The 55,996-nt window shown below is 66.7% G+C and carries 53 protein-coding genes and 2 tRNA genes (2 of these 55 running past the window's edge); 28 read left to right on the top strand and 27 right to left on the bottom strand.

Annotation, left to right across the window (positions count from 1 at the left end):
• The 4 genes from grxD to E7811_RS13600 all read right to left on the bottom strand — a co-directional run.
• Nucleotides 1–22, bottom strand: partial view of a Grx4 family monothiol glutaredoxin gene (grxD, locus tag E7811_RS13615; protein WP_136395187.1) — the beginning only. It extends 338 nt beyond the left edge of the window; 22 of the gene's 360 nt are visible here — the first part of the coding sequence; it begins with the start codon at nt 20–22; its stop codon lies beyond the left edge, outside the window.
• 40 nt (nt 23–62) lie between these two features.
• Nucleotides 63–305: a BolA/IbaG family iron-sulfur metabolism protein gene (locus E7811_RS13610; protein ID WP_136395231.1), complete on the bottom strand. Its 243-nt coding sequence runs from the start codon at nt 303–305 to the stop codon at nt 63–65.
• A gap of 172 nt (nt 306–477) precedes the next feature.
• The gene (gene purL, locus E7811_RS13605; RefSeq protein WP_136395186.1) at nt 478–2,637 is read right to left on the bottom strand and encodes a phosphoribosylformylglycinamidine synthase subunit PurL; all 2,160 of its coding nucleotides are present in this window, start codon (nt 2,635–2,637) and stop codon (nt 478–480) included.
• Between the two features lie 392 nt (nt 2,638–3,029).
• On the bottom strand, nt 3,030–3,923 hold the full coding sequence (locus E7811_RS13600) for a LysR family transcriptional regulator (protein WP_136395185.1): 894 nt from the start codon (nt 3,921–3,923) through the stop codon (nt 3,030–3,032).
• 175 nt (nt 3,924–4,098) lie between these two features.
• On the opposite strand from E7811_RS13600, the gene E7811_RS13595 reads away from it, so the two are divergent.
• From E7811_RS13595 to E7811_RS13530, 14 genes are all read left to right on the top strand, one after another.
• Nucleotides 4,099–7,488: an indolepyruvate ferredoxin oxidoreductase family protein gene (locus tag E7811_RS13595; protein WP_136395230.1), complete on the top strand. Its 3,390-nt coding sequence runs from the start codon at nt 4,099–4,101 to the stop codon at nt 7,486–7,488.
• Between the two features lie 95 nt (nt 7,489–7,583).
• Nucleotides 7,584–8,489: a lysophospholipid acyltransferase family protein gene (locus E7811_RS13590; protein WP_136395184.1), complete on the top strand. Its 906-nt coding sequence runs from the start codon at nt 7,584–7,586 to the stop codon at nt 8,487–8,489.
• Nucleotides 8,480–9,292 (top strand): glutamate racemase, encoded by an 813-nt coding sequence (locus E7811_RS13585; RefSeq protein WP_136395183.1) that lies wholly within the window; start codon nt 8,480–8,482, stop codon nt 9,290–9,292. The genes E7811_RS13590 and E7811_RS13585 overlap by 10 nt, the downstream gene beginning before the upstream one ends.
• Entirely contained in the window at nt 9,289–10,062 is a 774-nt protein-coding gene (locus E7811_RS13580) for a DUF1684 domain-containing protein (RefSeq protein ID WP_136395182.1), read from the top strand. Before E7811_RS13585 ends, E7811_RS13580 begins: the two co-directional genes overlap by 4 nt.
• Before the next feature lie 123 nt (nt 10,063–10,185).
• On the top strand, nt 10,186–11,214 hold the full coding sequence (gene argC / locus E7811_RS13575) for an N-acetyl-gamma-glutamyl-phosphate reductase (protein WP_136395181.1): 1,029 nt from the start codon (nt 10,186–10,188) through the stop codon (nt 11,212–11,214).
• A 19-nt stretch (nt 11,215–11,233) separates the two neighbouring features.
• Nucleotides 11,234–11,686: a cytochrome c maturation protein CcmE gene (gene ccmE, locus E7811_RS13570; RefSeq protein WP_136395229.1), complete on the top strand. Its 453-nt coding sequence runs from the start codon at nt 11,234–11,236 to the stop codon at nt 11,684–11,686.
• Between the two features lie 63 nt (nt 11,687–11,749).
• Complete coding sequence (locus E7811_RS13565; protein ID WP_136395180.1) at nt 11,750–12,361, top strand: holin-associated N-acetylmuramidase; 612 nt, start codon at nt 11,750–11,752, stop codon at nt 12,359–12,361.
• Entirely contained in the window at nt 12,352–12,855 is a 504-nt protein-coding gene (locus tag E7811_RS13560) for a holin family protein (RefSeq protein ID WP_136395179.1), read from the top strand. The genes E7811_RS13565 and E7811_RS13560 overlap by 10 nt, the downstream gene beginning before the upstream one ends.
• A 254-nt stretch (nt 12,856–13,109) precedes the next feature.
• Complete coding sequence (gene argS, locus E7811_RS13555; RefSeq protein ID WP_136395178.1) at nt 13,110–14,852, top strand: arginine--tRNA ligase; 1,743 nt, start codon at nt 13,110–13,112, stop codon at nt 14,850–14,852.
• A 76-nt stretch (nt 14,853–14,928) separates the two neighbouring features.
• On the top strand, nt 14,929–16,014 hold the full coding sequence (locus E7811_RS13550) for an SPOR domain-containing protein (protein WP_136395177.1): 1,086 nt from the start codon (nt 14,929–14,931) through the stop codon (nt 16,012–16,014).
• Nucleotides 16,011–17,048, top strand: coding sequence for a beta-N-acetylhexosaminidase (nagZ, locus tag E7811_RS13545; protein WP_136395176.1), 1,038 nt, complete (start codon nt 16,011–16,013; stop codon nt 17,046–17,048). The genes E7811_RS13550 and nagZ overlap by 4 nt, the downstream gene beginning before the upstream one ends.
• Nucleotides 17,041–17,835: a segregation and condensation protein A gene (locus tag E7811_RS13540; protein ID WP_136395175.1), complete on the top strand. Its 795-nt coding sequence runs from the start codon at nt 17,041–17,043 to the stop codon at nt 17,833–17,835. The genes nagZ and E7811_RS13540 overlap by 8 nt, the downstream gene beginning before the upstream one ends.
• The gene (gene scpB / locus E7811_RS13535) at nt 17,832–18,509 is read left to right on the top strand and encodes an SMC-Scp complex subunit ScpB (RefSeq protein ID WP_136395174.1); all 678 of its coding nucleotides are present in this window, start codon (nt 17,832–17,834) and stop codon (nt 18,507–18,509) included. Before E7811_RS13540 ends, scpB begins: the two co-directional genes overlap by 4 nt.
• 4 nt (nt 18,510–18,513) lie before the next feature.
• Complete coding sequence (locus tag E7811_RS13530) at nt 18,514–18,726, top strand: hypothetical protein (RefSeq protein WP_136395173.1); 213 nt, start codon at nt 18,514–18,516, stop codon at nt 18,724–18,726.
• Nucleotides 18,727–18,824: 98 nt separating this feature from the next.
• Here E7811_RS13530 and E7811_RS13525 read toward each other — a convergent pair whose 3' ends face one another.
• The 8 genes from E7811_RS13525 to E7811_RS13490 form a co-directional block, all read right to left on the bottom strand.
• Nucleotides 18,825–19,904 carry a 2'-deoxycytidine 5'-triphosphate deaminase gene (locus E7811_RS13525; RefSeq protein ID WP_136395172.1) on the bottom strand — a complete coding sequence of 360 codons (1,080 nt, stop codon included), beginning with the start codon at nt 19,902–19,904 and terminating at the stop codon, nt 18,825–18,827.
• Nucleotides 19,905–19,965: 61 nt separating this feature from the next.
• Nucleotides 19,966–20,043, bottom strand: a tRNA-Pro gene (locus tag E7811_RS13520).
• A 62-nt stretch (nt 20,044–20,105) separates the two neighbouring features.
• Complete coding sequence (locus tag E7811_RS13515) at nt 20,106–20,942, bottom strand: MerR family transcriptional regulator (protein WP_136395171.1); 837 nt, start codon at nt 20,940–20,942, stop codon at nt 20,106–20,108.
• Nucleotides 20,943–20,957: 15 nt separating this feature from the next.
• Nucleotides 20,958–21,260: an integration host factor subunit alpha gene (gene ihfA, locus E7811_RS13510; protein ID WP_136395170.1), complete on the bottom strand. Its 303-nt coding sequence runs from the start codon at nt 21,258–21,260 to the stop codon at nt 20,958–20,960.
• 100 nt (nt 21,261–21,360) lie between these two features.
• Nucleotides 21,361–22,332, bottom strand: coding sequence for a beta-ketoacyl-ACP synthase III (locus E7811_RS13505; RefSeq protein ID WP_136395169.1), 972 nt, complete (start codon nt 22,330–22,332; stop codon nt 21,361–21,363).
• Entirely contained in the window at nt 22,329–23,438 is a 1,110-nt protein-coding gene (gene plsX / locus E7811_RS13500; protein ID WP_136395168.1) for a phosphate acyltransferase PlsX, read from the bottom strand. Before plsX ends, E7811_RS13505 begins: the two co-directional genes overlap by 4 nt.
• A 29-nt stretch (nt 23,439–23,467) precedes the next feature.
• Nucleotides 23,468–23,674 (bottom strand): 50S ribosomal protein L32, encoded by a 207-nt coding sequence (rpmF, locus tag E7811_RS13495; protein WP_136395167.1) that lies wholly within the window; start codon nt 23,672–23,674, stop codon nt 23,468–23,470.
• Between the two features lie 166 nt (nt 23,675–23,840).
• Entirely contained in the window at nt 23,841–24,431 is a 591-nt protein-coding gene (locus E7811_RS13490; protein WP_136395166.1) for a YceD family protein, read from the bottom strand.
• A 348-nt stretch (nt 24,432–24,779) separates the two neighbouring features.
• Here E7811_RS13490 and E7811_RS13485 point away from each other — a divergent pair, with 348 nt between their 5' ends.
• Together E7811_RS13485 and E7811_RS13480 are read left to right on the top strand one after the other, a co-directional pair.
• Entirely contained in the window at nt 24,780–25,181 is a 402-nt protein-coding gene (locus E7811_RS13485; RefSeq protein WP_246020446.1) for an outer membrane protein assembly factor BamE, read from the top strand.
• 107 nt (nt 25,182–25,288) lie between these two features.
• Nucleotides 25,289–26,047, top strand: coding sequence for a GNAT family N-acetyltransferase (locus E7811_RS13480; protein ID WP_136395164.1), 759 nt, complete (start codon nt 25,289–25,291; stop codon nt 26,045–26,047).
• Between the two features lie 13 nt (nt 26,048–26,060).
• Here E7811_RS13480 and E7811_RS13475 read toward each other — a convergent pair whose 3' ends face one another.
• Both E7811_RS13475 and E7811_RS13470 read right to left on the bottom strand, forming a co-directional pair.
• Nucleotides 26,061–27,107, bottom strand: a complete 1,047-nt coding sequence (locus E7811_RS13475) for a glycosyltransferase family 61 protein (RefSeq protein ID WP_136395163.1) — start codon at nt 27,105–27,107, stop codon at nt 26,061–26,063.
• Nucleotides 27,107–28,138, bottom strand: coding sequence for a glycosyltransferase family 61 protein (locus E7811_RS13470; RefSeq protein WP_136395162.1), 1,032 nt, complete (start codon nt 28,136–28,138; stop codon nt 27,107–27,109). The genes E7811_RS13475 and E7811_RS13470 overlap by 1 nt, the downstream gene beginning before the upstream one ends.
• A 151-nt stretch (nt 28,139–28,289) precedes the next feature.
• Here E7811_RS13470 and E7811_RS13465 point away from each other — a divergent pair, with 151 nt between their 5' ends.
• Together E7811_RS13465 and E7811_RS13460 are read left to right on the top strand one after the other, a co-directional pair.
• Nucleotides 28,290–30,107 carry an ABC-F family ATP-binding cassette domain-containing protein gene (locus E7811_RS13465; protein WP_136395161.1) on the top strand — a complete coding sequence of 606 codons (1,818 nt, stop codon included), beginning with the start codon at nt 28,290–28,292 and terminating at the stop codon, nt 30,105–30,107.
• The gene (locus tag E7811_RS13460; protein WP_136395160.1) at nt 30,104–31,186 is read left to right on the top strand and encodes a CaiB/BaiF CoA transferase family protein; all 1,083 of its coding nucleotides are present in this window, start codon (nt 30,104–30,106) and stop codon (nt 31,184–31,186) included. The genes E7811_RS13465 and E7811_RS13460 overlap by 4 nt, the downstream gene beginning before the upstream one ends.
• Before the next feature lie 18 nt (nt 31,187–31,204).
• On the opposite strand, the gene E7811_RS13455 is transcribed toward E7811_RS13460, so the two are convergent.
• Both E7811_RS13455 and E7811_RS13450 read right to left on the bottom strand, forming a co-directional pair.
• Nucleotides 31,205–31,957 (bottom strand): SDR family NAD(P)-dependent oxidoreductase, encoded by a 753-nt coding sequence (locus E7811_RS13455; protein WP_136395159.1) that lies wholly within the window; start codon nt 31,955–31,957, stop codon nt 31,205–31,207.
• A 73-nt stretch (nt 31,958–32,030) separates the two neighbouring features.
• On the bottom strand, nt 32,031–33,410 hold the full coding sequence (locus tag E7811_RS13450) for a pyridoxal phosphate-dependent decarboxylase family protein (protein ID WP_136395158.1): 1,380 nt from the start codon (nt 33,408–33,410) through the stop codon (nt 32,031–32,033).
• Nucleotides 33,411–33,694: 284 nt separating this feature from the next.
• On the opposite strand from E7811_RS13450, the gene cysS reads away from it, so the two are divergent.
• From cysS to E7811_RS13430, 4 genes are all read left to right on the top strand, one after another.
• Entirely contained in the window at nt 33,695–35,119 is a 1,425-nt protein-coding gene (gene cysS, locus E7811_RS13445) for a cysteine--tRNA ligase (RefSeq protein ID WP_136395157.1), read from the top strand.
• Nucleotides 35,116–36,741 (top strand): citramalate synthase, encoded by a 1,626-nt coding sequence (gene cimA, locus E7811_RS13440; protein ID WP_136395156.1) that lies wholly within the window; start codon nt 35,116–35,118, stop codon nt 36,739–36,741. The genes cysS and cimA overlap by 4 nt, the downstream gene beginning before the upstream one ends.
• Nucleotides 36,738–37,445: a class I SAM-dependent methyltransferase gene (locus E7811_RS13435; RefSeq protein ID WP_136395155.1), complete on the top strand. Its 708-nt coding sequence runs from the start codon at nt 36,738–36,740 to the stop codon at nt 37,443–37,445. The genes cimA and E7811_RS13435 overlap by 4 nt, the downstream gene beginning before the upstream one ends.
• Nucleotides 37,446–37,590: 145 nt before the next feature.
• Nucleotides 37,591–38,403 (top strand): squalene/phytoene synthase family protein, encoded by an 813-nt coding sequence (locus tag E7811_RS13430; RefSeq protein ID WP_136395154.1) that lies wholly within the window; start codon nt 37,591–37,593, stop codon nt 38,401–38,403.
• A 104-nt stretch (nt 38,404–38,507) separates the two neighbouring features.
• On the opposite strand, the gene E7811_RS13425 is transcribed toward E7811_RS13430, so the two are convergent.
• Nucleotides 38,508–39,731 (bottom strand): MFS transporter, encoded by a 1,224-nt coding sequence (locus tag E7811_RS13425; RefSeq protein WP_136395153.1) that lies wholly within the window; start codon nt 39,729–39,731, stop codon nt 38,508–38,510.
• Nucleotides 39,732–39,823: 92 nt separating this feature from the next.
• Here E7811_RS13425 and E7811_RS13420 point away from each other — a divergent pair, with 92 nt between their 5' ends.
• The 5 genes from E7811_RS13420 to pgi all read left to right on the top strand — a co-directional run bounded on the left by E7811_RS13420 (nt 39,824) and on the right by pgi (nt 45,098).
• Nucleotides 39,824–40,465, top strand: a complete 642-nt coding sequence (locus tag E7811_RS13420; RefSeq protein ID WP_136395152.1) for a DNA-3-methyladenine glycosylase family protein — start codon at nt 39,824–39,826, stop codon at nt 40,463–40,465.
• Complete coding sequence (locus tag E7811_RS13415) at nt 40,462–41,124, top strand: alpha/beta hydrolase (RefSeq protein WP_136395151.1); 663 nt, start codon at nt 40,462–40,464, stop codon at nt 41,122–41,124. Before E7811_RS13420 ends, E7811_RS13415 begins: the two co-directional genes overlap by 4 nt.
• Nucleotides 41,125–41,283: 159 nt before the next feature.
• Nucleotides 41,284–41,868, top strand: a complete 585-nt coding sequence (locus E7811_RS13410) for an HNH endonuclease (RefSeq protein ID WP_136395150.1) — start codon at nt 41,284–41,286, stop codon at nt 41,866–41,868.
• Between the two features lie 147 nt (nt 41,869–42,015).
• Entirely contained in the window at nt 42,016–43,470 is a 1,455-nt protein-coding gene (zwf, locus tag E7811_RS13405) for a glucose-6-phosphate dehydrogenase (protein ID WP_136395149.1), read from the top strand.
• Between the two features lie 26 nt (nt 43,471–43,496).
• A complete protein-coding gene (gene pgi, locus E7811_RS13400) occupies nt 43,497–45,098 on the top strand; it encodes a glucose-6-phosphate isomerase (protein ID WP_136395148.1) in 1,602 nt (533 codons plus the stop codon).
• A gap of 213 nt (nt 45,099–45,311) precedes the next feature.
• Here pgi and E7811_RS13395 read toward each other — a convergent pair whose 3' ends face one another.
• The 10 genes from E7811_RS13395 to E7811_RS13350 form a co-directional block, all read right to left on the bottom strand.
• Nucleotides 45,312–45,662 (bottom strand): RidA family protein, encoded by a 351-nt coding sequence (locus tag E7811_RS13395; protein WP_136395147.1) that lies wholly within the window; start codon nt 45,660–45,662, stop codon nt 45,312–45,314.
• Nucleotides 45,663–45,691: 29 nt separating this feature from the next.
• Nucleotides 45,692–46,489 (bottom strand): sulfotransferase family 2 domain-containing protein, encoded by a 798-nt coding sequence (locus tag E7811_RS13390; RefSeq protein WP_168733026.1) that lies wholly within the window; start codon nt 46,487–46,489, stop codon nt 45,692–45,694.
• A 92-nt stretch (nt 46,490–46,581) separates the two neighbouring features.
• Nucleotides 46,582–46,655: transfer RNA gene (locus E7811_RS13385), tRNA-Gly, on the bottom strand.
• A gap of 34 nt (nt 46,656–46,689) precedes the next feature.
• Nucleotides 46,690–47,232, bottom strand: coding sequence for a flavodoxin family protein (locus E7811_RS13380; protein ID WP_168733025.1), 543 nt, complete (start codon nt 47,230–47,232; stop codon nt 46,690–46,692).
• A 99-nt stretch (nt 47,233–47,331) separates the two neighbouring features.
• Nucleotides 47,332–49,374, bottom strand: a complete 2,043-nt coding sequence (locus E7811_RS13375) for an ASKHA domain-containing protein (RefSeq protein ID WP_136395144.1) — start codon at nt 49,372–49,374, stop codon at nt 47,332–47,334.
• Complete coding sequence (locus E7811_RS13370) at nt 49,371–49,823, bottom strand: cupin domain-containing protein (protein ID WP_136395143.1); 453 nt, start codon at nt 49,821–49,823, stop codon at nt 49,371–49,373. The genes E7811_RS13375 and E7811_RS13370 overlap by 4 nt, the downstream gene beginning before the upstream one ends.
• A 124-nt stretch (nt 49,824–49,947) precedes the next feature.
• Entirely contained in the window at nt 49,948–52,596 is a 2,649-nt protein-coding gene (locus E7811_RS13365; protein WP_136395142.1) for a calcium-binding protein, read from the bottom strand.
• A 166-nt stretch (nt 52,597–52,762) separates the two neighbouring features.
• Nucleotides 52,763–53,740: a methyltetrahydrofolate cobalamin methyltransferase gene (locus E7811_RS13360; protein WP_136395141.1), complete on the bottom strand. Its 978-nt coding sequence runs from the start codon at nt 53,738–53,740 to the stop codon at nt 52,763–52,765.
• A 10-nt stretch (nt 53,741–53,750) separates the two neighbouring features.
• Nucleotides 53,751–54,677, bottom strand: a complete 927-nt coding sequence (locus E7811_RS13355) for a methylenetetrahydrofolate reductase (protein WP_136395140.1) — start codon at nt 54,675–54,677, stop codon at nt 53,751–53,753.
• Between the two features lie 36 nt (nt 54,678–54,713).
• On the bottom strand, nt 54,714–55,010 hold the full coding sequence (locus tag E7811_RS13350) for a virulence factor (RefSeq protein ID WP_136395139.1): 297 nt from the start codon (nt 55,008–55,010) through the stop codon (nt 54,714–54,716).
• 284 nt (nt 55,011–55,294) lie between these two features.
• Here E7811_RS13350 and E7811_RS13345 point away from each other — a divergent pair, with 284 nt between their 5' ends.
• A protein-coding gene (locus E7811_RS13345) for a Ppx/GppA phosphatase family protein (RefSeq protein ID WP_136395138.1) crosses the window boundary here: on the top strand, nt 55,295–55,996 show its 5' portion. 438 nt of this gene lie beyond the right edge of the window; 702 of the gene's 1,140 nt are visible here — the first part of the coding sequence; its start codon is at nt 55,295–55,297; its stop codon lies beyond the right edge, outside the window.

Raw genomic sequence — 55,996 nt, 5'->3', positions numbered from 1 at the left:
GGATCTGGTCCTGCGCGCTCATCTCGTTCCGTCCTGTCATCGGGCCTGCGGGTCGCAGGCGGTTAGTCGGGCGCCTTGGTGGTCAGCGCCAGCGCATGCAATTCTCCGTTGGCGCCGTCCATCTTGCCCTTGAGGCTGGCATAGACGGCGCGCTGCTGCTGCACGCGGTTCATCCCCTTGAAGCTTTCGTCGATCACCTCGGCGGCCCAATGGTTCCCGTCGCCCGCCAGATCGGTGATGGTGATCTTCGCGTTCGGGAATGCCTCGCGGATCAACGCCTCGATATCCTTGCCTTCCATCGGCATCGCGGTCTCCTTCGTCATTGCGGCTGAATCTAAGCCGCAGCCCGGTTGCCTGCAAGCGCCCGGCCCTCATTCTGGCGGAAATATCCTCGGGGGGTGAATTTGCCGGAGGCAAAGAGGGGGGCAGACAGCCCCCCTTCATATCCCTGTCCGGCAGGATTGGCCGGTCCGCCGGTCATTCCACCGCGGCGGCAAAGGCGGTGCGGTAGGTCCGCGACAGATCCGCCAGGGGCGCCTCGTCGCCGCCCATGCGCACGACCGTGCCGCCGAACTGCCCGACCAGCGCCAAGGGCACGCCCGCAGCGGCGGCTGCCTTCTGCAAGGGCGCCAGATCGCGGGTTTCGACGGCAACCAGATAACGCGCCTGATCCTCGCCGAACAGGAACGGGATCGCGTCTGCGTCGATGGTCACGCCAAGGCCCGCGCCCTCCGCCATTTCGAAGGCGGCCAGCGCCAGCCCGCCGTCGCCAAGGTCGGTCGCAGCCCGGACCAGGCCGCGGTTGGCGCGCAGGAATTCGCCGTGCTTCCGCTCGACCGCCAGATCGACCGGCGGCGCATCGCCCGCCTCGATCCCGAAGGCCTCGGCCAGAAGCGCGGACTGGCCCAGATGGCCGGCCGTCGATCCGATCACCACCGCCAGATCGCCCGAGACGGGGCGACCGGCAATCACACCGGCCACGTCGTCGATCAGGCCGACCGCGCCGATGGTGGGCGTCGGCAGGATCGCCTTGCCATCGGTTTCGTTATAAAGCGACACATTCCCCGACACGATCGGCATGTCGAGCGCGGCGACGGCCGCCCCGATGCCTTTGATCGCGCCGACGAACTGGCCCATGATCTCGGGCTTTTCGGGGTTGCCGAAGTTCAGGTTGTCGGTCGTGGCCAGGGGCCGCGCGCCCACGGCGGTCAGGTTGCGGTAGGCCTCGGCCACCGCCTGCTTGCCGCCCTCGAAGGGGTTCGCCTTCACATAGCGCGGGGTCACGTCCGAGGTGAAGGCCAGGGCCTTCTTGGTGCCGTGCACGCGCACCACGCCCGCCGGAAGGCCGGGGGTGACGACCGTATCGGCGCCCACCTGGCAGTCATACTGTTCATAGACCCAGGCCTTGTGGGCATAGGTCGGGCTTTCGATCAGCGCGCGCAGGGCGGCGATGGGGGCGATGGCCGGAACCTCGCCCAGGGGCGCGGGCGCGGGCGTTTCCACCCAGGGCCGGTCATATTCGGGCGCGCTGGACGAAAGTTTCGACAGCGGCAGGTCGGCCTTCACCTCGTTGCCATGAAGGATCAGGAACCGGTCCTCGGGGATCGTCTCGCCGACGATGGCGAAATCCAGATCCCATTTCTCGAAGATCGCCCGCGCCTCGGCCTCCTTTTCCGGCTTCAGCACCATGAGCATCCGCTCTTGGCTTTCCGACAGCATCATCTCGTAGGCGGTCATCGCCGCCTCGCGCTGCGGGACATTGTCCAGCGTCAGCCGGATGCCAAGCCCGCCCTTGTCGCCCATCTCGACCGCCGAACAGGTCAGGCCGGCGGCGCCCATGTCCTGGATCGAGATCACCGCGCCCGAGGCCATGAGCTCAAGGCAGGCTTCCAGCAGGCGCTTTTCGGTGAAGGGGTCACCCACCTGCACCGTGGGGCGCTTTTCCTCGATCGTGTCGTCGAATTCGGCCGAGGCCATCGTGGCCCCGCCCACGCCGTCGCGGCCGGTCTTGGCGCCCAGATAGACCACGGGCATGCCCACGCCCGATGCGGCGGAATAGAAGATCGCATCCGTTTCGGCCAGCCCGGCGGCAAAGGCGTTCACAAGGCAGTTGCCGTTATAGGCGCGGTGGAACCGCACCTCGCCGCCCACCGTCGGCACGCCGAAGGCATTGCCATAGGCGCCGATCCCTTCGACCACGCCTTTCACCAGATGCGAGGTCTTGGGGTGCGAGGGTTCGCCGAAGGACAGCGCGTTCATCGCCGCGATCGGGCGCGCGCCCATGGTGAAGACATCGCGCAGGATGCCGCCCACGCCCGTCGCCGCACCCTGATGGGGTTCGATGTAGGAGGGGTGGTTGTGGCTTTCCATCTTGAAGATGACGGCCTGGCCGTCGCCGATATCGACCACGCCCGCATTCTCGCCTGGCCCGCAGATCACCTGCGGCCCCTTGGTCGGCAGGGTGCGCAGCCATTTCTTCGACGACTTGTAGGAACAGTGTTCGTTCCACATCGCCGAAAAGATGCCAAGCTCGGTGAAGGTCGGTTCGCGCCCGATGATCTCGAGGATGCGCTGGTATTCGTCCGGCTTCAGACCGTGCGCGGCAATCAGGTCTGGCGTGATTTCGGGCTCGTGCATCCTGTCCCCCATCGGTGGCTGGCTTGCCGCGACCCTTTAGGCGAAGCAGGGCAAAAGGGGAAGGGCAAAGCGTAGCGCATGCGCACCCTGCCCGGGAATCGCGCAACCTGCCGCCGGATCGGGCTAACCCTTTTCAGGGCGGCGGAAATCCGGGCAGGAAGGTGCCGGAACGCCGAACCTTTCGGCATCCCCGCGCGGCACGAAAAAAAAGGCCGAGCAGAAGCTCGGCCCAAGTCCAACAGGGAGGTATGAAGGAGCAAGAGAAACTCGATTGCTGCCTTCGAGGTGGCATGTAGGATGCTGCGCGATTCTTAGCAAGTGTAAGAATGCCGCAGGTGCAGCATGGCCGCCATGCATGGATTGCATAGCGACCTGCGCGGTGTCGCGTGGCCTCAGGCCTGATGCCGCTTGCGATAGTCGAAGATCTCTTCGGTGACAAATTCCCGGAAGGCTGCCACGCGCTTGGATTGCCGCAATTCCTCGGGGTAAGCGAGGAAAACCGGCACCTCCTCGCTTTCCACCTCGGGCAGCACGCGCACGAGGTTCGGAAAATCCTCGATGATGTAGTCGGGCAGCACGCCGATCCCCAGATGGTTCAGCACGCCCTGAAGCACGCCGAAATAGTTGTTGACCGTCAGGGTCGAGGGGATGTCCTGCGACATGATCGTCTGGACCAGCCGCGCGCCCGCCGCCACCTGCGCGGTGCCCGCGTGCTGGCTGATCAGGCGGTGATGGCTGAAATCCTCGATCGTCCGGGGCGTCCCGTTCTCTTCCAGGTATTCGGGACTGGCATAAAGCCGCATCCGGATGTTCATCAGCCGCTTGCGGATCAGGTCCGCCTGGCTTGGCTCCTTCATGCGGATGGCGACATCGGCCTCGCGCATCGGCAGATCCAGCACCCGTTCTTCCAGCATCAGGTCGATCTTGAGCGCGGGATACTTCTTGTAAAGTCGCCCGAGCCTCGGTGCCAGCCACAGCGTGCCGAAGCCCGTCGTCGTGGTGACGCGCAGCTCGCCGAACACCTCGTCCTCGCTGTCGCGGATGCGGGCCGCCGTCGCTTCCAGCCGCTTGGCCATCGCCGAGGTCGCGTCAAACAGAAGTTCGCCCTGTTCGGTCAGAATCAGCCCCCGCGCATGGCGGTGGAACAGCGTGACGTTCAGGCTGTCCTCAAGCGCGCGGATCTGCCGGCTGACCGCCGACTGGGACAGATGCAGAGTGTCGCCCGCGTGGGTCAGGCTGCCCGCGTCGGCCACTGCGTGAAATATTCTAAGTTTGTCCCAGTCCATCGCGAAACTCTTGCCACCTTGTAGAACGCTAACATGATCGATCCTAAATAGGATATTGATCTCACATGTAAATGAACCTTTTGCCCAGAATACCGCTTTGTAGGTCAGCTTTTTTGACCTAATATCGACCAAAAGCTCGGACGGCATGGGGAGGTGCAGCATGGGCAAGCAGGATGTGATCCGCGCGGATGTGACGCTTTCGGACCGCTATGACCTGGCGAAGTCACCCGTCCTGTTGAACGGCACGCAGGCGCTGGTGCGGCTGATGCTCATGCAGAAGGCACGCGACCGCGCGGCGGGGCTGAACACGGCGGGATATTGCACGGGCTATCGCGGGTCGCCCCTTGGCGCGGTCGACATGACGATGACGCGGGCGGGGCGCGAACTGGCGGCCGCCGACATCCTGTTCCAGCCGGGGTTGAACGAGGATCTGGCCGCGACCGCCGTCTGGGGCACGCAGCAGGCCGAACTGCGGGGCGAGGGGCGGTTCGATGGGGTCTTCGCGTTGTGGTATGGCAAGGGGCCGGGGGTGGACCGTTCGGGCGACGTGATGCGCCATGCCAACATGGCGGGCACATCGCCGCGGGGCGGCGTGCTGATGGCCATGGGCGACGACCATACCGGCGAAAGCTCCACCACGCTGCACCAGTCGGACTGGGCGATGGTGGATGCCTACATGCCCATCGTCAGCCCCGCGGGCGTGCAGGAGGTGCTGGATTACGGCATCTATGGCTGGGCGCTCAGCCGGTTCGCGGGCGTCTGGGTGGGGCTGAAGACGATGAAGGACACGGTCGAGGCGACAGCGGTCGTCGATGGCCGCCCCGACCGGATGCGGATCCTGCTGCCCGAGTTCCGGATGCCTGACGGCGGGCTGAACATCCGCCTTGTGGACACGCCCGTAGCGCAAGAGGCGCGGATGATCGACCACAAGCGCTTTGCCGCCGAAGCGTTCAGCCACGCGAACGGAATGGACCGCCGCGTCTGGGGCAGGCCGGGCGCAAGGATCGGCTTTGTCGCGGCGGGCAAGAACTGGCTCGACCTCACCCATGCGCTGGCGCTTCTGGGCATCGGCGCGGACGAGGCCGAACGTCTCGGGATCACCACCTACAAGGTCGGGCAGGTCTGGCCCATGGATTTCAGGGGCTTCCGCGATTGGGCCGAAGGGCTCGACCTGATCGTCGTGGTCGAGGAAAAGCGCAAGCTGATCGAGGTGCAGGCGAAAGAGGCGATCTTCAACGACCGTCGCGGCCGCCGCGTCTATGGCTGGCTGAACGACCGGGGCGAGGAACTGTTCCCGACCCGGTTCGCGCTGGACCCGATCACCATCGCCGAACGGATCGGCGGCATCCTGATCGAGGAAGGGCGCGGCACCGACGCGGTCAAGGCGGGGCTGGCCCGTCTGGCCGAGGCGCGGCGCGCCGACAATGCAAAGGACATGGCGGCGCGGCTTCCCTATTTCTGTTCGGGCTGTCCGCACAACACCTCGACCCGGTTGCCCGAAGGCAGCCGCGCCTATGCGGGCATCGGCTGTCACTACATGGTGCAGTGGATGGATCGCGACACCGTCGGGTTCACCCAGATGGGCGGCGAGGGCGCGAACTGGATCGGCGAGGCGCCGTTTTCCAAACGGCCCCATGTCTTTCAGAACCTTGGCGACGGAACCTACAACCACTCCGGGGTTCAGGCGATCCGCGCGGCGCTGGCTGCGGGCACGAACATCACCTACAAGATCCTGTTCAACGACGCCGTCGCCATGACCGGCGGGCAGGGCAACGAGGGCGGCCTGTCCGCCGATCGCATCTGCCGCGAGTTGCTGGCGATGGGGGTGGAGCATGTCTGGCTGGTCTTTGACCCGAAAGAGGATCTGGACCTGCGCCTGTTCCCCGCGAAGGTGAAGCGCGCGCCCCGGTCCGAATTGATGCGGGTTCAGGAAGAGTGCCGCGAAATCAACGGCGTATCCGCCATTGTTTACGTCCAGACCTGCGCCGCCGAAAAGCGCCGCCGCCGAAAGCGCGGCACCTTCCCCGACCCGGACAAGCGCGTGTTCATCAACACGGATGTGTGCGAGGGGTGCGGCGATTGCGGGGTGCAGTCGAACTGCGTGTCGATCGTGCCCATGGAAACCGAACTGGGCCGCAAGCGGGCCATCGACCAATCGTCCTGCAACAAGGATTTCTCATGCCTGACAGGGTTTTGCCCGTCTTTCCTGACGCTAGAGGGGGCAAGGCCGAAGAAGGCCGCGACCCGTGCGCTGGACCTGCCCGACATGCCCGCGCCCGACCTTCCCGCGATCAGGGGCACGCATAACATGGTGATCACGGGCGTCGGCGGCACGGGTGTCGTGACCGTGGGCGCCATCCTTGCCATGGCCGCGCATCTGGATGGCAAGGGCGCCGGCATGATGGAGATGGCGGGCCTTGCCCAGAAGGGGGGCGCGGTGCACATCCACTGCCGCCTCGCCAATGCGCCGGAAGACATCAGCGCCATCCGCGTCGCCGTGGGCGAGGCCGATTGCGTGATCGGTGGCGATCTGGTGGTGACGGCGGGGGCCAAGACGCTGGGTCTGATGACCACCGGCCGCACCGGCGCCGTGGTGAACGACCACGAGATCGTCACCGGAGAATTCACCCGGAATACCGAATTCCGCATTCCTTCCGACAGGTTGCGCCTGTCGCTTGAAGCGCGGCTCAAGGATCGCGTGGCATTCTTCGATGCATCGGAACTGGCGCGGGTGCTGTTGGGGGATTCGATCTATTCCAACATGATGGTCTTTGGCGCGGCCTGGCAGCGGGGCCTGATCCCGCTGACCGAAGCCGCGATCCTGCGCGCGATCGAACTGAACGGCGCGCAGGTCGAGACGAACAGCCGTGCCTTCGCGCTTGGCCGGTGGGCGGCGCTGCACCCCGATCAGGCCGCCGCGATGATCCGCCCCGAAACCCCGGCAACGGTCGATCCGGTGGCGTTCCGGGCCGATAACCTGCGCGCCTATCAGGATGCGGCGCTGGCCGCGCGGTTCACGGACCTGGTCAACCGCGCCCCTGCCGAATTGCGCGAAAGCGTCGCAAGAGGCTATCACAAGCTTCTGGCCTACAAGGATGAATACGAAGTCGCGCGGCTGCATCTGGACAGCGTGGCCAAGGCGCGCGCGGAATTCGATGGCGATTTTCGCCCCGTCTTTCACCTTGCGCCGCCGCTTCTGCCCGGACGGGACGCGGCAGGCCGGCCGAAAAAGCGTGCCTTCGGGCCCTGGATGATCCCCGTGTTCCGCGTCCTGGCGGCGTTGAAGGGCCTTCGCGGCACCTGGGCCGATCCCTTTGGGCGCACCCATGAACGCCGGATGGAACGCGCGCTGATCGCGGAATATGAGGCCGACATGGCCGAGGTCCTGCGCGAGGTGACGCCCGCGACGCTGGCTGTCGCCCGCGACCTGGCCGAACTGCCGCTGACGATCCGGGGCTTCGGCCCGGTGAAGGCCGCCAATGCGGAAAAGGCGGCACGGCGCCGGGCCGAACTGCTGGCCGCCTTCCGCGCGGGCGGCGCACCCCAGGCGATGGCGGCGGAATGATGCCGGGCGGGCGGCACTCTGTCACAAGGCCGTCATCGGATCTGGGCAGAACCGTCACGGGGCGCTAAGGGGCGTCAGCAGACGGAGTCCAGGCCATGACGCAACGCCAGATCGCCCGTGACATCACCTATGCCGGATCGGCCCGCACGCGTGGCGGCCGGGCGATGATCCGCGTGCTGGAAAACGCGACCGGCCGGCTTTCGCTGATCCGCCGCGCCGAGGGCTACGAGGCCGAGGTGGCGCAGGGCCGGTCGTTCTGGCAGGTCATGCCCGAACGCTATGGCCTTCGGCTGAACGTGGTGGACGGGGCGCTATCGGACATCCCCGCCAACGGCCCGCTCGTGGTGATCGCGAACCATCCCTTCGGCATCCTCGACGGGCTGATGATGGGCCACCTTCTGGACCAGGTGCGCGGCGATTTCCGGATCCTGGCCAACTCGGTCTTCCGCCGGGCCGAAGACCTGAACCGGGTGGTTCTGCCGATCTCTTTCGACGAGACGAAAGAGGCGGTGGCGCTGAACCTCAGGACGCGGGCCGAGGCGCTGGAGTATCTGGGGCAGGGCGGGGCGATCGGGGTCTTTCCGGGCGGCACGGTTTCGACATCGGCGCGGCCCTTTTCGCACCCGATGGATCCCGGCTGGCGCAGTTTCACCGCCCGGATGATCGCGAAATCCGGGGCAACAGTCGTGCCGGTGTTCTTTGTCGGCCACAACTCGCGCCTGTTCCAGATCGCGAGCCACCTGCATTCGACCCTGCGGCTCGGGCTTCTGATCAAGGAGTTCCGCTCGCGTCTTGGGGCGCCGGTCGACATCGTGGTCGGGCAGCCCGTTGCGGCGTCGCGGCTTGCCCCGTTCCGGTCGGACCCGAACGCGATGATGGATTATCTGCGCCGGGCCACTTACGCGCTTTCGCCCGAACCGCTTCAGTCGTATGATTACGGCTACGAATTCGAGGCGAAATACAAATCCCGGAAACAGGGACAGGGGGCAGGATGGCGGTAGGGGTCTTCGACAGTGGCCTTGGCGGGCTGACGGTGCTGGATGCGGTGGCGCGGCGCCTGCCCGACGTGCCCTTCGTCTATCTGGGCGACAATGCCCATGCGCCCTATGGCGTGCGCACCGCCGACGATATCTTCAACCTGACCTGCGCCGCGACCGAACGGCTTTGGGAGGAAGGCTGCGATCTGGTCATCCTGGCGTGCAACACCGCGAGCGCCGCCGCGCTGAAGCGGATGCAGGAAACCTGGGTGCCAGAGGGCAAGCGCGTTCTGGGTGTCTTCGTGCCGCTGATCGAGGCGCTGACCGAACGCAACTGGGGCGACAATTCCCCCCCGCGCGAGGTGGCCGTGAAACATGTGGCGCTGTTCGCCACGCCCGCAACCGTCGCCAGCCGCGCGTTCCAGCGCGAACTGGCCTTCCGCGCCATCGGCGTGGATGTCGAGGCGCAGCCCTGCGGCGGCGTGGTCGATGCCATCGAGCAGGGCGACGAAATCCTGGCCGAGGCGCTGGTGCGGTCCCATGTCGAGGCGCTGAAGCGCCGGATGCCGCATCCGCAGGCCGCCATCCTGGGCTGTACCCATTACCCATTGATGGAACATGCCTTCCAGGAGGCGCTCGGTCCGGATGTCAAGGTCTTCAGCCAGGCCAATCTGGTCGCGGAAAGTCTGGCCGATTACCTGACGCGCCGCCCCGAATTCATGGGGACGGGCATGGAGTCGAAGTTCCTCACCACGGGCGATCCGCGCGCGGTGTCGAACAAGGCCACGCAATTCCTGCGCCGCAGGATCGAGTTTCAGGCAGCATGACCGGGCGAGAGGCGGATTGGCGTGACTGGCGGGCCGCACGCATGGCGGCACTAGCCGCGCCCGATGGCTGGCTGAACCTGATCGACCGGATCGATTTGCCGCCGGGCCTCCAGACGGTCGGGGCGGCGGCTGACAACGCCCTGCAACTGTCCGCCGGTCCGGACCATCTGGGCGCGGTCGAGATCGACAGCGCGGGCGCGCGGCTGATCGACGGGGCAGGGGTTGCGCATCCCTTCCTGCCGAAAGAGGGGGCGGGGCCGCAACTGGCCGTCGCGAACCTGATCCTCGAGATCCACACGGTCGAAGGCCAGCCTGCGCTGCGGGTGCGGCAGGTAGATCACCCCGCGCGCCTGTCGCCGCCGGACATCGCCACCTTTCCCTTCGCGCCCGAATGGGTCGTCACCGCCCGGTGGGAAGCGCTGCCCGAACCCGAGGCGCGCGCAATCGACATGGTGGGGGGGCGCGGAGCCGAAGTGCGGCTGACCCATCGCGCCCGCTTCGCCCATGAGGGCGCCGAAGTCGTTCTTTTGCCGACCCACTGGAAGGACGGCAGGCCCATGTTCGTGATCCGCGATGCGACATCGGGGCGGGAAACCTATGGTGCCTCGCGGTTCCTTCTGGGCGATGTGCTGGACGACCGCACGATCCGGCTGGATTTCAACCGGCTGCACAACCCGCCCTGCGCCTTCACCGAATTCGCCATCTGCCCGCTGCCGCCGGCGGAAAACCGTCTGTTCTTCCCGATCCGGGCGGGCGAGATGAAACCCTGAGCGCCGGAGAAGGGTGAAGGCGGCGCCCGTGTCGCGCCCATTCCCCCGGCGGCTTGACTTTTCCCCTTGCAGGACAGCCCCCCGCGCCGCAAATAGGGCGCGTTCACCGGATGAGGGACAGACATGAAGAAGCGCATCGCCATTCTCGGGGCCTCGGGATACACGGGGGCCGAACTTGTCCGTCTGATCGCCACCCATCCGCACATGCAGATCGTGGCCCTGTCGGGCGACCGGAAAGCCGGCATGGCGATGGCCGAGGTCTTTCCCTTCCTGCGCCACCTTGATCTTCCCAACCTCTGCAAGATCGACGAAATCGACTTTTCCCACGTCGACCTGGCGTTCTGCGCGCTGCCGCATGCGACCTCGCAGGCGGTGATCAAGGACCTGCCGCGCGACCTCAGGATCGTGGACCTGTCGGCCGACTTCCGGCTGCGCGACCCGGCGGCCTATGAAAAGTGGTACGGCCAACCCCATGCCGCCGTCGATCTTCAGGCCGAGGCCGTCTATGGCCTGACCGAATTCTACCGCGACGACATCCGCACAGCGCGGCTTGTGGCGGGCACCGGCTGCAACGCGGCCACCGGGCAATATGCGCTTCGCCCGCTGATCGAGGCGGGGGTGATCGACCTTGACGATATCGTGATCGACCTCAAGGCGGGCGTGTCCGGCGCGGGCCGGTCGCTGAAGGAAAACCTGCTGCATGCCGAACTGTCCGAAGGCACCCATGCCTATTCCGCCGGCGGCAAGCACCGGCACCTGGGCGAGTTCGACCAGGAGTTCAGCGCGGTCGCCGGGCGGCCCGTGCTTGTGCAGTTCACGCCCCACCTGTCGCCGATGAACCGCGGCATCCTGGCCACGGTCTATGTCAAGGGCGATCCCAGGACCGTCTGGGAAACGCTGGAAGGGCGCTATGTTCTGGAACCCTTCATCAAGGTGCTGCCTTTTGGCGCACTCCCCTCGACAAGGGACATCCGCGGGTCCAACTTCTGTCACGTGGGGGTGATCGGTGACCGGATTCCCGGTCGGACCGTCATCGTCGCGGCGCTGGACAACCTGACGAAGGGATCGTCGGGGCAGGCGATCCAGAACGCCAACCTGATGCTTGGACTTGAGGAAACCGACGGGCTGATGCTGGCCCCGGTCTTCCCGTAAGGAGGCGAACATGGCCGGCTTGAAGAACCTGAAGAAGACGCGGCGGATCCAGATCATCGTGGTGGCCTTCGCCGCGCTCGCGCTGTCCACCGGTCTGATCGGCTATGCCATGCGCGACGGCATCAACTTCTTCCGCGCCCCCGCGCAGGTCGTGGCCGAACCCCCGTCCGAGGGCGAGGTGTTCCGCCTTGGCGGCCTGGTCGAGGAAGGCTCCATCGTGCGCGGACAGGGCGAAACCGTGACCTTCAACGTGACCGACGGTGCCGAGACGATCCCGGTGTCCTTCTCGGGCATCCTGCCCGACCTGTTTTCCGAAAATCAGGGCATGATCGGCACTGGCACGATGGTCGATGGCGTCTTCGTCGCCTCCGAGATCCTTGCCAAGCATGACGAAACCTACATGCCCAAGGAAGTGATGGACGCCCTGAAGGAACAGGGCGTCTACAAGGAACCCGACCAGCCGAGCGGTTGATTTCCCGCCGCTTAACCCTTTTTCCGCAGCCTGTCCCGCAACCGGAACCATGCGGGAAGGCCCATGAAAAGCGTAAGGCAACTGGCTGAGGACATCGTCACCCGCGAGGGCGGCTATGTGAACGACCCATCCGATCCGGGCGGGGCCACCAACTTCGGTGTCACCATTCACACGATGCGGCGGCTGGGGCTTGACCTGACAGGCGATGGTCGCGTGACCGAGGCGGATGTGCGCCGACTGACCCGCGCCGAGGCGGTCGACATCTTCATCCGCCACTACTTCGACCGGCCCCGCATCGCGGCGCTGCCCGACCTGCTGCACCCCCAGGTCTTCGACATGTATGTGAACGCCGGATCCAATGCGGTGCGCATCCTGCAACGGCTGCTGACCGACATGGGCTTTCCCTGCGACCCTGACGGGGTGATCGGCCCGCAGACCATCCGCGCGGCCCAGATGGCGGCCGAGGCCGCGCCCTCGCACCTGGCCGATGCCTATGCGATCGCGCGGCGGAACTGGTACTATGCCCTCGCGGACGCCCGCCCCGCCAGCCGCAGGTATGCCCGCCGGAAGGATGGCGGAAAGGGCGGCTGGATCACCCGCGCCGAGGCCTTCATGGCCGCACGCTATCACCTGACAGAGGCCCAGCATCGGGCGCGGGTGGCATCATGGGGCTGAGGGGCGGGTTGATCGGGCGCGCCCTTGGCGGGGCAGGGGGCGCGGCGGCGCTCGGGCAGGCGGCGCGCGATGTGGCCGAGGTCTTCACCCCCAATGCGACGCGGGCGATGGAACTGTCGGCCGAGGCGCGGATCGCGGCCCTCGAACAACTGGGCGCCGAATACGTCCAGGTGTCGCCGGGCTGGTTCGACCGGGCGGTAAACGGGCTGAACCGCCTGCCGCGCCCGCTTCTGGCCTTCGGCACACTGGGGCTTTTTGTCTATGCGATGGTCGACCCGCACTCCTTCGCCACGCGGATGGTCGGGCTCAACCTCGTGCCCGAGCCGCTCTGGTGGCTTCTGGGCGCCATCGTGGGCTTTTACTTCGGCGCACGCGAGGCGTTCCACTTCCGCCAGCGTCCGCCCCCGGTCGCCGCCATGCCGTCTTCGTCGCTTAAGGCCGGGGATGACGGCAACGCGGCGCTCCGCGACTGGCGGCAGGGACGGGACGGGTAGCGGAAGAAGGGGGCGCTTCCCCCTCGGGCCTTGCGGCCCTCACCCCCGGGATATTTGAGCCAGAATGAAAGCAAGTTTGCCTCAGATTCCCTTTCAACCTGGTCCAAATACCCTCGGGGGGTGAATTTGCCGCAAGGCAAAGAGGGGGGCAGACAGCCCCCCTTTCTTGGTGCCAAGGCCGGGAAAGCCCTGCGGGGAATTGACCCGACCGCGCCCCTCTGGCATGTGCCTTTGCAACGCAAAGGACATGACCCATGAACCTGTTTTCCGAAATCCGCGCGCTGGTGATTGCCCAGATCGAGGCGATGGTGGCCGAAGGGGCGCTGCCATCGGGGCTCGACCTGTCTAACGTCGCGGTGGAGCCTCCGCGCGATCCTGCGCATGGCGACATGGCCACCAACGCCGCGATGGTGCTGGCCAAACCCGCGGGCCAGCAGCCCCGCCCGCTGGCCGAGGCTCTGGCCGCGCGACTTGCGGCGGACGGGCGCATCGCCGAGGCGGGCGTTGCCGGGCCGGGCTTTCTGAACCTGCGGCTGAAGCCGGGCGTCTGGCAGGGGCTGGTGGGGGCCGTTCTTGCCGCCGGTACGGATTACGGCCGGTCCACGCTGGGGGCCGGAAAGCGCGTGAATGTCGAGTTCGTCTCGGCCAACCCGACGGGGCCGATGCATGTGGCCCATGCACGGGGCGCCGTGGTGGGCGATGCGCTGGCGGCGCTTCTGGCCTTCGCGGGCTGGGATGTGACGCGGGAATATTACATCAACGACGGGGGCGCGCAGGTCGACGTGCTGGCGCGGTCGGCCTATGAGCGCTACCGCGAGGCGCACGGGCTGGAACCCGAGATCCGCGAGGGGCTTTATCCCGGCGATTACCTGATCCCCGTGGGCGAGGCGCTCAAGGCGAAATACGGCCCGAGCCTTCTGGACAAGGGCGAAGAGGTCTGGCTGGCCGAAGTGCGCGATTTCGCGACCGACCTGATGATGGCGGTGATCCGCGAGGACCTGGCGGCGCTTGGCGTCAGGATGGATGTCTATTCCAGCGAAAAGGCGCTTTACGGCACCGGCAAGATCGAGGCGGCGATCAACGCGCTGCGCGACAAGGGGCTGATCTATGAAGGCGTGCTGGAGCCGCCGAAGGGCAAGACCCCGGACGACTGGGAGCCGCGCGAGCAGACGCTGTTCCGCTCCACTGCCTTCGGCGATGACGTGGACCGGCCGGTGAAGAAATCCGATGGCAGCTGGACCTATTTCGCCCCGGACATCGCCTATCATTATGACAAGGTCACGCGCGGCTTCGACGAACTGATCAACATCTTCGGCGCCGATCATTCGGGTTATGTCAAGCGGCTCAAGGCCGTCGTCTCGGCGCTGTCGGAAAACCGCGTGACGCTCGACATCAAGCTGATCCAGCTGGTCAAGCTGTTGAAGGGCGGCGAGATCGTCAAGATGTCGAAGCGGGCGGGCACCTTCGTCACTCTGCGGGACCTGATCGACGAGGTGGGCGCCGACGTTGTGCGCTTTGTCATGCTGACGCGCAAGAACGACATGGCGCTGGATTTCGATTTCGACAAGGTGCTGGAACAGTCCAAAGACAACCCCGTCTTCTACGTCCAGTATGCCAATGCCCGGATCAACTCGGTGCTGCGCAAGGCGCGCGAGGCGGGGATCGCGATGGATGATGCCACATTGGCGGCGGCCGACATGGGTCTTCTGTCCCATCCGGCCGAGATCGCCATGATCCAAAAGATCGCCGAATGGCCGCGTCTGGTGGAAATCGCCGCCAAGGGGAACGAGGCGCATCGCGTGGCCTTCTACCTTTACGAACTGGCCTCGGAACTGCACGGGCTGTGGAACAGGGGCAATGACGAGCCGTCCTTGCGGTTCATTCAGGACGAAAAGGCCACAACGCAGGCAAAAATTGCGCTCGCGCGTGCCGTCGGCGTTGTGATCGCATCCGGCCTGGCTATTCTGGGAGTCACCCCGGTCGAGGAAATGCGCTGACCAACAGGCGCCGCGGTCGGGTGAGGACTGGCAAGGACGACGGGGCGGAACCAACTGCCCCGCAAAGAGGCAGAGCATGGCAGACCCGAATTTCGACGACGTCGAAGATGGCTACGGCTATGGCCCGGCGGACCATCACGCGCCGCTGGCGATTTCCCCCCTTCAACGGATCATCAGCCTTGCAGGCGCGCTGACGACGGTTGCCGTCATCATCGGCGTGGGCGTCTGGGGCTACAAGATCGCCGTGCGGGACGCCAACGGCATTCCAGTGGTGCGCGCGCTGGAAGGCCCGATGCGCGTCGCGCCTCGCAACCCCGGCGGATCGGTCGCCGATCACCAGGGGCTTGCGATCAACACCATCGCGGCGGTGGGGGCGGCGGCCCCGCTGCCGGAACAGATCATGCTGGCGCCTGCGCCGGTTGCCCTGGCCGAAGAGGACGCGCCCGGCCTTGCCCCGCCCGTCGTCGTGGTCGAACCCGCCCCGGCCGAGGCGATCGTGGCCGCCGCGCCCGCGCCGTCCCTTGCGCCCGCCGATACCGATCCGGTGGCCGATGCCCTGGTTACGGCAATGGCCGGGGAACCGGGCCTGTCCGTGACCGATCCGATGGCGGAGGTGGCCGAGGCGGGACGGGCGGCAACGGATGTGCTGTCGCTGGCCGACATGCTGGCCAACGGGGCGGCGCCGCTTTCGGATCTTGCGCCCGGCGGGCCCGAGGACCTGGTGCAGGCCTCTGCCGCTGCGGTCGTGCCGGGTGGGGTCGCCCGGTCGCTTCGCCCGCTGTCGCGCCCCGCAGGGATCCAGCGCGCGGCGGCCAGCCCCGCGAATGATCCGCTTTCCGCCGCCGTCGCCGATGCGGTTGCCGGTGCCCTTGCGGGCGTCGTGACCGAGGTCGATCCCGAGACGCTGAAGAAGGGCGACCGGCTGGTCCAGCTTGGCGCCTTCGACGATGTCGAATCCGCCCGCGCCGAATGGGACAAGCTGGCCGGACGGTTCACCGAACTGATGACCGGAAAGGGCCGTGTCATCCAGTCGGCGCAATCGGGTGGGCGCACCTTCTACCGGCTGCGCGCGCATGGCTTTGACGATGAGGCCGACGCCCGGCGCTTCTGTTCCGCCCTTCTGGCGGAAGAGGCGGCCTGCATCCCCGTTGCCATCCGATGACCGCGACGAACGGCGCCACCATCTTTGGCTGCGCCGGGCCTGAACTTGGCGCGGATGAGGCGGCGTTCTTTCGCGATGCCGACCCTTGGGGGTTCATCCTTTTTGCGCGCAACGTCGAAAGCCCCGATCAGCTGCGCCGTCTGACCGATGGGCTGCGCGCGTCCGTTGGCCGTGATGCGCCTGTCTTTGTCGATCAGGAAGGCGGGCGCGTGCAGCGCCTGCGCGCGCCGCATTGGCGCGAATGGCTGCCGCCGCTGGAAATGGTCCGGCTGGCCACGGCTGGCGCGCCTTCGGGCCATGCGCGCATCGTGGCTGAACGGGCGGTCTGGCTGCGCTACCGCATCATCGCCTCGGAACTGCGGGCGGTGGGGATCGACGGGAACTGCGCGCCCTGTCTGGATGTGGCGACCGGCGCCACGCATGAGTTCCTCAAGAACCGCTGTCTGTCGGATGATCCGGCGCGCGTGGCCCGGCTGGGTCGTGCGGCGGCCAACGGGCTTTTGTCGGGCGGCGTTCTGCCGGTGGTGAAGCATATGCCGGGGCATGGCCGGGCCACGCTTGATACGCACAAGGCCCTGCCCACGGTCAGCGAAGGGGCCGAGGTTCTGGCGAGCACCGATTTCGCGCCCTTCGCCGCCCTGTCCGACATGCCGTTGGCGATGACGGCGCATATCGTCTTTTCCGCTTTCGACGCGCGCCCGGCCACGCAATCACCCGAGGTCGTGCGGCTGATCCGGGACCGGATCGGCTTTGCCGGGGTCCTGATGACGGACGACCTGAACATGGAGGCCCTGTCGGGCAGTCTTGCGCAGCGCACCGCGGCCTCGCTGGCGGCGGGGTGCGATATCGCGCTGCACTGCAAGGGCGATCTTGGGCAGATGATCGAGGTCGCCGCCGCGGCCGGACGGCTGGATACCGCCACCCAGGCGCGGGCCGATGCGGCCCTGGGCTGGCGTCGCGAGCCGGAATATGCTGACATCGTCCAACTGGAGTCCGAACTGACCGGGCTTCTGGACGGGCAGGGGCATGTCTGACGAGTGGGAACAGGCCGAAGGGGAACGGATCGGCGTCAGCGAAAGGCTGGCGGCCGAGGCGCTGATCGTCGACGTAGACGGCTTCGAGGGGCCGCTTGACCTGCTCCTGACGCTGTCGCGCACCCAGAAGGTGGACCTTCGCCGCATCTCTGTCCTGCAACTGGCCGAACAGTATCTGGGCTTTGTCGAACGCGCCAAGGCGCTCAGGATCGAACTGGCTGCCGATTACCTGGTGATGGCGGCCTGGCTTGCCTATCTGAAATCCCGGCTTCTCCTGCCCCCGGACCCGACCGAGGATGGCCCGAGCGCCGAGGATCTGGCCGCCCATCTCGCCTTTCAGCTGGAACGCCTTCAGGCCATGCGCGAGGCCGCGGCCAAGCTTATGGCGCGCGACCAGAAGGGGCGCGATTTCTTTGCCCGCGGCCTGCCCGAAGAGGTTACCCGCGCCCGCCGTGTAACCTATACCGCCACGCTTCTGGACCTGATGCGCGCCTATGCCCGCATCCGCACCAAGGATGAATTCCGCCCCTTCGTGATGGACCGCGAACATGTCTTCACGATGGAACAGGCGCTGGAACGGATGCGGGGCCTGATCGGCTATGCGGGCGGCTGGACCGACCTGCAAAGCTGGCTGCCCGAGGGATGGGACGCCACACCGATGGCGCGCCGTTCGGCCACGGCCTCGCATTTCGCGGCGGTTCTTGAAATGGCCAAGCGCGGGCAGATCGAATTGCGTCAGGGCGACACCTTCGCCCCCATCCAGATCCGCAGGAAAGAGACGGGATGACCGACGACACCATCACCGACCACGCCGGAGAGGCGACCGGACCCGAGCGGAGCCTGTTCGAGGCCCCGCCGATGGGTGAACAGGAACGCATGGTCGAGGCGATCCTGTTCGCCAGCGCCGATCCGGTCACGGTCGCCGATCTCGAGGCACGGATGCCCCATGGCTGCGACCCGGCCGAGGCGCTGGTGCATCTGCGCCGCCGCTACGAAGGGCGCGGCGTGAACCTCGTGAAGGTGGGGGATTCCTGGGCGATGCGCACCGCGCCCGACCTTGGCTTCCTGATGACGAAGGAAACCGTCGAGACACGAAAACTTTCGCGTGCGGCGATCGAGACGCTGGCGATCGTGGCCTATCACCAGCCCGTCACCCGCGCCGAGATCGAGGAAATTCGCGGCGTTGCCGTCAGCCGGGGCACGATCGACCAGCTTCTGGAACTGGAATGGATCCGCTTTGGCCGTCGTCGGATGACGCCGGGGCGCCCGGTGACCTTCGTTGTCACCGAATCCTTCCTGGATCACTTCGGGCTGGAATCCGCCCGCGACCTGCCGGGGCTGAAGGACCTGCGCGCGGCGGGCCTTCTGGACAACCGCCCGCCCCCCGGCATGCCCGGCGGCCCCGGTGAGGATGACGAGGACGAGGCCGTGACCGGCCAGAGTGAACTGTTCGAGGATTGATGCGATGGACCTAAACCGCCTGATTTCGATGATCGTGAACCGCGTGATCGGCCGTGTGGTCAACCTCGGGATTTCGAAGGGGATGGACATGGCCAGCCGCAGGGGCAAGCCGGCGGGCGACCTGACGCCGGCCGACCGTCAGCAGGCCGATGCCGCGCGCGAGGCCGCCAAACGCGCCCGCAAGGCCGCCCAGATCACCCGGCGCCTGGGGCGGTGATCCGATTGCGCGCCGTGCCGGCGCAAGACCTTTGCCTCGGCTGCGCGGCGGGCGCCGCTTGCCTCAGCGTTTCCTGGGTATTTGGGTCAGGTTGAAGGTCAGGTGCGGAAGTGCTTGGCCAGTTTCAGCCCCTGGCCCTGATAGTTCGAGGCGATGCCGGCGCCGTAAAGCGTTTCGGGGCGTTCCGCCATCCGTTCATAGACCAGCCGCCCGACGATCTGGCCGTGTTCCAGAACGAAGGGCGCCTCGTGGCAGCGCACTTCCAGCACCCCGCGCGAGCCCGCGCCGCCCGCCGCCGAATGGCCGAAGCCGGGGTCGAAGAAACCTGCGTAATGCACCCGGAATTCGCCCACCATGGCCAGATAGGGGGCCATTTCGGCGGCGTAATCGGGCGGGATCGTCACCGCCTCGCGGCTGACGAGGATGTAGAAGGCGCCTGGGTCGAGGATGATCCGCCCCTCGGTCGTGCGAATCTCTTCCCAGAAATCCGCCGCCGGGTAGTGCCCGATGCGGTCAAGGTCGATCACGCCGGCATGCGGCTTGGCGCGATAGCCGACCAGATCGCCCGTCTCGGGGCGCAGGTCGACGGAAAATCCCAGGCCTTCGGAAATCACCGCCTTGCCGGACACCAGCGGTTCGGCGGCGTTCAGCGCGCGCAACGCATCGTCGCTCAGCACCGCCTGACCCTGGCGAAAGCGGATCTGGTTCAGCCGCATGCCGGGGCGCACCAGCACCGAGAAGGACCGCGGGCAGACCTCGGCGTAAAGCGGGCCGGAATAACCCGGCGCGATCCGGTCGAATTCCACCCCGCCATCGGTGATCGTGCGGGTCAGAAGATCAAGCCGCCCGGTCGAGGACTTGGCATTCGCCACCGCCGTGACGCCTTCGGGCAGGGCCAGCCGTTCCATCAGCGGAATCACATAGACACAGCCCTTTTCCAGAACCGCGCCCTGCGTCAGGTCCACACGGTGCATTTCGAACTCGGCCAGCCGTTCGGCGACGCTGCGGCCTGCACCGGCCAGAAACGAGGCGCGCACGCGGTAGGCCACCGTTCCCAGCCTGAGGTCGAGGCTTGCGGGCTGGATCTGGCCGGGAGTGATTGCCGGATCGGCGGAAAGCGCGCCGGACCCGATCAGGCCGCGAATGGCCTGTGATGGCAGAACGCCTTGGCCCTTCATTCCATTCCCCCGCGAATGAAAACGCCCGCACCCTGATCCCAGGGGCGGGCGTTTTTCGTGATGGTCGGGCCGGCGAGATTCGAACTCGCGACCTTCCGCCCCCCAGACGGACGCGCTAACCAGGCTGCGCCACGGCCCGAACGTGGCGATACATAACCGTTTTTCGGGCGGGGGCAAGCAGGAAAGCGCATCGGCTGCGGCTTAGCTGCGGTTCTTGCCAGAACGTTCGGAAAGGGTCGAACGAAGCGCCTGCAAACGGGTGTGAAGCACCGCCAGACGGGGCGCGCGATCGGCCATCCGGTCGGCGGTCAGGCCGCGCAACCGGGTCGGGATATGGAAGGGCGCATCTTCGATCCGCGGGTCGAAGGGCACATCCGGTAGGGCCGGGGGCAGGGCGGTTGCGGGTTCCTCGCCCCCTTCGGCGGCCTCATTGCCGGCCGACAGGATCAGCGGCTGGCCCTCAGGTTCCGGTTCGCGCATGGACGCCGGTTCTGGTTCGGGCGCTTCGGGGTCGGCAGACCACGGCGCGGGCAGGTCGGCATCGGGCGCAAGTTCCGGCTGGTCATCCTCTGACGGGTCGGCGGGCCAGTGGCCGCTGTCTTCGGCCATGACGGGGGAAATGCCCGCATCCTCGGCGTCGGGACTATCGGCGGTGGCACGCGGCGCGGCGGCCTCGGCGGTCACGCGGTCGGAAAGCTGGATGATCTCGGCCTCGGTCGCCACGGCATCGGCCGGTTCGGATTGAAGTTCGATCGCTTCGACCTCGGGTTCCTCGGTCAGGCCCGCGACATGGCGGACGCCCTTTTCGCGCAGGATCTTTTGCACGCCGCGGATCGTCATGCCCTCGTCATGCAAGAGCCTTCGGATGCCCGACAGAAGCGCCACATCGGCGGGGCGGTAGTATCGCCGCCCGCCAGCCCGCTTGACCGGGCGGATCTGCGGAAAGCGGCTTTCCCAGAACCGCAGGACATGCGCCGGAATCTCCAGCAGCTCGGCCACCTCGCTGATGGTGCGGAAAGCCTCCGGCGATTTCTCCATCCCGCTCGCCCCTTCTTAGCGCTTCTTGCCGGCGGCGACGCGATCCTTCATCAGATGCGAGGGACGGAAGGACAGCACCCGGCGCGGGCTGATCGGAACCTCGTCGCCGGTTTTCGGATTGCGCCCGACTCGGGCCGATTTCGACCGCACGCTGAAGGTGCCGAAGGACGAGATCTTGACGCTCTCGCCGGCCACCAGAGCATCGGACATGTGCTGCAGAACGCTTTCCACCAGCTGCGCGGATTCATTGCGCGACAGGCCGACTTCACGAAAAACGGCCTCGCTGAGATCCATGCGAGTCAGGGTCTTGTCACTCATCTTATCCCCCCCGGGTTTTCGGGCAGGATGGGGCAGTTGATTTTTCGAGTCAATAACAACCACTTGGCGCGGGTTTTTCAGCGCACGTCAGAGCGGTTTTTCACCAGCGCAGGACAACCGCGCCCCAGGCAAGGCCGCCGCCGATCGCTTCGGTGACGATCAGGTCGCCGGTCTTGATCTGGCCCCGCGCCTTGCCCACCGACAGCGCAAGCGGGATCGACGCCGCCGAGGTGTTGCCGTGGTCCTGCACCGTCACAACGACCCGGTCCATCGGAACCTGCATCCGTTTTGCGGTGCCTTCGATGATGCGGATGTTGGCCTGATGCGGCACGATCCAGTCCACATCCGCCCCGGTCAGGCCCGCGCGATCAAGCGCGGAATGGGCGGTTTCTGCAAGTTTTTCAATGGCGTGGCGGAAAACTTCCTTGCCTTCCATGCGCAGGTGGCCGGTGGTTCCGGTCGACGTGCCGCCATCGACGTAAAGGATGTCGCGGTGGCGGCCGTCGGAATGAAGGTCGGTGGCAAGGATGCCCCGGTCCGCCGTGGTGCCCGCGCCCTCCTGCGCCTCCAGCACCAGCGCACCCGCGCCGTCGCCAAACAGCACGCAGGTGCCCCGGTCGGTCCAGTCCATCAGGCGGGAAAAGGTTTCCGCCCCGATCACCATGACCCGCCGGGCCTGGCCCGACAGAATCAGCGCGTTGGCATTCGCGAGCGCGAAGACGAATCCGGCGCAGACCGCCTGCACGTCGAAGGCAAAGCCGCGCGTCATCCCAAGCCGCGCCTGCACCATCGTCGCAGCCGACGGGAAGGTGAGGTCGGCGGTCGAGGTGGCAAGGATGATCGCGTCGATGTCGTCCGCGGTCATCCCGGCATCGGCAAGCGCCGCCTCGGCGGCACGGGTCGCAAGATCCGAGGTGTTTTCCCCTTCAGCCGCGAAATGCCGCCTCTCGATCCCCGAGCGCGTGCGAATCCATTCGTCGGATGTCTCGATGGTCTTTTCGAACTCGGAATTCGGAACCACACGTTCGGGCAGATAGTGCCCGACGCCCCTGACCACGGCGCGTATCGTCATTCGGTCTGATCCCGATTGGTTCCGTCGGGCGCATCCTGCCCCGCCCGTCCGGCGGATGCAACCCGCGCCGCAAGCCGATCCAGAAAGCCCGAACGGGCAAGTTGCGAGGCCAGGTTCACCGCCGCCGCAACCCCCGTGGCATCTGCCCCGCCATGCGATTTAACGACCGTGCCATTCAGCCCCAGGAACACGCCGCCATTCACCCGGCGCGGGTCGATCCGGCGTTGCAGCGCACGCAGCGACCGCAGCGCCAACAGCGCGCCCAGCTTGGAAATCCACGACGAGTTGAAGGTTTCCTTCAGGAAATCCGACACCAGTTTCGCGGTCCCCTCGCCGGTCTTGAGCGCGATGTTCCCGGTAAATCCGTCGGTCACGATCACATCGACGCGATCCGACGGGATGTCGCCGCCTTCGACGAAACCGACAAATTCGTAGGAACCCGCCTCGGCCGCGCCCGCGATCATGCGGTCATGGGCTTCCTTCAGTTCGGCGCGTCCCTTGTGTTCCTCGGTGCCCACGTTCAGAAGCCCCACGCGCGGCCGCGCGAGGTTCATGCCGTTGCGCGCATAGGATGCGCCCATGGCCGCGTATTGCAGAAGGTCGTCGGCATCGGCCTTGATGTCCGCGCCCACATCCAGCATCACGTTGAACCCGCCTGGGTTGCGGCTTGGCCAGAGGCAGGCGATCGCGGGGCGGTTCACGCCGGGCAGCTTGCGCAGCCGGATCATCGACACCGCCATCAGCGCGCCGGTGTTTCCGCAGGAGACGGCCACGGTCGCCTCGCCCCGCTTGACGCTTTCGATGCAGGACCACATCGAGGTGCCTTCGCCATGGCGCATCACCTGGCTTGGCTTGTCCTGCATGGTCACGACGCGCGGCGCGTGGCGCAGCTCGCAGCGACCGTTCAGCACCGGGCGCCTGTCCAGCAGGGGCGCCAGCACGGCCTCGTCGCCATGCAGGATGAAATGCAGCGTCGAATCGCGTTCGGCAGACGTGGCAAGACCGGCGACAACAGCCGCCGGTCCGTGATCTCCACCCATCGCATCAACGGAAATGACGATGCGGCTTGCACCCTGTTCAAGCGGAAGGTTGGTTCCGTTCGTCATCGGGACGCAAGCGCAGGACGCGACGCAGCTCAGGCCGCGTCTTCGTCCAGATCGACTTCCTTGGCGGTCGCGACGACTTCGCGGCTGTCATAGTGGCCGCAGGCACCGCACACGTGGTGCGGGCGCTTCAGCTCGCCGCAGTTGGGGCATTCAGCCGGATTGGAAGCAACCAGCGCATCATGCGAGCGACGCATGTTGCGACGCGAACGGGTAACTCGGTTCTGAGGGACAGCCATGTCTCAACCTCGGGTCAGTGGGGGCAGGCCCCTGTTTTTCCTTTGGGATCGGGCCGTTTCCCCATCATCGGGGCGCGTCGGATCCACGGTTCGAATGAGGCGCGGAACATACTGGGATTCTGGACCAGCGCAAGCCCCTTTGTGCAGGCGGGGCCGGGCCTGTGCCTCAACCGTCTCCGGCGCCGCCTTCGCCGCCCTCCAGCCGCGATTTCAGCGCCGCCAGCGCCGAGAAGGGGCGCAGGTCCTCGTCGCGCAGCGCCTCGACGCCGGGCGCGGCAAAGACCGCCTCGCCCAGTTCCGCGCCGGGCGCGCGCGGATACGCGGGCAGCGCCAGCGCCAGCGCCTCGACGGCAACCGCGCCCACATCGATCACTTCGGGCAGGGGTTCGGCGGTGTCATCCTCGGGCATCTCGACCTCGTCGCCCTCGGGAAAGGCGAAATCGGCCAGATAGCGGCGCGTCACGGGTTCGTCGATGCGGGTCTTCACGGGCGCCAGCGTGACGGCGCAGGGCTGTTCCACCTCGGCCTCGAGCCGGGCGTGCAGTTCGAAATCGCGACGCCCCACGGGGCGCAGTTCGCCCTTCAATCGCAGCGCATGAACCGCTGTGATTCCCAGAACCTGCGCCAGTGCGGCGCGGTCCTCGCGCGGTGGCGCCAGATCGAACCGCGTGACCTTGCGGTTGGGCAGGGCGGAAACCCGGAAGGGCAGGGCAAGCGGCAGCGGGATTGCCGTATCGGGCGTCCTGGGATCGGTCATCGCCTTTTCCTTTCCGTTCCGCTAAAGGGGGCGTTGCATCACCCCGGCGGGTCCTTCGCGATCCGGTTCCGGCACCGGCAGGCGACGGGGCGAACCCGCGGCCGCTGCGTTCCATTCTTGAACACAGGCCGCATCCTGCTGTAAGCCCTTAGGGGACAAGGCCCCCGACAGATCGGGTCGGGGCCGGAAATAAGGGGCTTGGCCCCGCAAGGCAAGAGGCGGCATTTGGGCCGGCAAGGGGGCAGGATGGATCTGGCGGCTGTGACGAAGACGCCGCGCGCGGCGGGACCGGGGCTCTGGCTGCATCGCCTGACGCTTCTGGCCGTGACGCTGGTTGCGCTGATTGTCATGGCGGGTTGTGCCTCGGTCTATCGCAATCACGGCTATGTGCCCACCGACACGGATCTGGAACAGGTCCAGGTCGGCGTGGACACGCGCGAGACGGTCGCCGAAAAGATCGGCCGTCCCTCGGCGGCGGGGCTTCTGAACGATGTCGGCTGGTACTATGTGCAAAGCCGGTGGGAGTTCTACGGCCCGCGCGAACCCAAAGAGATCGACCGGCAGGTCGTGGCCGTCACCTTCACCGAGTCGGGCGTGGTCGAGAACGTGGAACGCTTCGGCCTTGAACAGGGCCGCGCCGTCGTCCTGTCGCGGCGCGTGACCGACAGCAACATCAAGGGCGTGACTTTCCTGCGCCAGCTTCTGGGCAATATCGGCAACCTGCGGCCCGAGGCGCTGGAGGGGCTCTGACCCCGCCCGGGCGGCTTCAGGCATCTGTCATGCTTGCCTGACAGGGTGCGGGCGCGCATAAGTGGCGCGAGGGGGCGGCGAATGTGCCAGCCCCGCGGGGTGACGGGATGGAGCCGATCGTCAAGGGGTGCCTGCAGGCGCGGCTGGCCGAGGGGGCCGCGGATATCGACCGCGCGCAACGCCTGCGCCATCTGGCCTTCATCACCACGCGCGGCGGCACCGCCCGGCCCGACGGGCGCGATGCCGACGCCTTCGACGAAATCTGCCGCCATGTGCTGATCGAACAACATCCCGGCGGCGCGCTTCTGGGCTGCTTCCGGCTTCTGCCGCTGAACGATGGCCGGCAGATCGGGGCCAGCTATTCCGCGCAGTTCTATGACCTTGGCCGCCTGCGCGCCTTTCCGGGCAAGCTGGTCGAGATGGGGCGCTTCTGCATCCATCCCGACCATGCGGCCGATCCCGACATCCTGCGCCTTGCCTGGGGGGCCGTCACCCGGTTCGTGGACGACAACGGCATCGCGATGCTGTTCGGCTGTTCCTCGTTCGACGGGACCGATGCCGAGGGCTATCGCGATTCCCTGGCCATGCTGAAGGATCGGCATCTGGCACCGATCCGATGGCGCCCGCGCGTGAAGATGCCCGACGTCGTCCGCTATGCCCGCACGCTTGCGCGGATCACGCCCGACGCCCGCACGGCGCTGGCCGCCATGCCGCCGCTTCTGAGGACCTATCTGATGATGGGGGGCTGGGTTTCGGACCACGCGGTGATCGACCGCGACCTGAACACGCTGCATGTGTTCACCGGGCTCGAGATCAGCGCGGTCCCCCCCGCGCGCGCCCGCGCGTTGAGGGCGGTCGCAGGCTAGGAGCGGTGGCAGGCTAGACGGCGACCCGGCCGGCGGCGAAATCCTCGGTCACGGCAAGAAGCCTGTCGCGGTCGACGGCGAAATCTTCGCTGAAGCGGCGCAGTTCCGTCCTTTCGCCGGTATGGGGCGTCCAGTAGGACAGCAGGTCAAGCCCGAGAATGCGCGCCAGCGTGCCGAACCAGTTGCCGTCCGCCGCCTCGGGCGAGAAGACCACCAGTTTCGTCCCCGGCTGGCAGAACACCATATGCGCCAGCGCGGCACCCATCGGCCCCAGCACGATTTCGGCGCGCCCGAACAGGTCGCGCGACTGCGGGATGGTCAGTTCCGAGGCGCGAACGGTGATGTATCCATGCCGCTCCAGAAAGGCCGCCAGCCCCGGCTCATCCACCGGGTGCCGGTCGCCCGCATCGAGGCGCGAGACGTAAAGCTTCACCCGTTCGCCCGGCGCGGGGGCGGGGCGCAGGGCGCGCCGGAACAGATGTGCCAGTTCCGGCGCCTTGCCATGGGGGTTGATGCTCAGACCCTGCGGCACCAGCGCGTGCCGCATTCGGATTTCACGCGCATGGGTTTCAAAGACCACCTCGAACGGATGCCGGCAAAGCAGCGCCACCATTTCCCGGATCCGGGCCATCAGCGGTTCGGAGCGGATCTGGCTGATGACGATCTTGCGGAACCCCGCATCCCAGAGCCGGTCCTCGTGAAACAGGATCGGCAATTGGTCCGAGATGAAATGGCCGATGTTGTTGAAGATGCGGAAATGGAAGCCAAGGATGACGCAGTTCTCGTGGAAGGGGGCGTTCGGAACACGCGGCGACGGCGTGCCATCGAACCGGCACGGAACCTCCTTGCCCGGCCCGATCTTCCACAGGTTGCCGCCTTCGCGGATGATCCTGTCATCTCCCTCATGGGAAACGGCGCCTTCGTCGATCACCAGCCCGAAGGGCGCGCACACATCATGCTTGTCGGGATCGGCGAGATACGCGCCGGTATCCTCGCGGTAGATCTGGCGTGGATGCGTCCCCGTCGAATGGGCTGTTTCCGAAAGTGTGAGGAACCGCATCAGCCCATCCCCTTCGAAAACGCGTCAACGGCGGCGAAAAGCCTTTCCCTGTCGACCGGGAAATCGAGGGAAAACCGGATTTTCGGGCCGGTTTCTATGGTTGGCGTGTAATAGGTCAGCGTCTCAAGCCCGAAAAGCTCACCCAGTGTGTGGAACCAGCCGCCGTTGGCGTTTTCGGGCGTGAAGAACAGGACGCGCGTTCCGGGACGGCAATAGATCATGTGCCCCAGTGCCGCGCCCAGAGGCCCGACCACGATGTCGGCGGCTCCAAAGACGCGCGCTGCATCCTCGACATTCAGTTCGGAGGCCCGGACGGTCCGGAAGCCGCGATCCTCGAACGCTCGGGCAAGGTCGGGTTCGTCGAAGGGCCTGCGATCGGATGCATCCAGGCGCGAGACATAGATCGCCCGCGCCGTGGGGGCGGTGGACCCGGCCCCCAGCGATGCCCGCCGGATCAGATCCGGCAGGGCCCGCGACTTGCCCATCGGGTGGCGGCTGACGGCCTGGGGGATGAAGGCATGTTTCAGGCGGATGCGCCCGGCAAGCGGTTCGAAGACCACCTCGAAGGGCAGCTTGCTGAAGGTGGCGATCAGTTCGCGGATCCGGTCCTGCAGCATCTCCAGCCGCACAAGGCAGACCACGATGCGCCGGAAGCCCGCATCCCAAAGCTTTTGGTCCCAGTTCAGAACCGGCAGCTGGTCGGCGATGAAATGGCCGATGTTTTCGTATATCCGGTTGTGAAACCCCAGAACGATCGCGTTTTCGTGGGACACGCGATCCTCGATCGGCCGCAAGAGCCGGTCGGGAACCGGAACCTCACCCTCGCCCAGAAGCCAGACCTTGCCGCCGTCGGCCACGATCCGCTGCTGCTTGCGAAAGACGATCCCGCCATCCGCGATGACCAGACCGTGCGGCGCGGTCAGCATCATCCGCGACGGAATGGTGCGAAAGACGCCTTCCGCCTCGAAGAAGACGTTCCGGTCAAGGATCAGGTCTTTGGCTGGCGTGGCGGACAGAGGAAAGAATTGCATGAGCGAATTGCCACCAGAGCGGGAACCGTTACGGGTCTGCAGGGGCTTCTATCAACTCGGCCCCTTGCGGGCAATCGCCAACCCGCCATGTTCCCCGACCTTGCCCCAAGGCCGGATTGACGCCGCAGGGGCCGCGGCATATCTCGGGCGGATGGCACGCGCACCCCTTCTTCAGCTTTCCGGCATCTCACTGACCTTCGGGGGCAATCCCGTGTTCGACGGGCTTGATCTGGTCGTCCAGCAGGGCGACCGGGTGGCGCTTGTCGGGCGGAACGGGTCGGGCAAGTCCACGCTGATGAAGGTGATGGCCGGGCTGGTAGAGGCTGATACGGGCGAACGCGTGGTGCCGCCGGGCGTCACCGTCGGCTACATGGAACAGGACCCGGACCTGTCGGGCTTTGCCACGCTTGGCGACTATGCCGCCAGTGCCCTTGGCGCGGACCAGGCCTATCGCGTGGCGATGGTGGCCGAGGGGCTGAAATTCGCGCCAGAGACGCCGGTCGCCACGGCCTCGGGCGGGGAACGGCGGCGCGCAGCCTTGGCCAAGCTTCTGGCCGAGGCGCCGGAACTGATGCTTCTAGACGAACCGACGAACCATCTGGACATCCAGGCGATCGAATGGCTTGAGGCCGAGTTGCAGGGCACCCGCGCGGCCTTTGTCCTGATCAGCCACGACCGCGCCTTCCTCAGGGCGCTGACGCGGGCCACGCTCTGGATCGACCGGGGGCAGGTGCGCCGCCGCGAGGCGGGGTTCGAAGGGTTCGAGGACTGGCGCGACAGGATCTGGGCCGAAGAGGACGAGGCGCGCCACAAGCTCGACCGCAAGATCAAGGCCGAGGCGAAATGGGCGGTCGAGGGCATCTCGGCGCGGCGCAAGCGCAATCAGGGCCGGGTGCGGGCGCTGGCCGCGCTGCGCGACGAACGGGCCGCGCAGATCCGTCGTCAGGGCACGGCGGCGATGGAATTCGAAAGCGGCCCGGTGTCGGGCAAGCGCGTGATCGAGGCGAAGGGGCTGACGAAATCCTTCGGCGACCGGCCCATCGTCCGGGGCTTCGACCTGCGCGTGATGCGCGGTGACCGGGTGGCCTTTGTCGGGCCGAACGGGGTGGGCAAGACCACGCTGCTGAAGCTCTTGACGGGCGAGATCGCGCCGGATGCGGGCAGCGTCACGCTTGGCACCAACCTGTCGGTGGCCGTCTTCGACCAGACCCGCGCGCAGCTTGATCCCGATGCCAGCCTTTGGGAAAACCTGACCGGCGATCCGCAGATGCGCGTGTCGGGCGCATCCGATCAGGTGATGGTGCGCGGCACGCCCCGGCATGTGGTGGGCTATCTGAAGGATTTCCTGTTCGACGAACGGCAGGCCCGCGCCCCGGTGCGCAGCCTCTCGGGGGGCGAAAAGGCGCGGCTTCTTCTGGCGCGGCTGATGGCGCGGGAATCGAACCTTCTGATCCTCGACGAACCGACGAACGATCTGGATGTCGAGACGCTGGACCTGTTGCAGGACATCCTGGGCGAATATGACGGGACCGTGCTTCTGGTCAGCCACGACCGCGATTTCATCGACCGCGTGGCGACCCAGACCATCGCGATGGAAGGTGCGGGAAGGGTTACGGCCTATCCGGGGGGGTGGTCGGACTATCAGGCGCAGCGTCCGAAGGATGAAGCGGAAAAAGACGCAAGGCCAAAGGATTCTGCGGAATCCTTGAAGCCGAATGCCAAGGTGGTCGCGCCCCGCAAGCCCGATGGGCTGAGCTTCACCGAACGCAAGCGGCTCGAAGAGTTGCCCGCGTTGATCGAAAGGCTGGAGGCTGAAATCGGCAAGCTGTCCGACCTGCTGGCCTCGCCCGACCTGTTCACGAAGGAACCCGTGAAGTTCCGCAAGGCGTCCGAGATGCTGGCCGAACGGCAGGCCGCGCTCATCTCGGCCGAAGAGGAATGGCTGACGCTGGAAGAGCGCGCCGGATGAGGCCGGGGCCCCTGGACGGCATCCGCGTGGTCGAGATTGCGGGGCTCGGCCCCACGCCCTTTGCCGCGATGACGCTGGCGGACATGGGGGCCGATGTGATCCGCATCGACCGGCCCGGCGCGGGCCATATCTTTGGCCTGAGAAACGACATCCTGAACCGGGGGCGGCCCTGCCTGCGCCTGGATCTGAAGGCACCCGACGGGCTGGCCGTGGCGCGGCGCCTGATCGCCCGCGCCGATGTGGTGATCGAGGGGATGCGGCCGGGGGTGATGGAACGGCTGGGGCTTGGCCCCGGCGATTTTCCCGATCATCCCCGGCTGGTCTATGGACGGATGACGGGCTGGGGGCAAAGCGGCCCGCTGGCGCAGGCGGCGGGCCATGACATCACCTATCTGGCGCTGACGGGCGCGCTTCATGGCATCGGGCCGGAAGGCCGCCCGGTGCCGCCGCTGAACCTTCTGGGGGATTTCGGCGGCGGCGGGATCTATCTGGCCTTCGGGATCGTCGCCGCGCTGTTTGCGGCGGCGCGCACCGGGCGCGGGCAGGTGGTGGATGCGGCGATCACCGACGGGGTGGCGCATCTTTCCGCGATGATCCACGCGATGCGCAACGAGGGCCAGTGGCAGGACCGACGCGAGGCCAACATCCTTGACGGGGCCGCGCCCTTCTACACCTGCTACGCCTGCGCCTGCGGCGGGCATCTGGCGGTCGGTGCGATCGAGCCGAAGTTCTGGCAGGCGCTGCTTGCGGGGCTGGGGCTTGATCCGGCCGCGCTTCCCGACCGGGACGACCCGGCCAACTGGCCCGCGCTGCGCGACCGCCTGGCGGCGGTGATCGCGGGGCAGGGGCGGGATCACTGGGCGGCGGTCTTTGCCGGAACCGATGCCTGCGCCGTGCCCGTCCTGACGCTGGACGAGGCCACGCGCCATCCCCACAACCTTGCACGCGGCACCTTCGTCGCGGGGCCGGAAGGGCCGGAACCCGCCCCCGCGCCGCGGCTTTCGGAAACGCCGGGGCAGGCCGGGGAACAGTTGGCCGGGATCACAGCAGACGAGGCCCTGTCCCGCTGGGGTGCCTGAGCCTGACGCCCGCGCCCCTCAGCGCATCCTGAGCGCACCGTCAAGGCGGATTACCTCGCCGTTCAGATAGCCGCATTCCACGATGAACCGTGCCAGTGCGGCGAATTCCTCGGGCCGGCCAAGCCGTTTGGGAAACGTAACCTCGGCCGCGAGCCCGTCCTGCACCTCTTGCGGCAGCCCCTTCAGCATCGGGGTTTCCATGATCCCCGGCGCAATCGCGCAGACCCGCACGGCCTGTGCCGCAAGATCCCGCGCCATCGGCAGCGTCATGCCCGCAATCCCCGCCTTCGAGGCGGCATAGGCCGCCTGTCCCTTCTGCCCGTCGAAGGCCGCGATCGAGGCGGTGTTGACGATCACGCCCCTCTCGCCGTCCTGCGGATCGTTCCCGGCCATCTCGGCTGCGGCCAGTCGCGCCACGTTGAAGGTTCCCACAAGGTTGATGTCGATCGTGCGGCGGAAGGTTTCCAGCCGGTGCGGCCCGTCGCGCCCGACGGTGCGCTCGCCCGTGGCGATGCCCGCGCAGTTCACGGCCACGTTGATCCCCCCCATCGCCGCCTTCGCCGCGGCAAGTCCCGCCGCGACCGAGGCTTCGTCGGTCACGTCCACGGCATGGAAGCTTGCCCCGATCTCGGCCGCAAGGGCCGCGCCGCGCTCCGCGTCCCGGTCGAACAGCGCAACCTCTGCCCCCGCCGCGCGAAACCCGCGCGCAGTGGCGGCGCCAAGCCCCGAGGCCCCGCCGGTGATGATCGCCTTCACGCTACCGATCCGCATTGCATCCCCTCCGCTGAACTGAACGTTCGTTCAGATAAACGCGGCGGGCGCCGCCTGTCCAGCGGCTTCGGGGTCAGAGCAGGTCGCCGATCACCTCGGCCACGCAGATCACATCCTCGCGCGTGCAGTCGAACTGGCCCACCTGCACCCGGATCACATAGCGCCCCCGGTGACGCGTCTGTGTCAGGTAGACCCGGCCATCGTCATTGATCCGCGCCAGAAGGTCCGCGGTCGCCTCTTCGGTGGGCAACGCGAAGGTGAACAGGGACAGGCTGGGTTCGGTCACGATCTCGACCCCGGGCAGGGCGGCAAGCGCATCGCGCAGCTCTCCGGCCCAGGCCACATGGTTGCGGATGCGCGCGCGCAGGCCCTCAAGCCCGTAGGCGCGCATCAGGAACCACAGCTTCAACGCACGGAACCTGCGGCCCAGGGGGACGGTCCATTCGTTGTAATTGGTGATCTCTTCCTGGCCCGCGGTTTCCAGATAGACGGGCCGCAGCCCAAGCGTGCGGATCTGCGGGCCCGGATCGCGAAGGAACTGCACCGCGCAGTCAAACTGCGCACCAAGCCATTTGTGCGGGTTGAAGACGATGCTGTCGGCGCCGTCGATCCCCTCCCACAGCGCGCGGAACTCGGGGCAGATCATGGCCGACCCGGCCCAGGCGGCATCGACATGGACGGGCAAGCCGAAGGTGCGGGCGACCTCGATCGAATCGGCGATCCGGTCGAAGGCCCCGACCGAGGTGCCGCCTGCACAAAGGATCACCCCGGCGGGCTTCAGCCCGGCGTCCAGATCGGCACGGATCGCGTCCGCCAGAGCGCCGGGTTTCATCGCGTTCCGCCCGTCGGTCGCGATCTTGACCAGATTGTCCTGGCCGATCCCGGAAAGGCGCGCGGCCTTGTCCACGCTGGAATGGGTTTCCGCACTTGCATAAAGCCGCAGGACCGGGCCACCCGACAGCCCTTTCGACAGCCCCTCGAACCCGAGGGCGGCTTCGCGCATGGTCAGCACCGCTGAAAGTGTCGCGGTCGTGGCGCTGTCATGAATCGTGCCCCTGAACCCCTCGGCAAGGCCGAGCGCCTGCCTTAGCCAGTCGATCATCACCGTCTCGATCTCGGTCACGGCAGGCGAGGTCTGCCAGATCATGCCCTGCGCGGCGATCGCGTTGGCCAGCTGTTCGGCCAGCATCGAGGCGGGCGCGGCATTGGCCGGGAAATAGGCGAAGAAGCGGGGGTGCTGCCAATGGGTCATGCCAGGCGGCACGATCCGGGTGAAGTCATCCCAGATCCTCTCCATCGGTTCGGCGCCGTCCGGGGGGGAGGCCGGCAGATGCGCGGCCACGGCCCCCGGCACCAGCGGGGCGCGCACCGGCCGGTCGCGCAGCTCCCGGTGATAGTCATGCGCCCAGTCGGCGGCGCGCTTCGACCAATGGCGCAGGTCGTCGTGATCCATGGCTGGCCCTCCACCGCTGTTCCCGATCCCGCATACAGGCTGAGGGCGGCCACCGGAAGGGGGCGCGGCCCGGAGGGGGCAGGCAGCCCCCCTTTCCTGACGCGATTTCCCCTTGGCGCGCGGTGGGTTCGGCGCTATGCATGCCGGCATGACGAAATTGCGCAACACCCTGATCTGCTGCATTACCCGCTGACCCTGGGTCGCGCGGGTGCGTCGTCTTTTCCGATCGAGGAAACAGCCGGACCCCGCGCGGGAAATGCCGCCTGCCGCATGGGACCGGAAAGATGGTTGAAATCCGCCTGACGAACACCAGGACCCGCCGCAAGGAGGTCTTCACCCCGATCGACCCCGCCAATGTGCGGATGTATGTCTGCGGGCCCACCGTCTATGACCGCGCCCATATCGGCAACGCCCGGCCCGTGGTGGTCTTCGACACGCTCTTTCGCCTGCTGCGCCATGTCTATGGCGCGGATCACGTGACCTATGTGCGCAACTTCACCGACGTCGACGACAAGATCAACGCCGAGGCGCAGCGCCGCAGGGCCGCAGGCCGCCCCGGCACGCTGGAGGAGCTGATCCGCGAACGGACCGAGGAAACCATCGCCTGGTATCACGCCGACATGGATGCCCTCGGCGCCTTGCGCCCGACGATGGAACCGCGCGCGACCGAATATATCGGAGCGATGATCGCGATGATTTCCGACCTGATCGGGAAGGGGCATGCCTATGCCGCCGATGGCCATGTGCTGTTCCGGGTAAGGTCCTACCGGGACTACGGCGCGTTGTCGGGCCGGTCGGTTGACGACATGATCGCGGGGGCGCGGGTCGAGGTCGCACCCTTCAAGGAAGACCCGATGGATTTCGTGCTGTGGAAACCGTCGGATGCCGACCTGCCGGGCTGGGACAGCCCCTGGGGCCGCGGGCGGCCCGGCTGGCACATCGAATGTTCGGCCATGAGCCACGAATTGCTGGGGGCAACCTTCGACATCCATGGCGGCGGGATCGACCTTCAGTTCCCCCACCACGAGAACGAGATCGCGCAAAGCTGCTGCGCCCATCCCGAGGCGGGCTTTGCCCGCGTCTGGATGCACAACGAGATGCTGCAGGTCGAGGGCAAGAAGATGTCGAAGTCGCTCGGCAACTTCTTCACCGTGCGCGACCTTCTGGATCAGGGATACCCCGGCGAGGTGATCCGCATGGTCTATCTCGGTACGCATTATTCGAAACCCATGGACTGGACGGCAGAGAAGGCCGCGCAGGCCGAGGCCACGTTGCGGAAATGGCGGGGGCTTGTGGCGGACGCGAAGGCCGCGCCGGAGCCGTCACCATCGGTGATCGAGGCGCTTTCGGACGATCTGAACACGGCCGGCGCCATTGCCGCGCTGCATGCGCTGGCGGGCGCGGGCGATGCCGCTGGTCTGAAGGCCTCGGCGGCACTGCTTGGCCTGCTGGAGGACGGGATGGGGGATTGGGTCAGAGAACTTGAAATCCTTGAATGGCTGGTTGAAGGCGAAGATGCGCGGCCAGTAATCGAAATGACTATTGAGAAAATTGCCAAAGCTAGATCTGAAAAAGACTATTCGACAGCCGACTCACTCAAGAGCGCCTTGGCAGAAGCGGGGGTGACCTTGTCGTTTGATCGAGATGGCGGCGTCACCTACAAGCGTGCCAAGAAACTTGATCTGTCGAAGCTGGAGGGTCTGCAATGACCCGCGAGCGGCTCTATCTCTTCGACACTACGCTGCGCGACGGGCAGCAGACGCAGGGCGTCCAGTTCTCGACCGCCGAAAAGCGCCAGATCGCGCTGGCGCTGGATGCGCTTGGCGTCGATCACATCGAGGGCGGCTGGCCCGGCGCGAACCCCACCGACAGCGAGTTCTTCGCCGATGCCCCCGCCACCCGCGCCACGATGACCGCCTTCGGCATGACAAAGCGGGCAGGCCGGTCGGCCGAGAACGATGACGTCCTCGCCGCCGTTCTCGACGCAGCCACCCCTGCTGTCTGCCTCGTCGGCAAGACGCATGATTTCCACGTCACCACAGCGCTCGGGATCACGCTCGAGGAAAATCTCGAGTCCATCCGCGCGTCCATCCGCCATCTGGGCGTGAAGGGGCGCGAGGCGCTGTTTGACGCCGAACATTTCTTCGACGGCTACAAGGCCAACCCCGGTTATGCGCTGGATTGCCTGCGCGCGGCGCTTGAGGAAGGCGCGCGCTGGATCGTCCTGTGCGACACGAACGGCGGCACGCTTCCCGCCGAGGTCGGCCGCATCACGGCCGAGGTGATCGCGGCGGGCATTCCGGGCGACCGGCTGGGCATCCATTGCCATGACGATACCGGCAACGCCGTGGCCAATTCGCTGGCCGCGGTCGAGGCGGGCGCGCGGCAGGTCCAGGGCACGTTGAACGGGCTTGGCGAACGCTGCGGGAATGCGAACCTGACCACGCTGATCCCCACGCTGCTTCTGAAGGAACCCTATGCCAGCCGGTTCGAGACGGGCGTGACCCGCGACGCCCTGCGCGGGCTTCTGCGCACCAGCCGGATGCTGGATGACATCCTGAACCGCGTGCCCCTGCGCAGCGCGCCCTATGTCGGCGCCTCGGCCTTCGCGCACAAGGCGGGGCTTCATGCCAGCGCGATCCTGAAGGACCCGGCGACCTACGAACACATCGACCCCGCCCTTGTCGGCAATGACCGGGTCATCCCGATGTCCAACCAGGCGGGGCTGTCGAACCTGCGCGCGCGCCTGTCGGCGGCGGGGATCGGGGTGGAGGCGAACGACCCGCGGCTCGCCACGATCCTGGGCGAGATCAAGACGCGCGAGGACCAGGGCTATGCCTATGACGGGGCGCAGGCCAGTTTCGAGCTTCTGGCCCGCGGCGCGCTTGGGCTGAACCCGACCTTCTTCGAGGTCAAGCGCTATCGCGTCACGGTCGAGCGACGCAAGAACAAGTACAACCGCATGGTCAGCCTCTCCGAGGCGGTCGTCGTGGTGAAGGTGGGCGAGGTCAAGACGCTGTCGGTTTCCGAAAGCATGGATGAAACCGGCACCGACCGTGGCCCGGTCAACGCGCTGGCCCGCGCGCTGGCCAAGGACCTTGGGCCCTATCAGGCCTGCATCGACGACATGAAACTGGTTGATTTCAAGGTCCGCATCACCAATGGCGGCACCGATGCCGTGACCCGCGTCATCATCGACAGCGAGGACGGGCAGGGGCGGCGCTGGTCCACGGTGGGGGTGTCTGCCAACATCGTCGATGCCTCGTTCGAGGCGCTTCTGGACGCGATCCAGTGGAAGCTGATCCGCGACGTGAAGGTGCCGCTGGCATGAGCGAGGCCCTCGCCGCGATCTATGCTCCGCTCGACCGGCTGGCGCCGGGCAGCCCCGCCACCGTGGCGCGCGCCCTTTCGATCGCCGGAACCGGCCCCGCGGCGCGGGTGCTGGATGCGGGTTGCGGCACGGGCGCGGATGTTCCGGCCCTGCTGGCGGCCGAGGGTGTGGGCGAGGTCGTGGCGATGGACATGATCCCCGCCTTCACCGAACGCCTGTCGGCGCGGATCGCCGACCCGCGCCTGACCGTTCTTGCGGGCGACATGACGGCCCCGCCCGGATCGTTCGACCTGATCTGGGCGATGGGGGCGGCCTATGCGCCGGGCATGGATGCGGCGCTTTCGGCCTGGCGTGGGCATCTTCGGCCCGGCGGGCGGGTGGCGCTGTCCGATCTGGTCTGGCGCGTCGCCGCGCCTTCGACCGAGGCGCGCGCCTTCTGGGCCGAGGATTATCCGGCAATCGGCGATGCGTCGGCCTTTGCCGCCCGGATCGCGGGGGCGGGTTTTCGCGTGCTGGGTCAGTTCTGGCAGGATGCGGGCGATTGGTCGGCCTATTACGAGCCGCTGGCCCGTCGGCTGGACGAGATCGCGCCCGGCGATCCGGCGATGGACGAGGCGGTTGCGGCCATCCGGCGCGAGATTGCCCTTTGGCGGGCGCATGGGGACGATTACGGCTATCTTCTGGCGGTGATCGAGGCCGCCTGACTGCGCGCCCCCGGGACCTACCGGGCCCGGCGTTGATGGCGCCACCGCTGGCCGGTTTCGCCGCGCCCGGTGCGGATGACGCCCAAGTCCCGCAATGGTGATGGCTTGGCCTTGGCAAATCCGGCCGGCGTGATATCTGCGGCGGATGGACCACGATCCCGCCCTTGCCCCGTCTCCGTCCCTTGTTGAACCCCTTGTCGCGCCCTGTGCCGCCCTTGTCGAAAAGGGTGACCCTGATCGGTTTCGTGCGCTGATGGTGGCCCCGCTGGCCGCCCGGCTGCGGCTCTTCCCGCTTTTCGCCTTCAATCTTGAGGTCGCGCGCGCGCCTTGGGCCAGTCGCGAACCGATGATTGCCGAGATGCGGTTGCAGTTCTGGCGCGACGTTGTGGACGAGGCGGGTCAGGGCCGTGCCCGTGCGCATGAGGTGGCTGCCCCGTTGGCCCATCTGATCCGCGACCATGCGCTTCCACTGGATGTGCTGGATCGTCTGGTGGCCGCGCGGCAGTGGGATATCTACCGCGATCCCTTTGCGGATCAGGCCGCCCTTGACGCCTATCTGGAGGACACCGGCGCCGGGCTGATGTGGGCCGCGTGCAAGGCGCTTGGCGCGCCGGATGCGGCCGAGGGGGCGGTGCGGGCTGCAGGCTGGGCCGCCGGTCTGGCCGGGTTCCTGCGCGCGTTTCCCGAGCTTGAGGCGCGGGGGCGCGTGCCCCTTGTCGATGGCCGCCCCGAGGCTGTCGCGGCACTGGCCCGGCGCGGACTGGCGGCCTGGGCGCGCGCCCATGCGGGGCGCCCGCCGGCCGTCTGCGCGCCGGCGCTGCGGACCGCCTGGCAGACGCCCGCGATCCTGCGCACGGCGATGCGCGACCCGGCGCGGGTTGCCGGCGATGCGCTTGCGCCGTCGGAATTCGCCCGCCGCTGGGGTCTTCTGTGGCGCGCGGCCTCGGGCGGCTGGTGAAAGGGTGCGGGGCGGCCCGGCGGCGCCGCGTGGAAAAACCTCATGCGCTGCATGAGGGTCGCCCGGCAAGGCGATGCCCCAAAATGGAAAACCGCTTTTGGTGATTACTGCCGCAGCTCGCCAGGCCGCATCGCCAGCCAGATCAGCGCCGCGCCCGCGGCGATCAGGAACGGCAGCATCGCAAGGTTGACCGCCTGCCAGCCCGCCTCGACCGACCCGCCGGAACAGTTCATCAGCCCGCCCGACGAAAACGAGGCCATCGTCACGCCGCCGAAGACGATCAGATCGTTCATGCCCTGCATGCGGCCGCGTTCATGCGGCTCGTGCGCGCCCGCCAGCATCGTCGTCGCGCCGACAAATCCGAAATTCCAGCCGATCCCCAGAAGGATCAGGGCGATATAGAAATTCTCGAGTTCGACACCCGCCATCGCCACCGCGCCCGAGGCGGCAAGGATCACCAGACCCAGGGCCACGACCTTGCGCACGCCGAACCAGGCGATGATATGGCCGGTCACGAACGAGGGCGCATACATCGCCAGAACATGCGCCGTCACCACATTCGCGGCGTCCCCCGTCTCGAACCCGCAGCCGACGACAGCCAGGGGCGACGAGGTCATCACCAGGTTCATCAGCGCGTAAGAGACGGTCGCGCAGATCACCGCCACGGCGATCACCGGGGTGCTGATCAGTTCCATCCGGCTGCGGCCGCGCGCATCGCCCGCCCGAGGCGGCTGCGGCTTGGGTATGTCCAGCGCCGCGAACAGGAACACGCCAAGGGCATTCAGCAGGATCACGGCCAGATATGTCCCAAGGAAGGTGACGACGAACATCTCGGCCGTGACCTTCACCAGTTGCGGTCCCAGGATCGCCGACAGAAGCCCGCCTGCCATCACCCAGGAAATTGCCTTGGGCCGGAAATCGTCAGACGCGGTATCGGCTGCGGCAAAGCGGTAGAAACCCTGCGCGCTCATGTACATCCCGGTGAAAAGCGCGCCCAGGACGAACAGCGGGAAGGACGCGATGTAAAGCGCATAGGCCCCGATCGCCGCGCCAAGCGCGCCGCCCGCCGCACCGACGACAAAGCCCGCGCGCCGCCCGTGCCGCTGCATCAGCGCCGAAAGCGGTGCCGCCGACAGCATTGACCCGATCACCGTGGTCGAGATCGGCAGGGTGGCCCAGCAGGGGTTCGACGCAAGGGATTGCCCCGCCAGCCCCGCGATGGTGAAGATCATCGGCATCTGCGCGCCCAGAATCGCCTGCGCGGCCACGAGGACCAGGACATTGCGTTTCGCCAGCGCGTCGTTCGGAGTGTATGCGGCTTGGGTCATGCCGCATGGGTATGGCGGCGCCGCGCAGGACGCAAGCGGCTTTGATCAAACGCGGCGATCCGTCCGCATGGATGGCAGGAAAGGCACCGACGATGACCGCAGGCAGCACGGGGCGCATCATTGACGGGCCCGAGGATTTGGCCGAAGGGGTGGCATGGCTGGCGGCGCGCTGCCCGCGCATGGCCAGTGCGCTGGACCAGGTCGGCCCGCTGCCGCTGCGCCGATCGCCCGAGGGATTCGCCCAGCTTTTGTCGGCCATCGTCAGCCAGCAGGTTTCGGTCGCGTCGGCCAATGCGATCTGGGGGCGGCTGGAGTCCGCCGGAATGACCGCGCCCGAGCGGGTATCGGCGGCGGCCGAGGATGACCTGCGCGCGCTTGGCCTGTCGCGGCAGAAGGCGCGCTATGCCCGTGCGCTGGCCGGGGCGGGAATCGACTTTGCCGCACTTGGTGCCATGCCCGACGAGTCGGTGATCGCCGAACTGGTCCGCGTGCCCGGGATCGGGCGCTGGACGGCCGAAATCTATGCGATGTTCAGCCTTGGCCGGGCCGATGTCTTTGCCGCCAATGACCTTGCCTTGCAGGAATCGGCGCGGCTTCTTTACGGGCTTGCAGAACGTCCGGGCGAACGCGCGCTGCGCGAGATGGCCGGGGATTGGTCGCCGTGGCGGGCAGTTGCGGCGCGCACGCTTTGGGCCTACTACCGCCTGGCCAAACAGCGGGAGGGCATCCGGTGACGCGGGAGTTGAACTTCGGTCGGCGTGCGCCGAAATCGGGGCAGGCGAAAAGCATGGTCGTCTTCGTGCACGGCTATGGCGCGGACGGGGCCGATCTGCTGGGGCTGGCCGATCCGCTGGCGCCGCATCTGCCCGATACGGTCTTTCTGGCCCCCGACGCGCCCGAGAACTGCGCCGGCAACCCGTTCGGATATCAGTGGTTTCCGATTCCCTGGCTTGACGGGTCATCGGAAGAGGCAGCGCGCCAGGGTCTTGTGCGCGCGGCCGAAGATCTGAACGCCTTTCTGGATGCCCGCCTGGCCGACGAAGGGCTTGAACCCGATTCGCTGGCGCTGGTCGGGTTTTCGCAGGGCACGATGATCAGCCTGCATATCGCGCCCCGTCGCGACCGGGCGATTGCCGGGGTGGTGGCCTTTTCGGGCCGCCTTCTGGCGCCGGAAACGCTTGCCGCCGAAGCGCGGGTGAAGCCGCCCGTGCTGTTGATCCACGGCGATGCCGATCCGGTCGTGCCGTTCCAGGACATGTCGCTGGCGGGCAACGCCCTGGTCGGGGCGGGGTTTGAAACCTATGGCCATGTCATGCAGGGCACGGGCCACGGCATCGCGCCCGACGGGCTGTCGGTTGCGCTGTCCTTCCTGAAGGAACGGCTGCCCGCCTGATCCGTCACAGCCCCGTCACATCCCCGTGTCAGGCATGGGCCACCGCATATTGCGGGGCTTGCCTGATGCATCACGCGATATATAGTCGTGGGCAACCGGGGCGGGGCTCCCCGTCCTGGTCTGTGGCAAGCAGGCGGGACGAAAGCGGAGTCTTCGGGTATGGACGGCGATTTCAGGCAGACATTCGTGCGGGAACCGGCGGGGCTGAAACAGTATCCCGCGCTGGTGTTGAATGCCGATTACCGCCCGCTTTCATATTACCCGCTGTCGCTCTGGCCCTGGCAGGAGGCGATCAAGGCGGCCTTCCTCGACCGGGTGCAGATCGTGGCCGAATACGATCAGGTCGTGCGAAGCCAGCGGGCCGAGTTCCGGATACCCTCGGTCGTGGTGCTGAAGGATTTCGTCAAACCCCAGAAGCGCGTGGCCTTCACGCGCTTCAATCTTTTTCTGAGGGACGAATTCTGCTGCCAGTACTGCGGTTCGAAGGGCGACCTGACCTTCGATCATGTCGTGCCCCGGTCACGCGGGGGCATTACCAGCTGGGAAAACGTCGTGGCGGCCTGTTCGCCCTGCAACCTGAAGAAGGCGAACAAGACGCTCCGGCAGTCCGGGATGGTGCTTGCCCGCGTACCCCGGCAGCCCCTGCCGGAAGAGATGCTGGCCCATGGTCGCCGCTTCCCGCCGAACCACCTGCACGAAAGCTGGATGGATTTCCTGTATTGGGACACGGAACTGGAAGCCTGATCGCACAGGTCCGCCGCGCCCTCGCCGCCACACCCGGACATCAGAGTTTTGCCGCGCCTGCGAGAGGGTGCTAGACTCGCCCGCCGACGGGGTTTAGAAGGGCCCTGCGTTAGCGCTAACGGCGCTGCCACAGAAGGAGCCGCACCCATGGTCTCGCGCGTCATTCCGGTCGATCCCTTCGATCTGGTCGTCTTCGGTGCAACCGGCGACCTTGCCCGCCGCAAGATCCTGCCCGGTCTCTATCGCCGGTTCTGGGCCGGGCAGATGCCCGCCGACAGCGCGATCATCGGCGCGGCCCGGTCCGAAATGACGGTCGAAGCCTTCCGCGCGGTGGTGCGCGAGGCGATCGACGAACATGTCAGCGCCGAAAAGCGGGACGCCGCCACTATCGATGCCTTCCTCGACCGTGTCGACTATGTCACCATCGACGCGAAGGGCGAGGCCGGCTGGCCCAGCCTCAAGGCCGAGATGCGCAAGGGCATGGTCCGCGCCTTCTATTTCTCGGTCGCCCCGTCGCTGTTCGGCGACCTGGCCGAACGGCTCCACAAGCACGGCATCGCCGATGCGCAATCGCGCATCGTGGTGGAAAAGCCCTTCGGCCATGATCTGGACAGCGCGCGCGCCCTGAACGCCACCCTCGCGCGGCATTTCGACGAACATCAGATCTACCGGATCGACCATTACCTGGGCAAGGAAACGGTCCAGAACCTGATGGCGGTCCGCTTCGCCAACATCCTGTTCGAGCCGCTTTGGAATGCGCAATACGTCGACCACGTGCAGATCACGGTGGCCGAAACCGTCAGCGTCGAGGGGCGGGGCGCCTATTACGACAGGTCGGGCGCTATGCGGGACATGGTGCAGAACCACATCATGCAGCTTCTCTGCCTGATCGCGATGGAGCCGCCCTATCACTTCGATCCCGATGCGGTGCGCGACGAAAAGCTCAAGGTGATCCGCGCGCTTGATCCCGTGCAGCCGCAGGACATCGTGCGCGGGCAGTATCGCGCGGGCGGCGGTCAGGCGGGCTATGTCGATCATTCCGAAAACCCCGACAGCACCACCGAAAGCTATATCGCGCTGAAGGTCCATGTCTCGAACTGGCGCTGGAAGGGCACGCCCTTCTACCTGCGCACGGGCAAGCGGCTGCGCGCCCGCGCCTCCGAGATCGCCATCACCTTCAAGGAACCGCCCCATTCCATCTTCGACGATGAAAAGGGCTGGCGTGAAAATGTGCTGGTGATCCGGCTTCAGCCCGACGAAGGCATGAACCTGAAGGTGATGATCAAGGAACCCGGTCCGGGCGGGATGCGCCTGGTGCAGGTGCCGCTGGACATGTCCTTCGCCGAAGCCCTGGGCGAGAACGGCACCGACATTCCCGATGCCTACGAACGGCTGATCATGGATGTGATCCGGGGCAACCAGACCCTGTTCATGCGCGGAGACGAGGTAGAGGCCGCCTGGGCCTGGACCGATCCGGTGATCCGCGGCTGGGAAGACCGCGGCGACCGCCCGCAGGGATATGATCCGGGCTCGTCCGGCCCCGAAGATGCCTTGATGCTGATGCACAGGGACGGGCGCCGCTGGCGCGAGATTCGCGACTGACAGGGCGCCAGGGGGAACAAAGGACGATGCAGCAGATCTGGACCGCACTGGCCGAGAACAACCGCACCACCGAAGGCCGGCGGATCGCCGATCTTTTGGCCGACCCCGGCCGGATGGAGGATTTTTCGGTCGCCGACGGGGGGCTGTTTTTCGATTTCGCGAAGACGAACATCGACCGGGGCGCGCTGTCGCTCCTGCTGGATCTGGCCGGGGCCTCGGGCCTTGCCGACCGGCGCGAGGCGATGTTCTCGGGCGCGCGGATCAACGAAACCGAAGACCGCGCCGTTCTGCACACCGCGCTGCGCAACCTCGGCGGATCGGTCATCGTCGAGGGGCAGGACGTGATGCCCGGCGTCCGCGCGGTGCATGCGCGCATGTCGGCCTTTGCCCGTGACGTGCGCGAGGGGCGGTTCCGGGGGCAGGGCGGGGCGATCACCGATGTGGTCAACATCGGCATCGGCGGGTCCGACCTCGGCCCGGCGATGGCGACACTTGCGCTTGCCCCCTTCCACGACGGGCCGCGCTGCCATTTCGTCTCGAACGTCGATGGCGCGCATATCGCCGACACGCTGAAGGGGCTCGATCCGGAAACGACCCTGGTCATCGTCGCCTCCAAGACCTTCACGACCATCGAGACGATGACCAATGCCGAAACCGCGAAACGCTGGATGGCGACGCGCGTGGACGATCCGGCGGCGCAGTTCGCCGCCGTCTCGACCGCGCTTGATCGAACGGCGGCCTTCGGCATCGACCCGTCCCGCGTCTTCGGCTTCGAGGACTGGGTCGGCGGGCGCTATTCGATGTGGGGGCCGATCGGCCTTGCGCTGATGATCGCGGTCGGGCCGGACGATTTCGACGCCTTCCTCGCCGGCGGGGCTGCGATGGATGCCCATTTCCGCAGCGCGCCTGCCGCGCGGAACCTGCCCGTCCTGCTGGCCCTGGTGGGGATCTGGCACAATCAGGTGCAGGGCCATGCCACCCGCGCCGTCCTGCCCTATGACCAGCGCCTCGCCCGGCTTCCGGCCTATCTGCAACAGCTCGAGATGGAATCGAACGGCAAGCGCGTGGCGATGGATGGCCAGGACCTCGCGCTCCATTCCGGCCCCGTGGTCTGGGGCGAACCGGGCACCAATGGACAGCATGCCTTCTATCAGCTGATCCACCAGGGCACCCGGATCGTGCCTTGCGAATTCATCGTCGCGCGAGAGGGGCACGAGCCCGATCTGGCCCACCAGCACCAGCTTCTGGTCGCGAACTGCCTTGCGCAATCCGAGGCGCTGATGCGCGGCCGCAGCCTTGACGAGGCGCGCGCGGCGATGGCCCGGAAGGGGCTTGCCGGGGACGAACTGGAAAGGCAGGCCCGCCACCGGGTGTTTCCCGGCAATCGGCCCTCGACCACCCTGGTCATTCCGAAACTGACGCCCTTCACCCTTGGCCAGATCATCGCGCTTTACGAACACCGCGTCTTTGTCGAAGGGGTGATCCTGGGGATCAACTCCTATGACCAGTGGGGGGTGGAACTGGGCAAGGAACTGGCGCTGGCCGTGCAGCCGATCCTCGCAGGGACGGCGCCCGCGACCGGCAAGGACGCCTCGACCCGCGCGCTGATCGCCCGTCTTGCGCCGTGATCTTGTGCGCCGTGATCTTGTGCCGTGATTGGGCCTTTGAGGGGGCTCTGCCCCCTCGGGCCTGCGGCCCTCACCCCCGGGATATTTCGACCAAAGTGAAACCAGTTTGATTCAAATTGTCTTTCAACCTGGCGAAAATACCCTCGGGGGGTGAATTTGGCGCAGCCAAAGAGGGGGGCAGACAGCCCCCCTCTCTTTTTTTCGAAACGCCGGTTACTTCAGTGCCGCGGTGACTATCACCTCGACCTTGTAGTCGGGTGCCGCCAGCCGGGCCTCGCCGGTGGCGCGGGCGGGTGTGTGGCCCTGGGGCACCCAGGCATCCCAGACGGCGTTCATCTCGGCAAAGCTGGCGATGTCGGCCAGCCAGATCTGTGCCGACAGGATCCGCGTCTTGTCGGTGCCGGCCGCGGCCAGGATCCGGTCGACCTCGGCCAGGCACTGGCGGGTCTGGTCGGCCACGCTGTCGCCGGGATTGCCGACCTGGCCTGCAAGCCAGACGATGCCATTGTAGCAGACCGCCTCGCTCATGCGGGGGCCGGTGCCGATACGCTTGATTTCGGACATGGGTTTCTCCTCTTTGGTCCGGACCTGTTTCAGTATCCGAAGGCTTCGTAATCGGGGGCGTAGAGCGTCTCGATCCGGGCGCGCTGCGCGGGCGTCACGGCCGTGCGCGCCGCACCCGAGACGTTGTGGCGTTCAGCCAGAAGATGCGCGGGCGGGAAATCCGGCGCGCCGCCCTCGGCAAAGATGCGGCGGATGTCGGCCTCGTAGCTTTCCACCCGTCCGACCGCGTCAAAGCGGATGTCCTTCCAGGCGACATTGTCCACCTGAAGCCGCCAGTGGCTGTCGGTGCGCAGGCGGTCAATCTCGAACGTGTGGGCGACATAGTCGAGGAAGACATCGAAGTTGTAGTCTTCCCCGCGGGCCGGGTCATAGCCATGCGCCTTCATCGGCCCCATGTGCTTGTGCCGGGCGATGTTCTTCTGATCGACAAAGAAGTTGCGGAAGGCCGAATGGGCGCGCGTTTCGGGGTGGCGGACGAAGGTGAACAGATAGGCCATGTGCGCCTCGAACACCGGGCGGATGTCGGGCCAGCGATAGCGCGCGGCATAGATGCCCTTGTCGGCGCGGTGGACATTGCCGGGATAGGTCTCGCCGAGGTTGCCATAGGCATAAAGAAGTTGCGTCGTCTGCGTGCAGGCGCATTTCTGGTTCCGCAGGAACAGGAAGCGCTTGTCATGGCTGAGGATCAGGTTGCGCAGCGGCCCGCGCATGTGCAGCGGTTCGCGTTCCAGTTCCATCAGCACCCGGTAGCGCGGAAAGAACGGCGCCAGCAGCCGGTTGACCAGCGTGTTGTTCGTGTCCGGGGCAAGGTATACGGGTTTGTCCATCCTCGGTCCGCCTGGCTTCATGCTGTGGTCCCGCCCTTCTGGCAATGAATGCGCCCCGGCGCAAGCGCCACGCGTCGTTCAGGATCGGGGGATGGAGCGGGTGAAGGGAATCGAACCCTCGTCTTCAGCTTGGGAAGCTGCGGCTCTACCATTGAGCTACACCCGCATGCGCCTTGAGGTAAGCGATGGGTCGCGCGGCGTCAAGCGGTGAAAAACCGGGGCGCGCGGGCCAGCGTATCGGCGTCCTCCAGCACATCCCCGGGCTGGTCCCCAAGCCCGTTCAGCACCCCGCGCCAGGTCATCCCCAGAAAGCCCGCGGTCCGTTCCATCGCCGCCTCAAGAGGTGCCACGACGCCCGGATCGGCATCCGCGCGCACGGTGATCAGCCACAGGTTCTTGCCCCGGATCCAGTCGGCAAAGTCGAATCCCGGCACTTCGAGCCAGTTCGACCAGTGGTCGAGCAGAAGCTTTGCCGGGGCGGGCAGGGCATACCAGTAGACCGGCGCCACGAAGACGATGTCGGTCGCGGGCCGCAGGCTGCGGGCGATCTCGCCAAGCCGTCCGTCGGGCGGGGGCACCTCTTCGCCGCGCAGGTCGCGGAAGGGCGGCAGGGCGGGCGTGGTCAGGTCGATCCAGTCCTGCCGCACCGCATCGGGCAGGGCGTCGGCGGCACGATAGGCCAGCCGTTCGGTATTGCCGTTTGGCCGACCGCCAGAAACCAGGAATACAAAGCGCCGTGTCATGACAAACCTCATCCGACGCGCTGACAAGATCACTTCCCGAAGGAAAAGCAAAGGGGGGCAACGCCCCCCTTCGATCCTACGGCACATTCGGCGCGGGCCTCAGCCCCGGCGGCGGCGGCGGCCACCCTCGGCCCCGGACCCTGCGGTGTTGAAGCTGACTTCGGGCAAGGACGCCACGCCGGCCAGATGCGGGAACGGATCGGTCGCGTGTGGGATGGCGTTGGCGTTGACGAAATGTTCCTGGAAGCGCGGCTCGATCGCGGTTTCGATCTTGTGGATCTGGTGCACGGTCGTCTCGATCTGGTCGCGCGCCGCCACGTTGCAAAGCGCGATCCGCGCGCCGGTGCCGGCGGCATTGCCCGCACTGGTCACCTTGTCCAGCGCCGCGTCGGGGATCATCCCCAGCACCATCGCGTGTTTCGGGCTGATATGGGCGCCGAAGGCCCCTGCCAGAGTGACCCGGTCAACGGTGTCGACTCCCATCTCGTCCATCAAGAGCCGCGCGCCCGCATAAAGCGCGGATTTCGCAAGCTGGATGGCGCGGATGTCGCCCTGCGTCACCATGATGCGCGGGCCGCCCTCGGCGCTGCCGTCATGCAGCACATAGGAATGGGTGCGCCCTTCGGCCACGCAGCGCGCGGTGCCGGTCTGGTCGGGGCCGCCGATCAGGCCGCCCGGATCGACGAGGCCCGCCATGCGCATTTCGGCCACGGCCTCGATGATGCCCGAACCGCAGATGCCGGTGATGCCGCTTGTCGCGGTTGCGGCGCCAAAGCCCGGATCGTCCGACCACAGGTCGGACCCGATCACGCGGAAGCGGGGTTCCTTGGTGACGGGGTCGATTTCCACCCGTTCGATCGCGCCCGGGGCGGCGCGCTGGCCCGAACTGATCTGCGCTCCTTCGAAGGCCGGCCCGGTGGGCGAGGAACAGGCCAGAACGCGGGTCTTGTTGCCCAGAAGGATCTCGGCATTGGTGCCCACATCGACGATCAGCACCATGTCCTCGGACTTGCCCGGTTCTTCCGACAGGGCCACGGCGGCAGCATCCGCGCCCACATGACCCGCGATGCAGGGCAACACATAGACCCGCGCGGCGCGGTTCACGTTGCCAAGGCCAAGGTCACGCGCCTCCAGCGACAGGCTGCCCGAGGTGGCCAGCGCAAAGGGCGCCTGGCCAAGTTCCACCGGGTCGATCCCCAGCAGGAGGTGATGCATCACGGGATTGCAGACAAAGACGATCTCGTAGATCGCGCCCACATGCACCTCGGCCTCGGCCGCGATGGACAGCGACAGGTTGTCGATCGCCTCTCGCACGGCGTTGGTCATCTCCTGATCGCCGCCGGGGTTCATCATCGCATAGCTGACCCGGCTCATCAGATCCTCGCCAAAGCGGATCTGCGGGTTCATCACGCCGGACGACGCCAGCACGCGCCCGTCCTTCAGGTCGCACAGATGTGCGGCGATGGTGGTTGACCCGAGGTCGATCGCCAGCCCGTAGATCCCGCCTTCGTGAAAGCCCGGCCAGATGTCCAGGATCGTGTGGCGCGCATCGTGGTTGCCCTTGTGCAGGGCGACGGTCACCTTCCATTCGCCCTTGCGCAGGGTCGTTTGCAGGCGGCGCAGCAGATGCAGGTCGGCCTCGACATCCTCGATCTGCCACTGGTCGCGGAGCGCGATGGCCAGGCGTTCGAAATCGCCGGTGGGTTCATGCATGTCGGGTTCGGCGACCTCGACATAGAAAAGCCGGGTGGCCGGGTCCATTTCGATCACCCGTTCGGTGGCCGACTTCCGGATCACCTGCTTGTGCACCTGGCTTTCGGGCGGCACGTCGATCACCACGTCGCCCATGACCTTGGCCTGACATCCCAGCCTGCGGCCATCGATCATGCCGCGCTTGGACTTGTAGCGTTCCTCGACCGCGTTCCATTCGCTGAGCGCATCCGCATCGACTGTCACGCCATGCTTGGGAAATTCGCCGTAGCCGGGCGTGATCTGGCATTTCGAACAGATGCCGCGCCCGCCGCAGACGCTGTCCAGGTCGACGCCCAGTTGCCGTGCCGCCGTCAGGACCGGGGTTCCCAGCGGGAACCGCCCCCTCTTGCCCGAGGGGGTAAAGATCACGAGTGCATCGTCTTCGGTCATGCGGTCAGGCTCCGGGTGTCTTGCAGTGCGGCACCCGCGGCGACGGTCGCTGCGGGGGTGTCTTCGGTTTCGTGGCAGAAGCGATAGGCGATATGCTCGAAGGAGTCGGTGTTGAAGACGTAAAACCAGCGCATTCCGGTCAGGGCAAGGGGGATGCCGTGAACTGCGTGTCCGGGAATGTACAGTGCAACGCCGGGGGCAAGCCTGTGCGTCTCGCCTTCGATCATCACCTCGCCCTCGCCCTCAAGGCCGAAATAGATTTCGGGCTCGGCATGGGAGTGCAATGCGAAATGTTCGCCGGGCGCGATTTCGGCCACGCCGCAGACGAAGCCCTCGGTGCCGGTCAGCGCACCCGAAATCAGCGTGCGCCAATGCAATGTGCCACGTGCCGGGTCGCCCCAGGCTTCGTCCGCGCGGTCGTCCACCGCCACACGACGTGCTGCGCTCATCTCTGTCTCCGACTGCTCGCTGATCAGCAGTTCTAGGGCGCGGTGCGGGCGCTGCAATGTCTGTTTGCGGCAGAATCTGGTCTTCAACCGGCGAAGGCGGCGCCGGGCAGGCCGTCACCACCCGTCAAAGCCAGAAATCGTCGAACAGGATCTTGTCGCCGGTGCCGAAGGTCAGCACGAACCCGTCGCGCCCGTTCTGCCCGGTCATTCCGCGCGGAAGGTCGTCAAGGTCGATCGTGCGGCCCCCGATGATCAAGCGGTCCTGCATCTGATTGAAATCCTCGATCACGCTGCGCGTATCCGAACGGGTGCCGAAGCCCTTGAAGACAAACGTGTCACGGTCGGCCCCGCCGGTCAGGACATGGCCCGCCCGCGACAGGTCGGCGACCAGCGTGTCGCGCCCGGCGCCGCCCGCCATCATGGTGCGGTCCAGTGCCGACACCAGGCGGTCCTGCCCGCCGTCCCCCATGAGCGTATCGGCGCCCGGCCCGGCAAGAAGGCGGTCGTTGCCTGCGCCCCCCGACAGCCGGTCGCGCCCGGATCCGGCCTGCAGAAGGTCGTTGCCATTCCCGCCCGAAAGCCGATCACCACCCTCGCCGCCCAGCAGGCGGTCGTGGTCGCCCCCGCCATCCAGCGTATCGCGCCCCGCCCCGCCCGACAGAAGGTCGCGCCCGGTGCCCCCGTTCAGGCGATCATCGCCATTCTGTCCGTAAAGCCGGTCATTGCCCGCGCCGCCGTAAAGCCGGTCGGTGCCGCCCGATCCGTTCAGCCGGTCCGCCCCGCTGCCGCCATCCATCCGGTTGTTGCCGGCCCCGCCGATCAGTAGGTCACGTCCGGCCCCGCCCAGAAGATGCGTGGCGCCGCCGCCTGCGACCAGCCGGTCGTCGCCGCTGTCGCCTGACAGGGTGTCCGACCGCAGCCCGCTTTCGATCGTGTCGTTGCCGCCCAGGCCCTCGATCCGCCGCGCCTGGCCCTCGAATCGCATGCCGCTGAAATCCTCGAAGCCTGCCGCGATCCTTTCGCTGGCGCTTGTGCCCTGGACCCAGCCCGCGCGCCCCGTGAATTCGACCGATGCCGCACCGAAGGTGGCGCGGGCATCAAGGATCACCGTCCGGCTGCCGTCGGCATGGCGGATCACCACATCATCGACCGCGGCGCCGTTCACGGCATCGAACCGCAGGCGTGCGGCGATGTCGGTCCAGCTGTCATAGCCGCGCCCCAGATAGACGCGGTCACCCTGTCCGGTCTTCAGGTCGGTGATCAGGTCACTGCCCTGCGCGGCATCGAAGCGATCCATCCCGGCGCCACCTTCCAGCGTGTCGTCCCCCGCGCCCCCGCGCAGCAGATCGTTGCCGGTGCCGCCGAACAGCAGGTCGCGGTTTCCGCCGCCCGCCAGTGCATCGTCGCCCCATTGCCCGAACAGGAAATCCTCGTAGCCCGCGCCGGTCAGGCGGTCCTGTCCGCTGCCGCCGTAAAGAAAGTTGTTGGCCCCCGCGTTCCCGATCAGTCGATCGTTTCCGCCTTGTCCGAAGGCGGTTCCCACAAGCCGGGGGATGTCGAAATACTGGCCCGCCTTCCAGTCGGCCTCATAGGCCTCGTTGCGCAGCCGCGCGGTGAAGGTCCGCGCCCAGACGGTTTCATCGCCGGCATGGGCCGCCGCCTCGCCGCCAAGGGAAAAGGCATTCAGCGCGAAGGCATAGGAATGTTGATGCAGAAGCCGCAGGTTGGTGCCCGGATCGATCACCACGAGGTTCGACGCGCCCGCCTCTGCGGCCGAGAACCATGTCACCCCGATCCCGCGGGTGGCGAACCATTCCAGTGTGCGGGCGAATGCGGTGACTTCGGACGTCGGGTGCGAGAAGTCGTTGATCAGCGCCCCGGCGAGGTTGGTTTCGGTCAGCAGGATGTCATCCGATCCCAGGACGCTGAAGGCATCCTCGTAGGCGCGGATCAGCGCGGCGGGGTCGGTGATGTCGGGGCCGGTGTGCCAGCCCGGATAAAGATGTGCCGCCCAGACCAGATCCTCGCCCGCCGCGGCGCGCAGGTATTGCAGCGCCGACCGGGTGCCGACGGCATGTTCGGCAAGTTCCTCGAACCGCGCCGAATAGCCCCAGCCGGGGATCAGGATCTTGCCCTCGGCGCGGGCGTCCACAAAGCGCGCGGCCTCGGCCATGTGGCGGGCGAAAAGGTCCACGAACCGCGCCTCGGCGGCCTCCTTCATCCCGCGGGGGGCCATCACCACGGCATTCTGGTAGGCGGCCGGTTCGTTGGCCAGCTCATACCCCCAGACCTGCGACTTGATCCCGGCATGGGTGTCCAGCCAGTCCATCATCTTGTCCCAGGACCGCATCATCCGGTCATGCGCCTCGCCATCCAGCGCGGCGTAAAGCTGGTCTTCAGTCATGCCCGAGCGGCCCAGTTCCTGAAGCCCGCCGTCGGTATAGGCGAAGATCAGCTTGAAACCCTGCTGGACCGCCGCCGCGATGAAGCGTTCGTAAAGCGGATGCAGCGCGCCGTTCTCGTCGAAGGCAAAGTCGTTGAAGCTGAGCCGGAGCGTGTTGACCTGGGGAAGGGCGATCCGCAACCCGCGGGCAAAGCCTTCGGGGTCGCCGTCCATGCCGGTCGGGATGAGCTGCTGGGTTCCCTGCCACATGTAATGGCGGGAGTTTGCCGCCAGATTGGCGTCATAGGTGCCAGCAGCCTGATCCAGCGCGATCTGAGGTTCGGCCAGAAACAGGACGTGCACGGCATTGATCTGGGTCGTCACACTCATCCGTCTTCCAGGAACTCAACCTTCGCCCATTGCGGGTGTCCTAGGGGTGATCCATGCGGATTCTGTGGGGTGCGGATGGCAAAAATGGGGCGTGAACAACGGATTGGCCAAAAAAAAAGAACCGGGCTGAACGGCCCGGTTCCTGCAATCCTGCGCGGCGTGCGGATCAGGCGCGGTTGCGTCCGCCCCGGCGGCCACGGCTGGCCGAAGACACCGCGGCGGAGGCTTCGGCGAAGCTCTGGCCCGCTTCGACCGCCTCGACCACCTTGGCGAAACGGATCCATTCGCCGCCGTTCGCATCGTGGTTCATCAGGAAGTTGGCGGCGCGGATCGCCTCCATTTCCTGAAGCCGCACGGGGTTCATGATCGCGCTGGTCATGCCCGCGCCGATCGCCATCGGCAGGAAGGCCGCGTTGATGCCGTGACGGTGCGGCAGGCCGAACGAGATGTTCGAGGCGCCGCAGGTCGTGTTCACGCCCAGTTCGTCGCGCAGGCGGCGGACGAGGGTGAACACCTGCTGGCCCGCGCTGGCCATCGCGCCGACCGGCATCACCAGCGGGTCAACCACGATGTCATGTGCCGGGATGCCGTGATCTGCGGCGCGCTCGACGATCTTCTTGGCCACCGCAAAGCGGACATCCGGATCGGGCGAGATGCCGGTGTCGTCGTTCGAGATCGCCACGACTGGCACATTGTATTTCTTGACCAGCGGCAGCACCAGTTCCAGCCGCTCTTCCTCGCCCGTGACCGAGTTCAAAAGCGGGCGACCCTCGCAGGCGGAAAGCCCGGCCTCAAGCGCTGCGGGAACCGAGCTGTCGATGCACAGCGGCACGTCAACCACGCCCTGCACGATTTCGATCAGCTGGCGCATCAGCGGCGGTTCGACAAAGTTGTTGTCGGCATAGCGCGGGTCTTCGGCCATCTTGTTGGTGAAGACCGCGCCCGAGTTGATGTCGAGAACGGTGGCGCCGCAGGCGACCTGCTCCAGCGCGTCTTTGATCACGGTGTCGAAATTCCCGGCCTCAAGCTCGGCGGCCAGCTTCTTGCGGCCTGTCGGGTTGATCCGTTCGCCGATCACGCAGAAGGGTTCGTCAAAACCGATGACGACGGTCTTGGTTTTGGATTCGATCACTGTCCGGGTCATGGTCTTTTCCTTATGCGTGGTTGGCCGGAACACCCGAGGCCCCACCATTTTCGGTGGCCCAGGTGGCGTTTGTCTTGATCCCGCCGAGCGGGAAGAAATGCACCGCCTCGATCCCGAAATCGGGGTTGGCGGCCTTGTGGGCGGCCAGTTCGGCGACGAATTCGGTCGGCTCGTAGGGCAGCAAGAGCTTGGTCACGTCCATCGCCCGCTTTTGCAGCACCCTGAGCGAGGGGCCGACGCCGCAGGCGATGGCGAACTTGATCAGCGTCTGAAGCTTCGCCGGACCGGCCACGCCGATATGCACCGGCAGCCCGATTCCTTCGGCCTGAAGCCGGTTCACCCAGTCGATCACCGGTTTCGCCTCGAAGCAGAACTGCGTGGCCATCGCCATCTTCGCATCGGTGCGTTCGGCAAAGGCCGATTTCCAGCGGGCGGCTTCCATCACCATCCGGTCGGACCCGTCCGGGTCGATGTCGCGGTTGCCTTCGGGGTGGCCCGCCACATGGAGCCGTTCGAACCCGTCGAAGGCGCCCGATTCCAGAAGCTGCATCGAGGTCTGATACTCACCCACCGGCTGCGCCACGCCACCGGCCAGGATCAACCCCTGCTTCACATCTGCCTCGCCCTTGTAACGGGCGACCCAGTCCTGAAGCGTGGCGCGGTCCTTGATGATGCGCGCCGGGAAATGCGGCATGACCGGAAAGCCCTCGGCATTCAGGCGCCGGGCGGTCGCGACCATGTCCTCGATCGGGGTGCCGTCAATATGGGCGATGTAGACCCGCGTGCCTGCGGGCAGGATGTCGCGGAAGTTTTCCACCTTTTCGGCGGTTCGCGGCATCACCTCGATCGAGAATCCCTTGAGGAAGGTCTCGACCTCGGGGCGGGTGCCATTGTCGGCGGTGGTCGTCGCCTCGCGGCGGAAATTGAAAAGCGCCATGTCAGGCCTCCTCGGGAAGATTGCGGGGCAGGGGGCTCAAGCCCGTCCCTCGGCATTGATCAGCGCCTTAAGCCGCGCCGTGTCATATTCCGCCTCAAGACGCGCGGCCTCGTTCCGGGCGACCTCGTCGGGGTCGCCGTCCACCTCGTAGGGCGGTGCCTTGCGCCATTCGGCAAGATAGCTGTCGGTATCGCGCGCGCCAACCTTCATCGCGCAGCGGTCGATCGCCTGTTCGAAGCGTTCGCTCAACTGCACCTTCGACCCGCGCCGCCCCTTGCCCACGATCACCTGTGCAGGAATATCGCGCCAGTAAACGATCGTAACCTCGGGCATCGCTGATTCCCTCCTGCTGTCCGTGACCCCGTTCTAAGCGCCGCATCGCGACTGTCAGTGTCGGTTTTCGACATGGTGCGATTGCGTTGCGACGCGGGCCCTTTTAGGCGACCGGCGGCGGAAATGCCCGCCAAAATTTTTCATGTGCTTGATGAGGAACGTGCAATCGGGCGCAGCGACCGCGCGCATCGGCTTGTATTCGGCAAGGTCGCAAACCGACGTGGCGCTTGCGCGAGTACGGGGTTCACACTACCTTGGAACCAACCACACATGGAGGGCGACAGATGACGCCCGAGCGTCCCGAGGGGAAGGACGCGATCCCGGGCGTTGAAGGTGCCGCAGCCGTGCCGCCCCCGGTTGAACCGTCCGTTTCCCCTGAAGCCGGGACCGGCCAGCTTTACGCTGCGCTGGATCTTGGCACCAACAGCTGCCGGATGCTGATCGCCCAGCCGAAGGGCAGTCAGTTTCAGGTGATCGACAGTTTTTCCAAGACCGTGCAACTGGGCATCGGTCTTGAAGCGTCTGGCCGTCTGAGCCGCGCGTCAATGGCGCGCACGGTACAAGCGCTGCGGATCTGCCGAAAGAAGATCGACAAGCACGGCGTGACGCGGATGCGGATCGTGGCGACCGAGGCCTGCCGCCGGGCGCGCAACACCCGTGATCTGGTCCGCCAGGTGCGGCGGGAAACCGGTCTGACGCTGGAAGTGATCGCACCCGAGGAAGAGGCGCGGCTGGCCGTCATCTCTTGCGCGCCGCTGGTGTCGGCCAAAACCGAACAGCTTCTGGTGATCGACATCGGCGGCGGATCGACCGAACTTGTATGGATCGACCTGTCGGATGTGCCCCCGACCGAACGCCGCCGCGCGATCATGGGGATGCATGCGGGCTTTCCGCCGCGGGGCGAGGGGCCGCAGGCCCGGGTTGTGGACTGGATTTCCGTGCCGCTTGGCGTGGCCACCCTGCGCGACCAGTTCATCGACGTCGAG

Source organism: Aliigemmobacter aestuarii, assembly GCF_004799285.1.
GTDB lineage: Bacteria > Pseudomonadota > Alphaproteobacteria > Rhodobacterales > Rhodobacteraceae > Aliigemmobacter > Aliigemmobacter aestuarii.
The sequence above is the reverse complement of the archived record's forward strand: the minus strand, read 5'-3'. Positions and strand labels throughout refer to the sequence as shown.

Coding starts and splice junctions, on each gene's coding strand:
- E7811_RS13610 (WP_136395231.1), bottom strand. CDS start 305: ATGCCGATGGAAGGCAAGGATATCGAGGCGTTGATCCGCGAGGCATTC.
- purL (WP_136395186.1), bottom strand. CDS start 2,637: ATGCACGAGCCCGAAATCACGCCAGACCTGATTGCCGCGCACGGTCTG.
- E7811_RS13600 (WP_136395185.1), bottom strand. CDS start 3,923: ATGGACTGGGACAAACTTAGAATATTTCACGCAGTGGCCGACGCGGGC.
- E7811_RS13590 (WP_136395184.1), top strand. CDS start 7,584: ATGACGCAACGCCAGATCGCCCGTGACATCACCTATGCCGGATCGGCC.
- E7811_RS13585 (WP_136395183.1), top strand. CDS start 8,480: ATGGCGGTAGGGGTCTTCGACAGTGGCCTTGGCGGGCTGACGGTGCTG.
- E7811_RS13580 (WP_136395182.1), top strand. CDS start 9,289: ATGACCGGGCGAGAGGCGGATTGGCGTGACTGGCGGGCCGCACGCATG.
- argC (WP_136395181.1), top strand. CDS start 10,186: ATGAAGAAGCGCATCGCCATTCTCGGGGCCTCGGGATACACGGGGGCC.
- E7811_RS13565 (WP_136395180.1), top strand. CDS start 11,750: ATGAAAAGCGTAAGGCAACTGGCTGAGGACATCGTCACCCGCGAGGGC.
- E7811_RS13560 (WP_136395179.1), top strand. CDS start 12,352: ATGGGGCTGAGGGGCGGGTTGATCGGGCGCGCCCTTGGCGGGGCAGGG.
- argS (WP_136395178.1), top strand. CDS start 13,110: ATGAACCTGTTTTCCGAAATCCGCGCGCTGGTGATTGCCCAGATCGAG.
- E7811_RS13550 (WP_136395177.1), top strand. CDS start 14,929: ATGGCAGACCCGAATTTCGACGACGTCGAAGATGGCTACGGCTATGGC.
- nagZ (WP_136395176.1), top strand. CDS start 16,011: ATGACCGCGACGAACGGCGCCACCATCTTTGGCTGCGCCGGGCCTGAA.
- E7811_RS13540 (WP_136395175.1), top strand. CDS start 17,041: ATGTCTGACGAGTGGGAACAGGCCGAAGGGGAACGGATCGGCGTCAGC.
- scpB (WP_136395174.1), top strand. CDS start 17,832: ATGACCGACGACACCATCACCGACCACGCCGGAGAGGCGACCGGACCC.
- E7811_RS13530 (WP_136395173.1), top strand. CDS start 18,514: ATGGACCTAAACCGCCTGATTTCGATGATCGTGAACCGCGTGATCGGC.
- E7811_RS13525 (WP_136395172.1), bottom strand. CDS start 19,904: ATGAAGGGCCAAGGCGTTCTGCCATCACAGGCCATTCGCGGCCTGATC.
- E7811_RS13515 (WP_136395171.1), bottom strand. CDS start 20,942: ATGGAGAAATCGCCGGAGGCTTTCCGCACCATCAGCGAGGTGGCCGAG.
- ihfA (WP_136395170.1), bottom strand. CDS start 21,260: ATGAGTGACAAGACCCTGACTCGCATGGATCTCAGCGAGGCCGTTTTT.
- E7811_RS13505 (WP_136395169.1), bottom strand. CDS start 22,332: ATGACGATACGCGCCGTGGTCAGGGGCGTCGGGCACTATCTGCCCGAA.
- plsX (WP_136395168.1), bottom strand. CDS start 23,438: ATGACGAACGGAACCAACCTTCCGCTTGAACAGGGTGCAAGCCGCATC.
- rpmF (WP_136395167.1), bottom strand. CDS start 23,674: ATGGCTGTCCCTCAGAACCGAGTTACCCGTTCGCGTCGCAACATGCGT.
- E7811_RS13490 (WP_136395166.1), bottom strand. CDS start 24,431: ATGACCGATCCCAGGACGCCCGATACGGCAATCCCGCTGCCGCTTGCC.
- E7811_RS13485 (WP_246020446.1), top strand. CDS start 24,780: ATGGCGGGTTGTGCCTCGGTCTATCGCAATCACGGCTATGTGCCCACC.
- E7811_RS13480 (WP_136395164.1), top strand. CDS start 25,289: ATGGAGCCGATCGTCAAGGGGTGCCTGCAGGCGCGGCTGGCCGAGGGG.
- E7811_RS13475 (WP_136395163.1), bottom strand. CDS start 27,107: ATGCGGTTCCTCACACTTTCGGAAACAGCCCATTCGACGGGGACGCAT.
- E7811_RS13470 (WP_136395162.1), bottom strand. CDS start 28,138: ATGCAATTCTTTCCTCTGTCCGCCACGCCAGCCAAAGACCTGATCCTT.
- E7811_RS13465 (WP_136395161.1), top strand. CDS start 28,290: ATGGCACGCGCACCCCTTCTTCAGCTTTCCGGCATCTCACTGACCTTC.
- E7811_RS13460 (WP_136395160.1), top strand. CDS start 30,104: ATGAGGCCGGGGCCCCTGGACGGCATCCGCGTGGTCGAGATTGCGGGG.
- E7811_RS13455 (WP_136395159.1), bottom strand. CDS start 31,957: ATGCGGATCGGTAGCGTGAAGGCGATCATCACCGGCGGGGCCTCGGGG.
- E7811_RS13450 (WP_136395158.1), bottom strand. CDS start 33,410: ATGGATCACGACGACCTGCGCCATTGGTCGAAGCGCGCCGCCGACTGG.
- cysS (WP_136395157.1), top strand. CDS start 33,695: ATGGTTGAAATCCGCCTGACGAACACCAGGACCCGCCGCAAGGAGGTC.
- cimA (WP_136395156.1), top strand. CDS start 35,116: ATGACCCGCGAGCGGCTCTATCTCTTCGACACTACGCTGCGCGACGGG.
- E7811_RS13435 (WP_136395155.1), top strand. CDS start 36,738: ATGAGCGAGGCCCTCGCCGCGATCTATGCTCCGCTCGACCGGCTGGCG.
- E7811_RS13430 (WP_136395154.1), top strand. CDS start 37,591: ATGGACCACGATCCCGCCCTTGCCCCGTCTCCGTCCCTTGTTGAACCC.
- E7811_RS13425 (WP_136395153.1), bottom strand. CDS start 39,731: ATGACCCAAGCCGCATACACTCCGAACGACGCGCTGGCGAAACGCAAT.
- E7811_RS13420 (WP_136395152.1), top strand. CDS start 39,824: ATGACCGCAGGCAGCACGGGGCGCATCATTGACGGGCCCGAGGATTTG.
- E7811_RS13410 (WP_136395150.1), top strand. CDS start 41,284: ATGGACGGCGATTTCAGGCAGACATTCGTGCGGGAACCGGCGGGGCTG.
- zwf (WP_136395149.1), top strand. CDS start 42,016: ATGGTCTCGCGCGTCATTCCGGTCGATCCCTTCGATCTGGTCGTCTTC.
- pgi (WP_136395148.1), top strand. CDS start 43,497: ATGCAGCAGATCTGGACCGCACTGGCCGAGAACAACCGCACCACCGAA.
- E7811_RS13395 (WP_136395147.1), bottom strand. CDS start 45,662: ATGTCCGAAATCAAGCGTATCGGCACCGGCCCCCGCATGAGCGAGGCG.
- E7811_RS13390 (WP_168733026.1), bottom strand. CDS start 46,489: ATGGACAAACCCGTATACCTTGCCCCGGACACGAACAACACGCTGGTC.
- E7811_RS13380 (WP_168733025.1), bottom strand. CDS start 47,232: ATGACACGGCGCTTTGTATTCCTGGTTTCTGGCGGTCGGCCAAACGGC.
- E7811_RS13375 (WP_136395144.1), bottom strand. CDS start 49,374: ATGACCGAAGACGATGCACTCGTGATCTTTACCCCCTCGGGCAAGAGG.
- E7811_RS13370 (WP_136395143.1), bottom strand. CDS start 49,823: ATGAGCGCAGCACGTCGTGTGGCGGTGGACGACCGCGCGGACGAAGCC.
- E7811_RS13365 (WP_136395142.1), bottom strand. CDS start 52,596: ATGAGTGTGACGACCCAGATCAATGCCGTGCACGTCCTGTTTCTGGCC.
- E7811_RS13360 (WP_136395141.1), bottom strand. CDS start 53,740: ATGACCCGGACAGTGATCGAATCCAAAACCAAGACCGTCGTCATCGGT.
- E7811_RS13355 (WP_136395140.1), bottom strand. CDS start 54,677: ATGGCGCTTTTCAATTTCCGCCGCGAGGCGACGACCACCGCCGACAAT.
- E7811_RS13350 (WP_136395139.1), bottom strand. CDS start 55,010: ATGCCCGAGGTTACGATCGTTTACTGGCGCGATATTCCTGCACAGGTG.